At 64.0% G+C, this 57,671-nt stretch carries 45 protein-coding genes, 2 tRNA genes and 2 pseudogenes (1 of these 49 cut by a window edge); 23 read left to right on the top strand and 26 right to left on the bottom strand.

The genetic code is table 11. The features are described 5' to 3' along the window. Nucleotides 1-910, top strand: the 3' portion of a protein-coding gene (truB, locus tag PQQ53_RS21960) for a tRNA pseudouridine(55) synthase TruB (protein WP_408326102.1). It extends 26 nt beyond the left edge of the window; 910 of the gene's 936 nt are visible here — the last part of the coding sequence; its start codon lies off the left edge, out of view; it ends in the stop codon at nt 908-910. A gap of 146 nt (nt 911-1,056) precedes the next feature. Here the strand turns inward: truB and PQQ53_RS21955 are convergent, their stop codons facing one another. The 4 genes from PQQ53_RS21955 to PQQ53_RS21940 all read right to left on the bottom strand — a co-directional run bounded on the left by PQQ53_RS21955 (nt 1,057) and on the right by PQQ53_RS21940 (nt 6,034). After that, nucleotides 1,057-2,619: a DHA2 family efflux MFS transporter permease subunit gene (locus tag PQQ53_RS21955; RefSeq protein ID WP_408142926.1), complete on the bottom strand. Its 1,563-nt coding sequence runs from the start codon at nt 2,617-2,619 to the stop codon at nt 1,057-1,059. A gap of 34 nt (nt 2,620-2,653) precedes the next feature. Further along, on the bottom strand, nt 2,654-3,889 hold the full coding sequence (locus PQQ53_RS21950; RefSeq protein ID WP_408326099.1) for an EmrA/EmrK family multidrug efflux transporter periplasmic adaptor subunit: 1,236 nt from the start codon (nt 3,887-3,889) through the stop codon (nt 2,654-2,656). A gap of 71 nt (nt 3,890-3,960) precedes the next feature. Next, complete coding sequence (locus PQQ53_RS21945; RefSeq protein ID WP_408142930.1) at nt 3,961-5,469, bottom strand: efflux transporter outer membrane subunit; 1,509 nt, start codon at nt 5,467-5,469, stop codon at nt 3,961-3,963. 49 nt (nt 5,470-5,518) lie between these two features. After that, complete coding sequence (locus PQQ53_RS21940) at nt 5,519-6,034, bottom strand: MarR family winged helix-turn-helix transcriptional regulator (RefSeq protein WP_408154348.1); 516 nt, start codon at nt 6,032-6,034, stop codon at nt 5,519-5,521. 334 nt (nt 6,035-6,368) lie between these two features. Here PQQ53_RS21940 and typA point away from each other — a divergent pair, with 334 nt between their 5' ends. The 6 genes from typA (at nt 6,369) to PQQ53_RS21910 (ending at nt 16,272) form a co-directional block, all read left to right on the top strand. Further along, complete coding sequence (gene typA, locus PQQ53_RS21935; protein WP_408142934.1) at nt 6,369-8,195, top strand: translational GTPase TypA; 1,827 nt, start codon at nt 6,369-6,371, stop codon at nt 8,193-8,195. A 401-nt stretch (nt 8,196-8,596) separates the two neighbouring features. After that, a complete protein-coding gene (locus PQQ53_RS21930) occupies nt 8,597-11,458 on the top strand; it encodes a 2-oxoglutarate dehydrogenase E1 component (RefSeq protein WP_408326097.1) in 2,862 nt (953 codons plus the stop codon). 139 nt (nt 11,459-11,597) lie between these two features. Continuing rightward, entirely contained in the window at nt 11,598-12,872 is a 1,275-nt protein-coding gene (odhB, locus tag PQQ53_RS21925) for a 2-oxoglutarate dehydrogenase complex dihydrolipoyllysine-residue succinyltransferase (protein WP_408142938.1), read from the top strand. A gap of 150 nt (nt 12,873-13,022) precedes the next feature. Further along, nucleotides 13,023-14,453 carry a dihydrolipoyl dehydrogenase gene (gene lpdA, locus PQQ53_RS21920; protein WP_408142939.1) on the top strand — a complete coding sequence of 477 codons (1,431 nt, stop codon included), beginning with the start codon at nt 13,023-13,025 and terminating at the stop codon, nt 14,451-14,453. Between the two features lie 89 nt (nt 14,454-14,542). Next, a complete protein-coding gene (zapE, locus tag PQQ53_RS21915; protein WP_408154344.1) occupies nt 14,543-15,640 on the top strand; it encodes a cell division protein ZapE in 1,098 nt (365 codons plus the stop codon). 170 nt (nt 15,641-15,810) lie between these two features. Then, a complete protein-coding gene (locus PQQ53_RS21910) occupies nt 15,811-16,272 on the top strand; it encodes a transposase (RefSeq protein ID WP_408326094.1) in 462 nt (153 codons plus the stop codon). Nucleotides 16,273-16,420: 148 nt separating this feature from the next. Here the strand turns inward: PQQ53_RS21910 and PQQ53_RS21905 are convergent, their stop codons facing one another. Both PQQ53_RS21905 and PQQ53_RS21900 read right to left on the bottom strand, forming a co-directional pair. Beyond that, entirely contained in the window at nt 16,421-16,906 is a 486-nt protein-coding gene (locus PQQ53_RS21905; protein ID WP_121318598.1) for a DUF2147 domain-containing protein, read from the bottom strand. A 254-nt stretch (nt 16,907-17,160) separates the two neighbouring features. After that, a pseudogene (locus PQQ53_RS21900) lies at nt 17,161-17,685 on the bottom strand (hypothetical protein); the annotation flags it as partial. Between the two features lie 6 nt (nt 17,686-17,691). Here PQQ53_RS21900 and PQQ53_RS21895 point away from each other — a divergent pair. After that, nucleotides 17,692-18,175: pseudogene (locus tag PQQ53_RS21895) on the top strand (sigma 54-interacting transcriptional regulator); the annotation flags it as partial. Between the two features lie 48 nt (nt 18,176-18,223). Beyond that, nucleotides 18,224-18,946 carry a DUF2968 domain-containing protein gene (locus tag PQQ53_RS21890; protein WP_408142985.1) on the top strand — a complete coding sequence of 241 codons (723 nt, stop codon included), beginning with the start codon at nt 18,224-18,226 and terminating at the stop codon, nt 18,944-18,946. Nucleotides 18,947-19,283: 337 nt separating this feature from the next. Here PQQ53_RS21890 and PQQ53_RS21885 read toward each other — a convergent pair whose 3' ends face one another. Beyond that, nucleotides 19,284-19,487, bottom strand: a complete 204-nt coding sequence (locus tag PQQ53_RS21885; RefSeq protein ID WP_408326091.1) for a hypothetical protein — start codon at nt 19,485-19,487, stop codon at nt 19,284-19,286. Between the two features lie 279 nt (nt 19,488-19,766). Between PQQ53_RS21885 and PQQ53_RS21880 the strand changes: the two genes are divergently transcribed. Beyond that, nucleotides 19,767-19,964 (top strand): hypothetical protein, encoded by a 198-nt coding sequence (locus PQQ53_RS21880; RefSeq protein ID WP_408326088.1) that lies wholly within the window; start codon nt 19,767-19,769, stop codon nt 19,962-19,964. 32 nt (nt 19,965-19,996) lie between these two features. Here the strand turns inward: PQQ53_RS21880 and hfq are convergent, their stop codons facing one another. Next, nucleotides 19,997-20,506, bottom strand: coding sequence for an RNA chaperone Hfq (gene hfq / locus PQQ53_RS21875; RefSeq protein WP_408142990.1), 510 nt, complete (start codon nt 20,504-20,506; stop codon nt 19,997-19,999). A gap of 305 nt (nt 20,507-20,811) precedes the next feature. On the opposite strand from hfq, the gene PQQ53_RS21870 reads away from it, so the two are divergent. The 5 genes from PQQ53_RS21870 to PQQ53_RS21850 all read left to right on the top strand — a co-directional run bounded on the left by PQQ53_RS21870 (nt 20,812) and on the right by PQQ53_RS21850 (nt 24,530). Next, entirely contained in the window at nt 20,812-20,952 is a 141-nt protein-coding gene (locus tag PQQ53_RS21870) for a hypothetical protein (RefSeq protein ID WP_408154338.1), read from the top strand. 14 nt (nt 20,953-20,966) lie between these two features. Beyond that, nucleotides 20,967-21,512 (top strand): sigma-70 family RNA polymerase sigma factor, encoded by a 546-nt coding sequence (locus PQQ53_RS21865; RefSeq protein ID WP_408142994.1) that lies wholly within the window; start codon nt 20,967-20,969, stop codon nt 21,510-21,512. Next, nucleotides 21,509-22,369, top strand: coding sequence for an anti-sigma factor family protein (locus PQQ53_RS21860; protein WP_408154336.1), 861 nt, complete (start codon nt 21,509-21,511; stop codon nt 22,367-22,369). Before PQQ53_RS21865 ends, PQQ53_RS21860 begins: the two co-directional genes overlap by 4 nt. Nucleotides 22,370-22,468: 99 nt before the next feature. After that, nucleotides 22,469-24,046: an FAD-binding oxidoreductase gene (locus tag PQQ53_RS21855; RefSeq protein WP_408142998.1), complete on the top strand. Its 1,578-nt coding sequence runs from the start codon at nt 22,469-22,471 to the stop codon at nt 24,044-24,046. 55 nt (nt 24,047-24,101) lie between these two features. After that, complete coding sequence (locus tag PQQ53_RS21850; RefSeq protein WP_408326085.1) at nt 24,102-24,530, top strand: hypothetical protein; 429 nt, start codon at nt 24,102-24,104, stop codon at nt 24,528-24,530. On the opposite strand, the gene PQQ53_RS21845 is transcribed toward PQQ53_RS21850, so the two are convergent. From PQQ53_RS21845 to PQQ53_RS21810, 8 genes are all read right to left on the bottom strand, one after another. Continuing rightward, nucleotides 24,527-25,552 (bottom strand): DUF1571 domain-containing protein, encoded by a 1,026-nt coding sequence (locus PQQ53_RS21845; RefSeq protein WP_408143002.1) that lies wholly within the window; start codon nt 25,550-25,552, stop codon nt 24,527-24,529. The genes PQQ53_RS21850 and PQQ53_RS21845 overlap by 4 nt on opposite strands. A 90-nt stretch (nt 25,553-25,642) precedes the next feature. Then, on the bottom strand, nt 25,643-27,487 hold the full coding sequence (locus PQQ53_RS21840) for an AMP-binding protein (protein WP_408143003.1): 1,845 nt from the start codon (nt 27,485-27,487) through the stop codon (nt 25,643-25,645). Between the two features lie 136 nt (nt 27,488-27,623). Beyond that, nucleotides 27,624-28,925: an acetyl-CoA C-acetyltransferase gene (locus PQQ53_RS21835; protein ID WP_408326082.1), complete on the bottom strand. Its 1,302-nt coding sequence runs from the start codon at nt 28,923-28,925 to the stop codon at nt 27,624-27,626. 156 nt (nt 28,926-29,081) lie between these two features. After that, nucleotides 29,082-30,026 (bottom strand): MaoC/PaaZ C-terminal domain-containing protein, encoded by a 945-nt coding sequence (locus tag PQQ53_RS21830; RefSeq protein ID WP_408143007.1) that lies wholly within the window; start codon nt 30,024-30,026, stop codon nt 29,082-29,084. 2 nt (nt 30,027-30,028) lie between these two features. Next, nucleotides 30,029-31,465, bottom strand: coding sequence for a 3-oxoacyl-ACP reductase (locus PQQ53_RS21825; RefSeq protein ID WP_408326079.1), 1,437 nt, complete (start codon nt 31,463-31,465; stop codon nt 30,029-30,031). Between the two features lie 172 nt (nt 31,466-31,637). Beyond that, nucleotides 31,638-34,136, bottom strand: a complete 2,499-nt coding sequence (locus PQQ53_RS21820; protein ID WP_408326077.1) for an acyl-CoA dehydrogenase — start codon at nt 34,134-34,136, stop codon at nt 31,638-31,640. Between the two features lie 419 nt (nt 34,137-34,555). Then, nucleotides 34,556-35,458 (bottom strand): TetR/AcrR family transcriptional regulator, encoded by a 903-nt coding sequence (locus tag PQQ53_RS21815; protein WP_408154322.1) that lies wholly within the window; start codon nt 35,456-35,458, stop codon nt 34,556-34,558. A gap of 357 nt (nt 35,459-35,815) precedes the next feature. Continuing rightward, nucleotides 35,816-37,063, bottom strand: a complete 1,248-nt coding sequence (locus PQQ53_RS21810; protein WP_408143014.1) for an MFS transporter — start codon at nt 37,061-37,063, stop codon at nt 35,816-35,818. A 412-nt stretch (nt 37,064-37,475) separates the two neighbouring features. On the opposite strand from PQQ53_RS21810, the gene PQQ53_RS21805 reads away from it, so the two are divergent. Then, nucleotides 37,476-37,850, top strand: a complete 375-nt coding sequence (locus tag PQQ53_RS21805) for an MAPEG family protein (protein ID WP_408154320.1) — start codon at nt 37,476-37,478, stop codon at nt 37,848-37,850. 209 nt (nt 37,851-38,059) lie between these two features. Then, nucleotides 38,060-39,394 carry a chloride channel protein gene (locus PQQ53_RS21800; RefSeq protein ID WP_408326074.1) on the top strand — a complete coding sequence of 445 codons (1,335 nt, stop codon included), beginning with the start codon at nt 38,060-38,062 and terminating at the stop codon, nt 39,392-39,394. Between the two features lie 177 nt (nt 39,395-39,571). Here PQQ53_RS21800 and PQQ53_RS21795 read toward each other — a convergent pair. Together PQQ53_RS21795 and PQQ53_RS21790 are read right to left on the bottom strand one after the other, a co-directional pair. Further along, nucleotides 39,572-39,658 (bottom strand) — tRNA-Leu (locus PQQ53_RS21795). Nucleotides 39,659-39,888: 230 nt separating this feature from the next. Then, nucleotides 39,889-39,975, bottom strand: a tRNA-Leu gene (locus tag PQQ53_RS21790). Nucleotides 39,976-40,280: 305 nt separating this feature from the next. On the opposite strand from PQQ53_RS21790, the gene rnr reads away from it, so the two are divergent. The 6 genes from rnr (at nt 40,281) to PQQ53_RS21760 (ending at nt 47,202) form a co-directional block, all read left to right on the top strand. Then, nucleotides 40,281-42,785: a ribonuclease R gene (rnr, locus tag PQQ53_RS21785; RefSeq protein WP_408143020.1), complete on the top strand. Its 2,505-nt coding sequence runs from the start codon at nt 40,281-40,283 to the stop codon at nt 42,783-42,785. Nucleotides 42,786-42,980: 195 nt separating this feature from the next. After that, nucleotides 42,981-43,724 carry a 23S rRNA (guanosine(2251)-2'-O)-methyltransferase RlmB gene (rlmB, locus tag PQQ53_RS21780; RefSeq protein ID WP_121319478.1) on the top strand — a complete coding sequence of 248 codons (744 nt, stop codon included), beginning with the start codon at nt 42,981-42,983 and terminating at the stop codon, nt 43,722-43,724. 72 nt (nt 43,725-43,796) lie between these two features. Beyond that, nucleotides 43,797-44,492 carry a ribose-5-phosphate isomerase RpiA gene (gene rpiA / locus PQQ53_RS21775; protein ID WP_408143021.1) on the top strand — a complete coding sequence of 232 codons (696 nt, stop codon included), beginning with the start codon at nt 43,797-43,799 and terminating at the stop codon, nt 44,490-44,492. A gap of 533 nt (nt 44,493-45,025) precedes the next feature. Then, a complete protein-coding gene (locus tag PQQ53_RS21770; protein ID WP_408154316.1) occupies nt 45,026-46,243 on the top strand; it encodes a glycosyltransferase family 4 protein in 1,218 nt (405 codons plus the stop codon). A 382-nt stretch (nt 46,244-46,625) separates the two neighbouring features. Beyond that, nucleotides 46,626-46,736, top strand: coding sequence for a type II toxin-antitoxin system HigB family toxin (locus PQQ53_RS21765; protein WP_408326071.1), 111 nt, complete (start codon nt 46,626-46,628; stop codon nt 46,734-46,736). Between the two features lie 43 nt (nt 46,737-46,779). Continuing rightward, nucleotides 46,780-47,202 carry a helix-turn-helix domain-containing protein gene (locus PQQ53_RS21760; RefSeq protein WP_408143024.1) on the top strand — a complete coding sequence of 141 codons (423 nt, stop codon included), beginning with the start codon at nt 46,780-46,782 and terminating at the stop codon, nt 47,200-47,202. A gap of 356 nt (nt 47,203-47,558) precedes the next feature. Here PQQ53_RS21760 and PQQ53_RS21755 read toward each other — a convergent pair whose 3' ends face one another. From PQQ53_RS21755 to PQQ53_RS21720, 8 genes are all read right to left on the bottom strand, one after another. Beyond that, the gene (locus tag PQQ53_RS21755) at nt 47,559-48,512 is read right to left on the bottom strand and encodes a glycosyltransferase family 2 protein (RefSeq protein ID WP_408154312.1); all 954 of its coding nucleotides are present in this window, start codon (nt 48,510-48,512) and stop codon (nt 47,559-47,561) included. Between the two features lie 2 nt (nt 48,513-48,514). Further along, nucleotides 48,515-49,900 carry an undecaprenyl-phosphate glucose phosphotransferase gene (locus tag PQQ53_RS21750; RefSeq protein WP_408143027.1) on the bottom strand — a complete coding sequence of 462 codons (1,386 nt, stop codon included), beginning with the start codon at nt 49,898-49,900 and terminating at the stop codon, nt 48,515-48,517. 36 nt (nt 49,901-49,936) lie between these two features. After that, nucleotides 49,937-50,671: a Crp/Fnr family transcriptional regulator gene (locus PQQ53_RS21745; RefSeq protein WP_006048767.1), complete on the bottom strand. Its 735-nt coding sequence runs from the start codon at nt 50,669-50,671 to the stop codon at nt 49,937-49,939. Between the two features lie 629 nt (nt 50,672-51,300). Further along, complete coding sequence (locus PQQ53_RS21740; RefSeq protein WP_408143233.1) at nt 51,301-53,844, bottom strand: glycosyl hydrolase 2 galactose-binding domain-containing protein; 2,544 nt, start codon at nt 53,842-53,844, stop codon at nt 51,301-51,303. A 183-nt stretch (nt 53,845-54,027) separates the two neighbouring features. After that, complete coding sequence (locus PQQ53_RS21735) at nt 54,028-55,095, bottom strand: DUF1839 family protein (RefSeq protein WP_408326068.1); 1,068 nt, start codon at nt 55,093-55,095, stop codon at nt 54,028-54,030. Beyond that, on the bottom strand, nt 55,092-56,147 hold the full coding sequence (locus PQQ53_RS21730; protein WP_408157763.1) for an amino acid--[acyl-carrier-protein] ligase: 1,056 nt from the start codon (nt 56,145-56,147) through the stop codon (nt 55,092-55,094). The genes PQQ53_RS21735 and PQQ53_RS21730 overlap by 4 nt, the downstream gene beginning before the upstream one ends. Next, on the bottom strand, nt 56,148-57,419 hold the full coding sequence (locus PQQ53_RS21725) for an acyl-CoA dehydrogenase family protein (RefSeq protein ID WP_408157761.1): 1,272 nt from the start codon (nt 57,417-57,419) through the stop codon (nt 56,148-56,150). Then, the gene (locus tag PQQ53_RS21720) at nt 57,416-57,667 is read right to left on the bottom strand and encodes an acyl carrier protein (RefSeq protein WP_408143033.1); all 252 of its coding nucleotides are present in this window, start codon (nt 57,665-57,667) and stop codon (nt 57,416-57,418) included. The genes PQQ53_RS21725 and PQQ53_RS21720 overlap by 4 nt, the downstream gene beginning before the upstream one ends. Nucleotides 57,668-57,671 lie beyond the last annotated feature (4 nt).

Here is a 57,671-nt window from a genome sequence, read left to right as displayed (position 1 = left end):
GCCGCGTCGCGCGCTCGACGGGGTCCTGCTGCTCGACAAGCCGCTTGGCCTATCGAGCAACGACGCGCTGATCCGCGCGAAGCGTCTCTATCTGGCGAAAAAAGCCGGCCATACCGGCACGCTCGACCCTTTGGCGACAGGCCTGCTGCCGCTGTGTTTCGGCGAAGCCACCAAGTTTTCGCAAGACCTGCTCGAAGCCGACAAGACCTACGAGGCGACCATGCGCCTCGGCATTCGTACGACCACCGGCGACGCCGAGGGTGAAGCGATCGACACGCGAGAAGTGGCGTGCGACGAGGCGGCGGTGCAAGCTGTGCTGTCCAAGTTTCTCGGCGTCATTGTCCAGGTTCCGCCGATGTATTCGGCGCTCAAGCGCGATGGCAAGCCGCTGTACGAATATGCACGCGCTGGGCAGACCGTGGAGCGGGAAGGGCGTCAGGTAACGATCCTCAAGCTCGAATTGCTCGCTTGCGCGCTGCCGGATGTGACATTTCGCGTGACGTGCAGCAAGGGCACCTACGTTCGCACGTTGGCCGAGGATATCGGCGAGGCGCTGGGATGCGGCGCGCATCTGGTCGCGCTGCGGCGCACCGGTGTCGGCGCGTTGACGCTCGCGAATTCGGTGACGCTCGATGCGTTGTCCGATGCAACGGAAAGCGAGCGCGATTCGTGGCTGCAGCCGGTAGACGCGTTACTGTCGACATTCCCGCTCGTGCGGTTGAACGAAGACGACACGCGCCGCTTTCTGCACGGCCAACGCCTGAAGCTTTCCGAGTTGACCATTGCCGGCGATGCCGTGAACGCGCCGCGCGTGAGAGTGTATGCGGGACAAGGCCGCTTGCTGGGCGTCGCGAAGCAAGGCGAGGGCGTGCTCGCGCCCGAACGGCTGGTGGTAACGACGGCGAGCTAGATCGCTGACGTCACCTTGAGCATAGAGGGCCACGCGTCCGGCAAAGGCGTTCGGCCTGCTGCAAAGTGCAAAGAAAAAGGCGGGACCGCTACTGAGCGGTCCCGCCTTTTTTCATCTCGCGAGCTTTGTATGACTGAAGCGGAGCCTCAGTGCGCAGCGGCCGCCGCCGCGCCCGCATCGCCGCCCGCGCGTTCCGGCCGCGTGATCCAGATCAGCGCGATCAGCGCCACGAAAATGCCGGCGGAAACAAAGAACAGATCGTTCACGCCCAATTGCGCGGCTTGCTGTGTGGCCATCGAATTGAAGAGACCATACGCCTGCGGCTGACTGAAGCCTGCCGCACCCATCTGCCGGATCGACTGATCGAAGACCGGGTTGTACGCGTTCGCCTGTTCGGCCAGTTGCGCGTGATGCATGATCGTGCGGTGATCCCACGCGGTCTGGAAAATCGAAGTGCCAATGCCGCCGCACATGATCCGCACGAAATTCGACAGACCCGATGCCGCCGGAATCCGGTTGCCAGGCAAGCCCGACAGCGTGATCGACACGAGCGGAATGAAGAACCCCGCCATGCCGATGCCCTGAATCAACGTGGGCAGCAGCAGCGAATACGTATCGACGCCGGTCGTATAACGCGAGCGCATCCAGAAGCACAGCGCGAACACGAGGAAGGACAGCGTCGCGATATAGCGCGGATCGGTACGCGGCAAGATCTTGCCCGTGATCGGCGACAGCAGCACGGCGAACAGACCGACCGGTGCCATCACCAGCCCCGCTTCGGTCGCGGTGTAGCCGATATCGGTTTGTAGCCACAGCGGCAGCAACACGAGATTGCCGAAGTAGAGCCCGTAGCCGATCGACAGTGCGATCGTGCCGCCCGTGAAATTGCGCCGGCTGAACAGCGACAGATCCACTACCGGATGCTCGGCCGTCAACTCCCACACGATGAAGAACGCGAGCGCGATCACCGCGACCAGCGCCAGCACGACGATGGTCGTCGACGAGAACCAGTCGAGGTCCTTACCCTTGTCGAGCATCACCTGCAGCGAGCCGACCCAGACGATCAGAAGGCCGAGGCCGACGCCGTCGATCGGTGCTTTTCGGATCGCCGAATCGCGGTTGCGGAAAATCGTCCACGTCGCAGCAGCGGCAATGATGCCGACCGGAATGTTGACGTAGAAAATCCACGGCCACGAGATGTTGTCGGAAATCCAGCCGCCCAGAATCGGACCGGCCACCGGCGCAATCAGCGTCGTCATCGCCCACATCGACAACGCCATCGGCGCCTTCGCGCGGGGATAGCTGGCGAGCAGCAGCGTTTGCGACAACGGGATCATCGGGCCGGCCACCGCGCCTTGCAGCACGCGCGACGCCAGCAGGAACGGCAGCGTCGGCGCGAGACCGCACAGCCATGACGAAATCACGAACAGCACGATCGACGCCATGAACAGACGCACCTGGCCGATGCGATCGGTGAGCCAGCCGGTCAGCGGCACGGAGATCGCGTTCGCGACCGCGAACGAGGTGATCACCCACGTGCCCTGATCGGCAGACACGCCGAGATCGCCCGAGATCGACGGGATCGACACGTTCGCGATCGACGTGTCGAGCACGTTCATGAACACGGCGAGCGACACCGCGATGGTGCCGATCACCAGTTGCGCGCCCTCGAGCGGCGGGTGAGGGGCTTGCGCCTGAGCCTGAGCCATTAAAGGAGCCTTCTATGAATCGTCGTGTGGCTGCTTAGCTCTTCGCTGCGGGCTTCGCGGCTGCGCCGGTCTGAGTCGACTTTGGCGTGCCGCCGTTCGGGCCGGCGTTTTCCGCGATGATGCGGGCGATTTCCGCGTCGGCTTCGTCGCCGTATTTATCGAAGACGTTGGTCTGGTAGGCGGTATTCGACGCGTTGCCGAGCTGGCCGCCGCTGGCGTCCTTGATGTTCACGTCGGCTTGCATCGACAGACCGATGCGCAGCGGGTTCTTGTCGAGTTCCTGCGGATCGAGCGCGATACGCACCGGCAGACGCTGTACCACCTTGATCCAGTTGCCGGTCGCGTTTTGCGCGGGCAGCAGCGAGAACGCCGAACCCGTGCCCGCGGAGAAGCCGACCACCTTGCCGTGATACGGCACCGACGAACCGTACACGTCGGCGGTCAGTTCCACCGGCTGGCCGATGCGCATGTGCTTGAGCTGCACTTCCTTGAAGTTCGCATCGACCCATACGTCGTGCAGCGGCACGATGGCCATCAACGGGGTGCCCGGCGAGACGCGCTGGCCGACCTGCACCGAGCGCTTCGCGACATAGCCGGTCACGGGCGCGGGCAGGACGTTACGCGCGTGGTTCAGGTACGCGTCGCGGACCTTCGCGGCGGCGGCCTGCACGTTCGGATGGTTTGCAATCGTGGTGTTAGCGGTCAGCGCGCGGTTCGACGCCAGTTGCTGCCTGGCGGCGTCGACGGCGGCTTGCGCGCTCTTCACGGCGTCGCGGGCGTGCGAGATTTCTTCCTGCGACACCGCGCCGGTTTGCGCGACCGTCAGACGGCGCTTCAGGTCGTCCTGAGCGCGCGACAGATCGGACTGACGCAGTTCGACTTGCGCCTGGTATTGATTGTCGTCGGCGAACAGGCCGCGCACCTGGCGCACCGTTTGCGCGAGATTCGCCTCGGCCTGTTCGAGCGCGACGCGCGCGTCGGCCGGGTCGAGCACGACGAGCGGATCGCCCGCCTTGACGACTTGCGTGTCGTCCGCGTTCACGGCGATCACGGTGCCCGTGACCTGCGGCGTGATCTGCACGACGTTGCCGCTCACGTACGCGTCGTCGGTGTCTTCATGGAAACGCGCGACGAGGAAGTAGTACAGGCCGTAGGCGACCGCGGCGATCAGAATCACGATGACGAGCAGCGTCATCATGCGCTTGCGTTTGCCGTTGTTCGCCGGTTGTGCCGGCTGTGCGTTGGGCGCGGGCTGTTGGGGGGTGCTCATTGATGTGCTCCGGGTTCTCTTGAACGTCGTCGTTTATTCGGATGTTGGTGTGCGTGCTGCGCGGCGCGTGGTCAGTTCGCCGCGGCGGTCGCGGCGGTGGCCGATGCCGGGGCATCGGTCGGCACCACGAGGCCGGTCTGCGTTGCGTCGAAACCGCCGCCGAGCGCCTTGATGAGGCCGATCTGCATATCGCGGCGGCGCATCTTCAGGCCCGTCACCGTCTGTTCGGCGGCGAGCAGATTCTGGTCGGCGGTCAGCACCTGCAACTGCGGCGACAGGCCGGCCTTGTAGCGGATCACAGCCAGTTGATAGGCCTTGCTCGACGCCTCGAGCGCGCGTTGCGCGTCGCCTTCCTGCTGGTCGATCGAGCGGATCGACGACACCTGTGTCGCGACCTGCTGGAGCGCGTTGATCAGCGTCTGGTTGTAGTTCGCCACGTTGAGGTCGAAATCGGCAAAACGGCCCTTCAGTTGCGAGCGCAATGCGCCGGCGTCGAAGATTGGCAGGTGAATCGCCGGACCGAACTGGATCTGACGGCTCGACGCGGTCAGGAAGCGGCCCCAGCCGAACGCGTCGAAACCAAAGCCGGCCGCGAGGTTCACGTCGGGGAAGAATTCGGCTTTCGCTTCCTTCACGTCGTGCATGGCCGCTTCGACCTGCCAGCGCGCGGCGACGATATCCGCGCGGCGCGCCACGAGGTCGGCCGGGATGTTGTTCGGCAGCGCGACCGTGTCGCCGGCTGTCAGCGTCGGCCTGGCGATCTGCAGGCCGCGGTCCGGACCCTTGCCGAGCAGCGCGCCCAGCTGGTAGCGCACGACGGTGATCTGCCCGTCGAGGTCGGTCAGGTTCGACTGGCTGGTCGCGATGTTGCCCGTCGCGGTTTGCCGCTCGACGTTGGTGTCGAGACCGGCCACGACGCGGCCGTCGGTAATGCGGCCGATGTCCTTGCGGTTGGCGATTTCGCGCTCGGCGATTTCACGGAACGCGTACAGCTGCGCGAGCTGGTTGTAGGTGCTCGCCACGGACGCGGCGAGCGTCACGCGCGCCTGTTGCATGTCCGCCTGAGCGGCCCTTTCCTGCGAGACGGCCTGGCCGAGGCGCTCACGATTCTTGCCCCACAGGTCGAGATCCCACGATGCGCTCGCGAGCACATTGTTCTCGCTATACCAGGTGCCGCCGTACGGAGGCGGGTAGAGCGAGTTGGCGGAGAAGATCTCGCGGGTCCACGAATAGCTGGCGTTGACCTTCGGGAACAGCGCCGAGCGCGAGCTTTCGATGTACGAGGACGCCTTCGCCAGACGCGCTTGTGCCTGCGCAATCGACGGACTGCCGTCGAGCGCTTCCGCGATCAGGTTGGACAACTGCGGGTCGCCGAACTGCTGGGCCCAGTCGAGCGACGGCCATTGGCCGCCTTCGCCGGGCAGGCTCCGCGCTGACTCGTACTGCGTCGGCGACGAGATCTGCTTGTCGTTCTTCATGCCGAAGTAGTTCGCGCACCCCGTAAGGGCGAGCGCCGTCACCGCAGCGGCGACAGCGGCCCGGCTCGAAAGCGCGGGCGCGGACAGGGAAAGGGATTTCATCGCTCGACTCTTTGAGTGGAATGTAATGATGGACACTGCAAGCAATTTCTTACGATTTGCTGTCAAAATTGCTTGCTGCATCACGGGTTAGTCCCGTTTGTTCACCGGAATTGACGAGCACGCGACGCAGCATGCTCTTCAGAAAACCCACTTCTTCGGCGGTGAAACCGTTCAGCAGGCTGTCCAGCACGCCGTTGAAGATGCCCGGCATTCTGGCTGCGATCGCATGGCCTTCCGGGGTCAGCGCAAGGCGTACGACCCGGCGGTCTTCGTTACTACGCACGCGGGTCAGCAGTCCGCGCTTCTCCAGGCGGTCGATCAGGCGCGTGACGGCGCTTGCGTCGATGCCGTATTCACGGGCCAGCTCGGCGGCCAGCAGGCATTTTCCGCTGGCGACCATGAACAGGATGCTGCCTTGCTGACTGGTGATGCCCAACTCGGCCATGCTGCGCTGGGTGATCAGGTTCGACATGGTCGATTTCACCCGCGAGAGGAGATAGCCGACGCTTTCGCCTAGCTGATACTCGCTCAGGTCCGGCGTGGTATTGGGGGACGGCTCCGTCATGATTCTCGTGCGAATGCAATGGTTGACTAGGCAGGATTATAGGACGCGGTTGATTGACGCGGCAAGCGTTATTACAGCTTAGGCAAGGATCTGTCCGTTCCCAAGCCGGAATAGACACGACTTCGCGTAGGTCTGCGCTGACGGAGTCAGGCCTCCGTCCCATGCACCGCTGCATGGAAGAGGGCGGGTCTATCAGGGAATACCAGAAAGCTTCATTCTTGCGTGCTACAATGTTGGGTTCCCAAAAGTGCGCTTTGGGCTTGTCGTGGTTGGTATCAGTAAAGTAGTAACCGGCATAAGCAAGCGGCGCACTCCAACTGTCTCCAGGTTTCCTATGACCCGCGCCCTACGCAACATCGCCATCATTGCTCACGTCGACCACGGCAAGACCACGCTCGTCGACCAGCTCCTCCGTCAGACCGCCACGTTCCGCGACAACCAGCAAATCGCCGAGCGCGTGATGGACTCGAACGACATCGAAAAGGAACGTGGCATCACGATCCTGTCGAAGAACTGCGCGGTCGAATACGAAGGCACGCACATCAACATCGTCGACACCCCGGGCCACGCCGACTTCGGCGGTGAAGTGGAGCGCGTGCTGTCGATGGTCGACTCGGTGCTGCTGCTGGTCGACGCCGTCGAAGGCCCGATGCCGCAAACGCGCTTCGTGACCAAGAAGGCGCTGGCGCTCGGCCTGAAGCCGATCGTCGTGATCAACAAGGTGGATCGTCCGGGTGCGCGCATCGACTGGGTGATCAACCAGACGTTCGACCTGTTCGACAAGCTGGGCGCAACTGACGAACAGCTCGACTTCCCGATCGTCTACGCATCGGGTCTGAACGGCTATGCCGGTCTGACGTCGGACGTCCGTGAAGGCGACATGCGTCCGCTGTTCGAAGCCGTGCTCAAGCACGTGCCGGTGCGCCCGGCCGATCCGGATGCGCCGCTGCAGCTGCAGATCACGTCGCTGGATTACTCGTCGTACGTCGGTCGTATCGGCGTGGGCCGCATCACGCGTGGCCGTATCAAGCCGGGCATGGCGGTTGCCGTGCGTTCGGGTCCGGATGGCGCGATCCTGAACCGCAAGATCAACCAGGTGCTGTCGTTCAAGGGCCTCGAGCGCGTCCAGGTCGACTCGGCTGAAGCTGGCGACATCGTGCTGATCAACGGTATCGAAGAAATCGGCATCGGCGTGACCATCTGCGCACCGGAACAGCCGGACGCGCTGCCGATGATCACCGTCGACGAACCCACGCTGACGATGAACTTCCTCGTCAATTCGTCGCCGCTGGCCGGCCGCGAAGGCAAATTCGTCACGAGTCGTCAGATTCGTGACCGCCTGATGAAGGAACTGAACCACAACGTCGCGCTGCGCGTGAAGGAAACCGGCGACGAAACCACCTTCGAAGTGGCGGGCCGTGGTGAACTGCACCTGACCATTCTCGTTGAAAACATGCGCCGCGAAGGCTACGAGCTGGCCGTGTCGCGCCCGCGCGTGGTGATGCAGGAAATCGACGGCGTGAAGCACGAGCCGTATGAAAACCTGACCGTCGACATGGAAGACGGCCACCAGGGCGGTGTGATGGAAGAGCTGGGTCGCCGCAAGGGTGAAATGCTCGACATGGCGTCGGACGGCCGTGGCCGTACGCGTCTCGAGTACCGTATTTCGGCGCGTGGTCTGATCGGCTTCCAGTCGGAATTCCTGACGCTCACGCGCGGCACGGGCCTGATGAGCCACACGTTCGACTCGTACCAGCCGGTCAGGGAAGGCGCGGTCGGCGAGCGTCGCAACGGCGTGCTGATCTCGCAGGACGATGGCGCGGCAGTCGCGTACGCACTGTGGAAGCTGCAGGATCGCGGCCGTATGTTCGTGTCGCCGGGTGAGCCGCTGTACGAAGGCATGATCATCGGCATCCACAGCCGTGACAACGACCTGGTCGTGAACCCGATCAAGGGCAAGCAGCTGACCAACGTGCGTTCGTCGGGCACCGACGAAGCTGTGCGCCTCGTGCCGCCGATCCAGATGTCGCTGGAATATGCGGTCGAATTTATCGACGACGACGAGTTGGTCGAAGTCACGCCGCAATCGATCCGTCTGCGCAAGCGGTATCTGAAGGAGCACGAGCGCCGTAGCGCAAGCCGCAAGGGCGCGGTGGACTGAGCGGGCCTCGGCCTGAACCGGTTCGCGGCGATTCTTCGCTGCGCGGCGTTGTAGACGAAAGCCACCTTCGGGTGGCTTTCGTCATTTCCAGGCTTGAAAACAGGATGTGTTGCATGCGGTTGCCGCGGCTCATCGCCTATTCGTCCCCGTTTCCGCAGAACACTATTGCGCGCTGCGAAACCAGTGCCGAGATCGGTCGTGAAAGCCCGTCGCAACGGGCTCGGGCGACAATCCGTCTGCTATCTGCGTCATTCGTTCTGTGATATGCTCCCCGGGTGCAAAGTTTTAGGTCCTTCCAAGCAAGACTTGATTCGCGCAATCCGCTAAACGGTCAGGCCGTGTCGCGGAAGGTTCTGTAACCCGCTATTTCTCGAGAAACTCGAAGAAAGGTGAGCGTAAAAATGATGAAGCAATTCCAGTCGAACTCTTATCTGTTCGGCGGCAATGCTCCGTACGTAGAAGAAATGTACGAAGCGTATCTCGATAATCCGGCGTCAGTGCCCGAGAACTGGCGCAGCTATTTCGACGCGTTGCAGAACGTTCCTGCATCGGATGGCAGCAATGCCAACGACGTGGCCCATGGCCCGATCGTCGAATCGTTTGCTCAACGGGCCAAGGCTAATGCCTTCATCCCGCGCACGGCTGCCGGCGGCGAAGATCTCGCAACCGCCCGCAAGCAGGTTTATGTGCAGTCCCTCATCGGCGCATATCGCTTCCTCGGCTCGCAATGGGCCAATCTCGATCCTCTGAAGCGCCGCGAACGTCCCGCTATTCCCGAACTTGAACCCGCGTTCTACGACTTCACCGAAGCCGACATGGACCAGGAGTTCAGCGCAACGAATCTGTATTTCGGATTCGAGCGTGCGTCGCTGCGCGAGATCGTCAAGGCATTGCGCGATACGTACTGCGGCACGATCGGCGCCGAGTACATGTACATCAGCGATCCGGAACAGAAGCGCTGGTGGAAGGAGCGTCTCGAGTCGATCCGCTCGACGCCGAACTTCACCAAAGAAAAGAAGAAGCACATCCTGAATCGCCTGACGGCCGCTGAAGGCCTCGAGCGTTTCCTGCACACCAAGTACGTCGGCCAGAAGCGCTTCTCGCTCGAAGGCGGCGAAAGCTTCATCGCGTCGATGGACGAAGTCGTGCGTCACGGCGGCGCCAACGGCGTTCAGGAAATCGTCATCGGCATGGCTCACCGTGGCCGTCTGAACGTGCTGGTCAATACGCTCGGCAAGATGCCGGCCGACCTGTTCGCCGAATTCGAAGGCAAGCACGTCGACGACCTGCCGGCCGGCGACGTGAAGTATCACAAGGGTTTCTCGTCGGACGTCTCGACCGAGGGCGGCCCGGTTCACCTGTCGCTCGCGTTCAACCCCTCGCACCTCGAAATCGTCAACCCGGTGGTCGAAGGTTCGGCGAAGGCCCGTATGGACCGTCGCGGCGACGACAGCGGCCTGCAAGTGCTGCCGGTGCAGATTCACGGCGACGCGGCTTTCGCGGGCCAGGGCGTCGTGATGGAAACGCTGAACCTCGCGCAAACGCGCGGTTACGGCACGCACGGCACGCTGCACATTGTCATCAACAACCAGATCGGCTTCACGACGTCGGACCCGCGCGACTCGCGCTCCACGTTGTACTGCTCGGATGTCGTCAAGATGATCGAAGCGCCGGTGCTGCACGTGAACGGCGACGATCCTGAAGCGGTCGTTCTGGCGACGCAACTGGCGATCGATTTCCGAATGCAGTTCCACAAGGACGTCGTCGTCGACATCGTCTGCTTCCGCAAGCTGGGTCACAACGAGCAGGACACGCCGGCGGTCACGCAGCCGCTGATGTACAAGACGATTGCGAAGCACCCGGGCACGCGCGCGCTGTACGCCGAAAAGCTGGTGCAACAGGGCGTGATCACCGCGGAAGAAGGCGACGAATTCGTCAAGGCTTACCGCAAGGCGATGGACGAAGGCCATCACACGATCGACCCGGTGCTTTCGAATTACAAGAGCAAGTACGCGGTCGACTGGGTGCCGTTCCTGAACCGCAAGTGGACCGACGCAGCCGACACGGCTGTGCCGCTCGCCGAACTGAAGCGCCTCGCCGAGCGCGTCACCACGATCCCGGAAAACTTCAAGGTTCACCCGCTGGTCGAGCGCGTCATCAACGACCGTCGCGCGATGGGCCGTGGCGAAGCGAAGCTCGACTGGGGCATGGGCGAACACCTGGCATTCGCGTCGCTGGTCGCATCGGGCTATGCAGTGCGCCTGACCGGTCAGGACTCGGGCCGCGGCACGTTCACGCACCGTCACGCGGTGCTGCACGATCAGAACCGCGAACGCTGGAACGACGGCACCTATGTGCCGCTGCAGAACATCGCCGACGGTCAGGCGAAGTTCACGGTGATCGACTCGGTGCTGTCGGAAGAAGCGGTGCTGGGCTTCGAATACGGCTACTCGACCGCTGAGCCGAATACGTTCGTCGCATGGGAAGCGCAGTTCGGCGACTTCGTGAACGGCGCGCAAGTCGTGATCGACCAGTTCATCTCGTCGGGCGAAGTGAAGTGGGGCCGCGTGTCGGGTCTCACGATGCTGCTGCCGCACGGCTACGAAGGCCAGGGTCCGGAGCACTCGTCGGCGCGCATCGAGCGTTTCCTGCAACTGTGCGCAGACCACAACATGCAGGTCGTTCAGCCGACCACGCCGGCGCAGATTTTCCACCTGTTGCGCCGGCAGATGATCCGCCTGTTCCGCAAGCCGCTGATCGTTGCGACGCCGAAGTCGCTGCTGCGTCACAAGGAAGCCGTGTCGGATCTGTCGGAACTGGCGAAGGGTTCGTTCCAGCCGGTGATCGGCGAAACCGACGAGACCATCGACGCGAAGAAGGTCAAGCGCGTGGTCGTCTGCTCGGGCCGCGTGTACTACGACCTGCTCGCGCATCGCCGCGAATCGAAGTCGAGCGACGTCGCGATCGTCCGTATCGAACAGCTCTATCCGTTCGCGCACAAGCAGTTCGAAGCGGAAATCAAGAAGTACGACAACGCGACCGAAGTGGTCTGGGTGCAGGACGAGCCGCAGAATCAGGGCCCGTGGTTCTACATCGAGCACCACCTGAAGGAAGGCATGAAGGAAGGGCAGAAGCTGGCATACAGCGGCCGTCCGGCTTCGGCCTCGCCGGCAGTCGGCTACTACGCGAAGCACTACGAGCAGCAGAAGGCGCTGGTCGAAGGCGCTTTCGGCCGCCTCAAGAGCGCGTCGATCGCTAAATAAAGAACAGACGAACCGGGAAGGCGCGCTGCGCTTTCCCGCGCCGCGTCCGGTGATCCGGTAAAGGGTCATCCGCGGTCATGGTTCGCAGGCGGTCGTCGTTCCCCGCGCCGTCACCCGATACGTATTCAGGATATTCATAATGGCTATTGTTGAAGTCAAGGTTCCCCAGCTGTCCGAGTCGGTCTCGGAAGCCACGATGCTGCAGTGGAAGAAAAAGCCCGGCGAGGCTGTTGCTGTTGACGAAATTCTCATCGAAATCGAGACCGACAAGGTCGTGCTCGAAGTGCCGGCACCCTCGGCCGGCGTGCTCGCGCAAATCATCTCGAACGACGGCGACATCGTCGTCGCCGATCAGGTGATCGCGAAGATCGACACGGAAGGCACCGCAGGCGCCGCCGCTGTCGAGGCTGAAGTCAAGCCGGCTCCGGTCGCCGCTGCGGCCGCCGCACCGGCACCGGCTGCGCAAGCCGCTGTCGCCACGGGTTCGAACACCGCTGCTTCGCCGGCTGCCGGCAAGCTGATGGCGGAGAAGGGCCTGTCGTCGGGCGACGTCGCCGGCACCGGCCGCGATGGCCGCATCACCAAGGGCGACGTGCTGACCGCGGGCGCCCCGGCTGCCAAGGCAGCGCCGGCACCGGCTGCCGCACCGAAGGCTGCGAAGCCGTCGCTGCCGGACGTCAAGGCGCCGACATCGGCCGACCAGTGGCTGAAGGACCGCCCGGAACAACGCGTGCCGATGTCGCGTCTGCGTGCGCGTATCGCCGAGCGTCTGCTCGAGTCGCAGCAAACCAACGCCATCCTGACCACGTTCAACGAAGTGAACATGGCGCCGGTGATGGATCTGCGCAACAAGTACAAGGACAAGTTCGAGAAGGAACATGGCGTGAAGCTCGGCTTCATGTCGTTCTTCGTGAAGGCGGCGGTTCACGCGCTGAAGAAGTTCCCGCTGGTGAACGCGTCGATCGACGGTAACGACATCGTTTATCACGGCTACTTCGACATCGGTATCGCTGTCGGTTCGCCGCGTGGCCTGGTGGTGCCGATCCTGCGCAACGCGGATCAGCTGAGCCTCGCCGACATCGAGAAGAAGATCGCCGAGTTCGGCCAGAAGGCGAAGGACGGCAAGCTGTCGATCGAAGAAATGACCGGCGGTACGTTCTCGATCTCGAACGGTGGTGTGTTCGGTTCGATGCTGTCGACCCCGATCATCAACCCGCCGCAATCCGCCATTCTGGGCGTGCACGCGACGAAGGAACGCGCTGTGGTCGAAAACGGCCAGATCGTGATCCGTCCGATGAACTACCTGGCGCTGTCGTACGACCACCGTATCATCGACGGCCGCGAAGCGGTGCTGTCGCTGGTCGCGATGAAGGACGCGCTGGAAGATCCGGCTCGCCTGCTGCTCGACCTGTAATCGCCGTCCCGGCGCCGCCGGCTTGTTCGTCTGGTTGATATCAGGCAAGTCGGCGCCATCTGAGCAGTACGTCTTTAGCATTCCGCAGTACAGGAACGGCACGCGCCACGAAACGTGGCCGCGCGCCGTTCCGTCATCGAAAGGATTGTCATGTCCAAAGAATTTGACGTCGTCGTGATCGGCGCAGGCCCTGGCGGTTATATCGCCGCCATCCGCGCAGCGCAGCTCGGCAAGACCGTCGCATGTATCGAAAAATGGAAGAACCCGGCCGGCGCGTTGAAGCTCGGCGGCACGTGCCTGAATGTCGGTTGCATTCCGTCGAAGGCGCTGCTCGCGTCGTCGGAAGAGTTTGAAAACGCATCGCATCACCTCGCGGACCACGGCATTTCCGTGGACAACGTGAAGGTCGATATCGCGAAGATGATGGCCCGCAAGGACGGCATCGTCGAGAAGATGACCAAGGGCATCGAATTCCTGTTCCGCAAGAACAAGATCACCTGGCTCAAGGGCCACGGCAAGTTCACCGGCAAGACGGACGCCGGCGTGCAGATCGAAGTGAGCGGCGAAGGCGAAACCGAAGTGGTCACGGCAAAGAACGTGATCATCGCGACGGGTTCGAAGGCGCGCCATCTGCCGAACATTCCGGTCGACAACAAGATCGTCGCCGACAACGAAGGCGCTCTGGCTTTCGACACGGCTCCGAAGAAGCTGGCCGTGATCGGCGCTGGCGTGATCGGTCTGGAACTGGGTTCGGTGTGGCGCCGTCTGGGCGCGGAAGTGACCGTGCTCGAAGCGCTGCCGGAATTCCTCGGCGCGGCTGACCAGGCACTCTCGAAAGAAGCGGCCAAGCAGTTCAAGAAGCAGGGTCTCGACATCCAGGTCGGCGTGAAGGTCGGCGAAGTCAAGACGACGGACACGAGCGTCTCGATCGCCTACACGGACAAGGACGGCAACGCGAAGACGATCGACGCGGACCGCCTGATCGTGTCGATCGGCCGCGTGCCGAACACCGACAACCTCGGTCTCGAAGCGATCGGCCTGAAGGCCAACGAGCGCGGCTTCATCGACGTCGACGATCACTGTGCGACGGCGGTGCCGAACGTGTACGCGATCGGCGACGTGGTGCGTGGCCCGATGCTCGCGCACAAGGCTGAAGACGAAGGCGTGCTGGTCGCGGAAATCATCGACGGTCAGAAGCCGCATATCGACTACAACTGCATTCCGTGGGTGATCTACACCGAACCGGAAATCGCGTGGGTTGGCAAGACGGAACAGCAGCTGAAAGCGGAAGGCCGCGAGGTCAAGACGGGCCAGTTCCCGTTCATGGCGAACGGCCGCGCGCTCGGCATCAACAAGGCGGATGGTTTCGTCAAGATGATCGCCGACGCGAAGACCGACGAACTGCTCGGCGTGCACATCATCTCGGCAAACGCATCGGACCTGATCGCGGAAGCCGTGGTGGCGATGGAATTCAAAGCGGCGTCGGAAGACCTCGGCCGCATTTGCCATCCGCACCCGTCGCTGTCGGAAGTCATGCGCGAAGCGGCGCTGGCCGTCGACAAGCGCGCGCTGAACATGTAATCACGCGCACGCCTGACTGAACGTACTCTGGCATCACCACAAAGGCGGGCGGGTTCAATCCCTCCCGCCTTTCTTTTTGCAGCAACACCATGAACGTCACCGAATACTACGAGAAAGAACTGCAGACGCGCGGATATCAATCGGACCCGGCGCAACGCGCGGCGGTCGACCGGCTGCAGCGGTGCTATGAAGAGTGGGTCGAATACAAATCGCGCCGCTCGAATGCGTTCAAGAAACTGATCAATCGTCCGGACCTGCCGCGCGGCGTGTACATGTGGGGCGGCGTCGGGCGCGGCAAGAGCTTCCTGATGGACAGCTTCTACATGATCGTGCCGCTGCATCGCAAAACACGTCTGCATTTCCACGAGTTCATGCGCGAAGTGCATCGCGAACTGGAAGACCTGAAGGGCATGGCCGATCCGCTCGACGAGCTCGCGCGCCGGATTGCGAAGCGCTACCGCCTGATCTGCTTCGACGAATTCCACGTGTCGGACATCGCCGACGCGATGATCCTGTACCGTCTGCTCGACAAGTTATTCGAGAACGGCGTGCAGTTCGTGATGACGTCCAACTACGATCCGGACACGCTGTATCCGGACGGCCTGCATCGCGACCGCATGCTGCCGGCCATCGAGCTGATCAAGGAGAAACTCGACGTGATCAACGTCGACGCGGGTATCGACTACCGGCAACGCACGCTGGCGCAGGTGGAGGTGTATCACTCGCCGCTCGGCGCCACCGCCGACAAGGCGTTGCGCGACGCGTTCGCGCGCCTCGCCGCGGTCCCCGACGAAAGCCCGCTCCTGCACATCGAGAAGCGCGAGTTGAAGGCGCTGCGCCGCGCGGACGGCGTCGTGTGGTTCGACTTCGCGACGTTGTGCGGCGGCCCGCGCTCGCAGAACGACTACCTCGAACTGGCGAGCCGTTTTCACGCGGTGATCCTCTCCGGCGTGCCGCAGATGTCGGCGCGTATGGCCTCGGAAGCGCGCCGCTTCACGTGGCTGATCGACGTGTTTTACGACCACAAGGTGAAGCTGTTGATGTCCGCGGCCGTGCCGCCCGAGCAACTGTATGTCGACGGCCCGATGGCCAACGAATTTACGCGCACGGTGTCGCGGATTGTCGAGATGCAGTCGAAGGAGTATCTCGATACGCCGCGCCGTATTGTCGATACGTCGCTGACCTGAGTTGGTCCTGACCGGCTTCGCTCGCGCGAAGCGGAGGAGCGGCTACGTTAGATCGTGAGCCGTTCTAATCAGTCTGCTCACACGCTGTGTTTTCAAGATTCAGATTGATCTGATGTTGCCCGTGCGGGCAATTGGCTATCTTTTGTTGTTGGTCTGATAAAGGAGAAGCCATGAATCCGCACCACGATATCACTGATGAAGAATGGCAACGTGTCGCGCCGTTGCTGCCGGAACTGCGTCCGCGCTCCGAGTTGCGTGGACGGCCGCTTGCCAATACCCGTTCGGTACTCAACGGGGTACTGTGGGTCATGTACAGCGGTGCGACCTGGGCGGCTATGCCGCGCCGCTACCCTTCGTATCAAACGTGTCATCGTCGCTTCAAGATCTGGTACGAATCCGGCGTGCTCAAGCGCGTGACGGAGCAACTGCTTGGCACGGCGAGCGAAGACCTCTGTAATCTGATGGAATCGCGTATGCGCAGGCACGTGAGCGCGGCAGAGAAGCGCGCCGTAGGGGCAACCGACCCAGCCGCCGTATCTGTTGCCGCGCCGGCCGTGTACAACCCGGCGCGAGGCAACCCGCTGCCGTCGTCGCCGTTCGCGTACACATCGCCTTTCAAGCGTGCCGCATGACGGCTTTAATGCGCCGGTTTCACCCAACAGAAAGAAACGGCCGCGCGATGGCAATCGCCGGCCGTTTCTTTTGCATTCAGCCTGACGAGCGTACGAGCCAAAGTTCAGCTGGCTGAAAACTCGGGCCAACGCTCAGCCACATCGCCCCCTATTGCTGGCGAACCCATGTCTGCGAGCGCCCCAGCAGCGCCACGCCAATATAGCCGCGCACCACCAGTTTGTTTCCACCATCTTCCAGGTGCATCTTGCACTTGTAGAGCTTGCCGTTTTCCGGGTCGAGAATCTGCCCGTGGTCCCAGCCGTCGCCGTCCTTCTTCATGTCGCTAATGATGGTCATGCCGAGAATCGGCTGATCCTTGCGCGCGTCGGTACACGCCGTGCAGCGGCGGTCCGGTTGATCGTTCGCATTGAGACCCTTGATCACCTTGCCGCTCAACTGACCGCTGCCATCGTCGGTGATCTGCACGAGCGCTTTAGGCTGGCCGGTGTGATCGTCGATGGTCTTCCACGTGCCCACCGCCGTGTCGGTCTGCGCCATGGCAGTCGCGGCCCCGGCAAGCAGCACACCGGCGAGCGCGGCGTGTCGGGCCGTGCGAAGCGCGATGGCGCGGGCGCGTTGAGTGAATTGCGTCATTGTTTCCTCCTTGATAAAAGACGACGCGATCATGGTCGCGCGGCGTTATTGGCATCTCGGGCGGTTATCGGGTGATGTCTGCCGTAATGCCTCGTCATGCCTCTCAGGTCTGGCTTCGATTCGGGCGGCGATCGGCAACTCGCGGCCTGCCTGTTGACAGGTCGCCGGCCGCATCGTCAGCGCAGAATACGTGAAAGCGCGCGCGCCGTTTGATAGGGGGGCCTCTAATCAGCGCACGGCGCTGGCGAGGAGCGTCAATTCAACGGGTAGGAGAACGTCGCGTTGATGCGCGGGCTGCGCGAGGCGCTTTCGACCGGCGCGTCGCCGGTCGCCTTCGCCACCGATAGATCGAGGCTGTAGTACTTCGCGTTCGAAATACGGAAGCCGAACGCAATCGACGAGAGCCTCGACGGCGACGGCGTGCCTGCGTGCAGATTGACGCGTGCCATATCGAACGAGATAGACGGCGTGAAGGTGCGCAGATAGGTGAAGCCGGGCGCCAACCCGCGATTGACTTCGAACATGGCGCCCCAGCCCGAATCGCCCGACGGTCCACCCGGTTGATGACCTTGCACACCAGGCTGATTGAAGTTGACTCCGACGCTGATGTCGAACGGTTTGCGCTCCACGTTCAGTTTGAGCGTGGTGGCGCCGTCGGTGTTCTGCGGTGGCGGTACGTTGGCCGCGACCTTGATGCCCGGCAGCAGGCCGAGCACGTTGATGTAACGCTCGAAGGTCGCACGCCGCAGCGGCCGGTCGGCGACGGTGTGATCGGTGATCGGTGATCGGTGATCGAGCAGAAGATTCCGTCGCTGGAGGAGCGCAGCGCGGTCGACAAGATTGCGATCTTCAAGGCGTTCATTGCACAGATCGTCGGCGCCGAGCGGCTCCCGGGGCTGCCGGTCCTGCCGTACTGACTCGCCGACGCTTATTTTCCCCGGCAACGTGCGCGAGTTGCGCAACCTGGCCCAGCGGATCTGCGTGACGGTGCGCCAGATCGGCGCGTCGGACGCGGCGCGCCTGCAGCGGTTGCTGGCGCTCGCGCGCAGCGCTCAGCCGGTGCCGGCGGAGAGTGCGGCCGAGGTGCTGATGGACCGCAGCAAATGGGACATGGCGGAACGCAACCGCGTGCTGGCCGCGCTCGATGCGAACAGCTGGCGCTGTGAGGACACGGCACTCTGCCTGGGTATCAGCCGCGAGGTAGCGGGGGAGAAGATGCGTAAGTACCAAATTTTTGATGGAGAGCCCGAAACGCGCGAAAGTGAGTAATAATCAGACGTTTTGTACTAAAACAAAAACTGTTCAAGCAGGAATTACATGGACCGAAAGTCGAAGGTACGGCAGATTGCCCTGGCCGCATTCATCGCATGGGGAGCCGCGCAAGGGGTGCAGGCTCAAGCTCAGGCGGTCGAGACCAATAGCGCGAGCGCCGCTGTCGTTTCCCAGCCGGGCACGACCACTGCGTTACCGGCCCCTGTGCCGGGCGGGCAGGCGGAGACCACAGCACTGACCCCGGACGAAAGCCGGCAGTCCGCCGCAGGCAATGTGGCGGAATTGCAGCAGATGATCCATGGGTCGGAGCTCAGCGAATTGCGCACCACCTACAACGGCAGTTATGGCGCGAGCATGCTGTTTTACGGCAAGGAGATGACGTACTACATCGCGCTGTTCCAGCAGAAAAATTTCTGGCGTGTGATCAAGACGCAGGACGCCGCGCGTGCCGACATGATTTATAAGGATTTCGTGCGTCAGACGGTGCAACTGTCGGACGTCGAGATTCGCCGCACGCAACTCGAGGCGCAGAAGGCGTTCACGCAGCGGATGATCGCGTTGTCGCAGGACCGTGCGAGCCGCTTGCAGGCCGACCTCGAGATCGCACGTCAGCAGCAGAGCATCGTCGCGACGCAGCAGGAACAGAAGCGTGCCGAAACCACGGCGCTGGCTCAGCAGAAGCTGGCCGCGCAAGACCAGTTGCGCGCCGCGCAGCGCCAGGTACGCGATCTTCAGCGTCAGCTGGAAAGCGGGCTGTCTTCGCATTGAAGGCGATGGTTTGAAGATCGTCGGATGGGAAGGGCGGGGCGGCGGTGGAGCGCCGCCTGACTCATCGGCGGGGACGCTGTTTTCGGGGTATTGCGGCGGTGGAATATTCGTCGCCTGTCAGTGCCTTCGGCGTCCTTTCCTGGTCATGCTCGCGGTGTTCGTTGTCGCCGCGGTTTCCGGTCTTCTGAAGTAGGCGTTCCCCGCGTTTGTCCGCAGGCCCCTCGGTTCACGGGGCGCTCATGCGGAATGTGTCGTCGCGCGAACGAAACGCAGACGATCTTCGGCGAGCCTGCTGCGCGTCTCGCATCTTCAGCCACTCTCCGATCACCACCGGCTTCTAATGCCGCTTCTTCCCCGTTTCCGACGACACCGCCTCGGCCGGCGCGTGATGCGGATCTGTCAAATCGACGGCAATCGGGTCGCTTGCCGGAAAGCTTTCTTCCAGCGCTTCATCAAGACGGCGATCGGCCGACTGAGCCGATTGCGGCGTTTCCATCGGCTGAGAAATCGCTTGTGATGCGTGATGCTTCTTGCTGGTCATGACATGCTCCATTAGAAGAGAGTCGACTATTCAGCATAGCGCAAGCATGCACGCGATACAGAGCGGCATCGGCATATAAACATCATTTGAAACCGCCCGGCATCGATTCGTTTTCCGTGTGTCGCCAGACAGCGAAGCGGCAAAACAAAAGCATCAGCCGGCCGCATGGCCCGGCATGGCAGAGCGCAACGTGCGAACCGGCAGCGCCCGCTCGAGAGGAGAGCCGACAGGCTCAGCCAACCACAAGGCAACGAACGAACATGGACGGGAAAACACCCTGTGCGCGCACGGCGCCTGAGCGCCTCACACGTCGTGGAAGCGGAGCTGGACCATCTGGAGTGGGCAACGAAACAACCGGCGCTGCGCATGCTGGACGCCGTGTACTGGCGCCGTCGCGTGCTGGCGGTCAAATGCGGGTTCGAGCTGACTGAGCAGCAGGTGATGCAACTGGAGAAGATTTTGCAGCGGCTCGGCTAGCCGACATCGTAGCCGAGCGCCGCGGCGGCGGTTTATTCGTTGCCGCCGTTGTTGCCGCCAACATTGCCGGAGCTGCCGCCATGATTGCCGCCGCCGTGGTTGCCGCCGTCACCGCCCGTGCCGAACAGACGCCGGCGGCGTGTCACGACCACCGGAGCGTCGGCGTTGCCGCTGTTGCGATCGGACGAAGGGCGGTCCGACGATGCGCCATACGACTCGCGCGGTTCACGTGGTTCACGCGGCTCCCGATGATCGCGGGGCTCACGCGAGCCATGCGGGCCGCGCGTGGTGTGTTCGCCATGCGAGGGACGCCCCGCGCGCGGAGCCGGACGCGTGCCGGTGTCGAGCTGGATCGTCGAGATCGCGCGCTTGTAGATGCCTTGCAGGCCGACAGGCGTGCGCAGCATCACCAGGTACTGATCGAACGACTCGATGCACCCGGTCAAGCGAATGCCGTTGACAAGGTAGATCTCGACGCGCTTTCGTTCTTTGCGCGCAGCGTTCATGAAGTCGTTTTGCGGGTGCGATTCTGCGGAAGCCATGGACAATTCAGGTTAGAAAGACGGTGGTTCGCCGCAATTCTACCCTGTGTGGGGGCAGAACGCGCCGGGTGGGCGAACTGCGTCCACTATAACGGCTTGTGCGCGCGGAAGCATCCGATAACTATTGACTGTAACGTTGAGTTACGAATCTGCTGAGCAATGGCGGAAAAAGAGGGGTGGGCCGTGCTCACGCGGAATAAATCGTGGGCTGCCTGCGTTTAGTCATACATGGCAGCGTTGCATTCCGCGCGCAGCCGACTGGTTCCGGCAACCTATAGCGCCGGACGCTCCTCAGGAGACTCACCATGAAAGTATCCCGCATTGTGTCCGCGTTCTTCGTGTTGCTGGCGCTGGCATTCGGTTCGCTCGCGACGAGCGGCTGCACGTCCGCGACCGACAGCAGCGCGTCGGGCAGCAGCGGCAACAGTAGCGGCGGCGGCTACTGAGCTTAGTCTGCCGGGTGAATTTCGAAGCGGAAGTGATCGCGTGGCTCCCGCAGTTGCGCCGCTATGCGCGCGCGCTGACGGGCGACCGCGCTTGGGCCGACGATCTCGTGCAGGATACGGCGGAGCGTGCGCTCGCGCGCTGGTCGGCGTTCCGGCCCAACAGCAATTTGCGCGCATGGCTGCTGACTATCCTGCGGCATCTCTATATCGACCAGTTGCGCGGCCATCGCGAAATCGCCGTCGACGACGAAAGCGCGCCGTGGCGCAATCTCGAAGCGCCGCAAGGCGAGGTCGACGGTCTGGTGCTGCGCGATCTGCAGCGCGCGCTGTATTGCCTGCCGGTCGAGCAGCGCGAAGTGCTGCTGCTGGTTGGCGTCGAAGAGCTGTCTTACCAGGAAGCGTCGAGCGCGCTCGGCGTGCCGATCGGCACGGTGATGTCGCGGCTCTCGCGCGCGCGTGAGCACCTGCGCGTGCTGTTGACGGAAGATCCGGCTGAAGGGTCGGGCAAGGGTCCGGCGCGCAAGACCGTGCCGTTGAAAGTGGTGAGAAATCGGTCATGAACAACGACGACTACGATTCCAGCCTGCCCGAAGGGCTCGATCTGCGAGCGCTGTCGGCGTTTGTCGACGGCGAATTGCCGGGCGCGCGGCGCGCCGAGATCGAGGCGCAACTGGAGCGGCATCCGCAGGCGGCCGAACGGGTGGCCGCGTGGCGCGCGCAGAAAGCCGCGCTGCGCGCGCTGTGCGGAGCGCCGCAGCGCAGCGGCCGCAGCGAATCGGATGCGCGCCATGAGCGCACTGAGTTTCCCGAGGCCGACGAGCCCGCCTTCATCGTGGTGCGCCGCACGCCGCCGTGGTGGCAACGCGTGGGTCTCGCGGCATGCTGGCTTGCGGCCGGCGCGGGGCTCGCCCTTGCGCTGGGACCGCTTGCGCCGCGCCTGACGGGCGGCGCGTGGGGCGGCCTGGGCGGCCAGCCGCCGAGCTTCGCGCAGCGCGCCGACATCGCGTACGCGGTGTACACGCCGGAGCGGCGTCATCCGGTGGAAGTCGCCGCGAGCGAAGAAGAGCATCTGATCAGCTGGCTGTCCAAACGACTGAACCGGCCGCTGTCGGTGCCGTCGTTGCAGGAGTACGGTTACTCGCTGGTGGGCGGTCGATTGTTGCCCGGCGAGGCGGGGCCGGCCGCGCAGTTCATGTACGAGAACGGCAGCGGCGCGCGCCTCACGCTGTACGTGACCGGCACCGCGCGCGACGAAACCGCGTTCCGCCTGTTGCGCGACGGCAGCCGCCGCACCTTTTACTGGATCAATGACGGCATGGGCTATGCGTTGTCCGGGCAGATCGCGGAAGGCAAGCTGCGCTCGATCGCGATCGACGTGTGCAGCGCGCTCGGCGGCAAGCCGGAGGCCTGGCAATAGCGGCCGGCACGACCGACTGCGAGAAGCGGGTGAGCACACAACCGGCGCGCCCGCGAAGAAGACCAACCGCCGCGTCCTTCATCCGCCGGAGAAAACGCTTTGCCGCCGACCCTGCCACCGAACGTTTCCGCCACCCAGTTCGATCGCGCGCTCGCGGGCTGGCGTGCGATCGTCGGCGATGCGCGGGTGGTGACGTCCGCAGCGGGGCTCGCCGCGTATCTCGATCCGTTCGCGCCCGGCGAGCGCGCGGCGTTTTCGGCGAGCGCCGCGCTGCTGCCCGCCTCGGTCGACGAGATTCGCGCGGTGCTGCGCATCGCCAACCAATATCGCATTCCGTTGTGGACCGTCTCCACCGGCCGCAACTTTGCCTATGGCGGCGCCGCGCCGCGTCTCGCGGGCTCGGTCGTGCTCGACCTGCAGCGCATGAACCGCATCATCGAAGTGAACGAGACGCTTGCGTACGCGCTGGTCGAACCGGGCGTCAGCTACTTCGATCTGTATGCGCATCTGCGCGACAAGGGCTACAGGCTGTGGGTCGATCCGCCCGCGGCCGGTTGGGGCAGCGTGATCGGCAACACGCTCGAGCGCGGCTTCGGCTATACCGACTACGGCGACCACGCCGCGACCCAGTGCGGCATGGAAGTGGTGCTCGCCAACGGCGACGTGCTGCGCACCGGGATGGGCGGGATCGACATCGGCACCGCCTGGCAGTTGTACCAGCCGGGTTACGGACCCTCGTTCGATGCGATGTTCATGCAGTCGAACTACGGCGTCGTCACCAAGCTCGGGGTCTGGCTGATGCCCGCGCCGCCCGCGTATCTGCTCGGCGAAATCCAGTTTCGTCACGAGGCCGATCTCGAAGCGATCGTGGAGATTCTGCGGCCCTTGCGGCTCGATGAAACGATCCGCAACCACGTGGTGATCGAAGGCGGCTTGCGCCGCGCGGCGGGTTTGTCGGCGCGCGCGCAGTGGTACGAAGGCCGGGGCGCGATGCCCGAGAGCGCGGTGGCCGCGATGCTCGACAAGCTGAACGTCGGTCGCTGGAATCTGCACTTCGCGCTGTACGGCACGCCCGAGCTGATCGACGCGCGCCATGCCATCGTGCAGCGCGCCTTCGCGCGCGTGCCGCAGGCGAAGCAATTCGCCGCGCGCTATGCGGGCGACGCGCAGCCCACCGGCGGCGGCGACCGCAACCTCGCCGGCATTCCCGCGATGACCGCCTTCCGCATGCTCGATTGGCGCGGCGGCGCGGGCGCGCACGTGGACTTCGCGCCGGTGTGTCCGGCGACCGGGCGCGACGCGTTGCGTCAATACACGATGGTCAAGGCGCGCGCCGCGGAATACGGCTTCGACTACTACGGCGGCTTCACGGCGGGTGTGCGGCATCTGCATCACATCTTCGCGGCGATCTTCGACCGCGACGACGCGAACCAGGTCGAGCAGGCCGGCGCGCTGCTGCGCTCGCTGATGAGCGATGCGCGCGCCGCAGGCTATGGCCAGTACCGGACGCATCTCGCGTATATGGATTTTGCAGCGGCCCAATACAGCTTCAACGATGGTGCGCTGCTGCGGCTGTCGGAAACGATCAAGGACGCGCTCGACCCGAACGGCATTCTCGCACCGGGCAAGCAGGGCATCTGGCCGCAAGCATGGCGCGCGCGGCGCGGCTACACCTGACGGTGGGCGAGCGCATTGGCGCGGCCCGCCATACACACAGCGGCTGGATCCCAATATGGACCGACGCACTTTCATGATGACCGGCGCATGGCTGTCGAGCGTGACAGGCGGTGCATGGCCGTGGCTCGCGAGCGCGGCTGCGCAGAGCGGCACGCTGGCGATCGTCGATTCGACGCTGGCCTGCGGCCCGTCGTTCGCGCGATACGCGGCGCACATGAAGCTGCCGGTTTTCGACACCGGCGACGATATCGGCGCGCTCTGGTACACGACGCTCGCGCCGCTTCTCGCTCAGAACCCGATGGGCGCGCGGCGCGCGTTGATCGGCGTGACACGCGCCTGCGACTACTTCGTGCTCAAGGAACTCGCTATCCGTTCAGCGCATCTGGCCGAACCCAGCGAGGCGCAGCATGGCGGATTGGCCGCGCGGCACGCGCACGTCGCGTTCGCATTCGCGCCGCGCAGCGCGCGCCGAAGTGGCAACTAGAACTTATACGCCTTGTTCTTCGGATCGAAAGTCGCGTCGTCGAAGCTCTTCGGCGTGATCGTTTCGAAGACGATCCGCTCGAACAGCTTGCCGTCGTTGTCATAAGACTCGACGGTGCGGAAGTACGGATGCCGCAGGTCCAGCCCGAGCGTTTCCTTCTTTGCATAGAACTGCGGCTGTCCGGTGGGCGTTTCGAACGTGAAGGCCACCACGCGCACGCCGTCGAGCGTTTTGACTTCCACCTGGGTCGAGCGCGGCAAGCCGGCCTCGGTGTATTTCTTGCCTTCGGCCAGGTATTGGCCGGCGATGTACTCGGTGCCGAGATCGCGCAACTGATGGTTCGATTGCGAGCGCGCGAGCGTGCCGTCCAGCGAGGTCCACAACGGCATCACGTTCATGATGCCGCCGAGGTGCCCGTACATTTCGTCGCTGCGTTTGGACTCGTCATAGAGGATTTCCTGGCCCGCATGCGCGCCGTCGGGCAGCCACTTCGCGTAGATCCGCAGCGGGTCGCGCGTGAGCCGCACGAGCATGTGATCGGGCTTGTCGGGCCACGGGCCGCGAATGCGTTCCGAGCGCGACATCGTGAACTCGTACGACGGGTAGCCGTTCGGCCCTTCATTGATATAGCGCGGCAGCGCGAGCGGATCGAGCGACTGGAACAGCGCGACCAGTTGCGCGTCGTCGAGCTTCTCCAGCGTGCGGCTCTGCTGCGCGGCGCGCAGCCATTTGACCTGCTGATCCAGTGTGAGCTTGCCGACCTGCGAGGACGGCGTGGTGGGCGCCTTGACGGCGCTGGCGGTATCGAGCGGGGGCGGGGTGTCGTCGTTCTGCGCGAACGCTGCCGGCCCCGGGGCGAGCACGGCGGCGAGCGTCACGGCGGCAATCACCGCGTGTGCCACAAACTTGCGCGACTGCACCGCACGCGATGACGCGGCGCTCCGCCGCGCAAGCGTCGCCACCCTGGCGAAGCGCGTGAAGGCCGAAGGGTGGCATGAGCGTGCGGGCAGGCGGTGCGTCATGAATCTCTCCGTAATGTCGCGCGATGGTCACGCGAGACTCAGGCGAGACTCACGCGAGTGCGCGCCGGTCGCGCAAAAGCGCATTGCCTGTCAGGCAGGCTTTTGCTTCGCGAGTTCCTCATCGCGCAGCGCGCGGCGCAGAATCTTGCCGACGTTGGTTTGCGGCAGCTCGTCGCGGAACTCGACCAGCTTCGGCACCTTGTAGCCGGTCAGATTCTTGCGGCAATGCGCGATCACCTGTTCGGCGGTCAGCGACGAATTGCGCCTGACGACGAACACCTTCACCCGCTCGCCCTGCGCCGCGTCGGGCACGCCGATTGCGGCCACTTCGCGCACATCCGGAAGCGCGGCGATCACGTCTTCGACCTCGTTTGGATAGACGTTGAAGCCCGACACCAGGATCATGTCCTTCTTGCGATCGATCAGACGGATGAAGCCGCGCGAGTCCATCACGCCGATGTCGCCGGTGGCGAGCCAGCCGTCGTCGTCGATCACCTTGGCGGTTTCTTCCGGGCGGTTCCAGTAGCCTTTCATCACCTGCGGTCCCTTTACGCACAGCTCGCCCGCTTCGCCGATGCTGGCCCAGCTGCCGTCGTCCTTTCTGAAGCGCACGTGCGTGGACGGCGCGGGCAAACCGATCGAGCCTTCGAACTCGCGCATGTTGTTCAGATCGACCGGATTCATCGACACGATCGGCGAGCATTCGGTGAGCCCATAGCCTTCGATGATCGGTTTGCCGGTCACGGCCTTGAAGCGGTCGGCCACCGCTTTTTGCGTGGCCATGCCGCCCGCCATCGCGAGCTTGAGGTTCGAGAAGTCGCGCTTGCGGAATTCCTCGTTGTCGAGGAACGCGTTGTAAAGCGTGTTGACGGCGGTCATGCCAGTGAATGTCTCGTGGCGGATGATCATCATCACGCGCTTGATGTCGCGCGGATTGGCGATCAGGATGTTGCGCCCGCCGAGTCCCATGAAGATCAGCGCGTTCACGGTCAGCGAGTAGATGTGATAGAGCGGCAGCGGCGTGAGCACCGTTTCGATGTCACCGTTCAACTGGTGCTCCGACCACGCTTTCGCCTGCAGCAGATTGGCGATCATGTTCCTGTGCGTGAGCATCGCGCCTTTCGCGACCCCGGTGGTGCCGCCGGTGTACTGCAGGAACGCGATGTCGTCGTGGGTGGCGCGCACCGGCGTCAACGGACGCGAGTAGCCGGTCGAGAGCGCATCGAGCAGCGGCACCGCTTGCGGCAGGTGGTACGCGGGCACCATCTTCTTCACGTGCCGCAACATGAAGTTGAGCAGACGCCCCTTCAGATTCAGGCCGTCGCCGAGCAGATCGCCGAGACCTGTCACGATCACGTTCTTCACCTTGGTGCCGGGCAGCGCGTCTTCGACGGTCTTCGCGAAATTCTCGAACACGATGATGGTTTGCGCGCCGCTGTCTTTCAGCTGATGCGCGAGTTCGCGCACCGTATAGAGCGGATTCACGTTGACCACCACAGCGCCGGCCTTCAGTACGCCGAACAGCGACACCGGGTACTGGAACGTATTCGGCAGCATGATCGCGACGCGCTCGCCGGGCTTCACGCCGATACTTTGCAGATACGCGGCGAACGCGGTGGCCTTGCGGCCCAGCTCGCCGTACGTCAGATTCGCGCCGACGCTCACGTAGGCGACCCGCTCGCGGAACTGCGCGATGCATTCGTCGAAGAACTGCACGAGCGACGCGTATTGCGTGACGTCGACGTCGTGCGGCACTTCCGCCGGATACGACGCGTACCAGATGCCGTCGGTGTTGGGCGCGGCGTACGCGGCGGGGTTCGGCATCACGTCCGGCGTGCGCGCATCCGGCGCCGATGCGGGGGCTCCGCCCGCGGCGGTCGCCGCTGCCGCGGGTCCGGCGGCGGACGGGAGAGGGGTTTGAGTAGGCTGGGTCATTGGTCGTCTCCTGAAGCCGTAGCTTCATCTGTTTGTGTGTTGGATTCGTCGCCAGTCATCGAAGCAAGCTAAACACGCGGTCGGCAGCGAGTGAAGCGGAATGCGCCGCAAAACAATACAGAAACGTCCGCACGGTTCAGCGTTCGAGAATCGCGACCACCCCCTGGCCGCCTGCCGCGCAGATCGAGATCAGTCCGCGCGCGGCGCCGGCCGGTTTGTCGAGTTGCGCAAGCAGCTTCGCGAGGCCGGCGACGATGCGCCCGCCGGTCGCCGCGAACGGATGACCGGTGGCGAGCGAACTGCCGTTCACGTTCAGTTTCATCCGATCGATCGCGCCGAGCGGGCCGGCGAGGCCCAACTGCGTGCGGCAATACTCGTCATCCTGCCACGCCGCGAGCGTGCATAACACCTGCGCGGCGAAAGCTTCGTGGATTTCGTAGAAATCGAAGTCCTGCAGCGTGAGACCCGCGCGCGCCAGCATACGCGGCACCGCATAGGCGGGCGCCATCAGCAAGCCTTCTTTTTTGTCGAAAAAGTCGACGGCGGCCGTCTCCGACCAGCTCAGATACGCGAGCACTGGCAGCCCGCGGCGAGCCGCCCAGTCCTCGCTCGCGAGCAGCACGGCGGAGGCGCCGTCGGTGAGCGGTGTCGAGTTGCCGGCGGTCAGCGTGCCGGCGTCGCGATCGAATACGGGCTTGAGGCTCGCGAGTTTTTCGAGCGTCAGATCGGCGCGCAGGTTGTTGTCGCGCGCGAGGCCGCGGTACGGCGTCATCAGATCGTTGACGAAGCCGCGCGCGTACGCTTCGCCGAGCTTGCGATGGCTCTCGTAGGCAAGCACGTCTTGCGCCTCGCGCGAAATGTTCCAGCGCTTGGCCATCAGTTCGCAGTGCTCGCCCATCGACAATCCGGTGCGCGGCTCGCCGTTGCGCGGCAGCAGCGGCTTGAAGAACATGCCGGGGCGCAGCTTGCTCAGCGCGCCCACGCGCTGGCCGGCGCTCTTGCCGCGGTTCGCTTCGAGCAGGATCTTGCGCATTTTTTCGTTGACGCCGATCGGCGCATCGGACGTCGTGTCGACGCCGCCCGCAATGCCCGCCTCGATTTGCCCGAGCGCGATCTTGCTGGCGACGAGAATCGCCGCTTCGAGGCCGGTGCCGCATGCCTGCTGCACGTCGTAAGCGGGCGTTTCCTTCGCGAGCGTCGTGGACAGCACCGCTTCGCGCGTCAGATTGAAGTCGCGCGAATGCTTGATCACCGCGCCCGCCGCGACTTCGCCCAGACGTTCGCCGTGCAGCTCGTAGCGGTCGATCAGCCCTTGCAGCGTGAAGGTCAGCATGTCCTGATTCGACGCGGTCGCGTACGCGGTATTCGAGCGGGCAAACGGTATCCGGTTGCCCCCGACGATGGCGACGCGGCGCACGGCGGGTAGCGGGTTGGGCATGCTCGGCTCCTTTGGGTCGTGTTCCGGTTATCGGGTGATGCGAACGGTGCTGCCGATGCCGCCGTCAGCTGATCGGCGAATGCGACATCCTGATACAACAACGAATGCCGGCGGCTTTAATTCCACCGCGCGCCCGCGCAGGAACAGGCCCATGCGTCATTGCAGCCGCCACTGCATCCGGCCGCGCAAATGCGGCTTTTCTCCGGCGATGTCGCGCACTTCGATATCGCGCTCGATCAGCGACGGCGACGCGCTCCACAACGACGCTTCGCCCGGCAGCAGCAGCGGCAGCTTGAATTCGGCGCTGAGCGTGGCTTCGGCGAGCGGCTTCGGCGGTTGCAGCGCGGAGGCGGCGCGCGCGAGCGTCCACATGCCGTGCGCGATCGCGCGCGGAAAGCCGAACGCCTTCGCCGACAGCGCGGTGAGGTGGATCGGGTTGTAGTCGCCGGATACGCTCGCATAGTCGCGGCCCAGTTGCGGCGCGAGTTGCCAGCGCGAGATGCGTTGCAGCGCCTGCGGGCCGAATTCGAGCGGATCGAGCGGGTTGCCGCTCGCCGGCACCGCGCGTTTCAGATAGACGCTGTCGCCGTCCCACACGGCCTCGCCGCGCCGGTACATGCGGGTGTGCAGCACGAACGCCTGACCCTTGTCGTGACGCAGCAGCGCGCCGAATTCCACCTCGACGCGCAGCAGGTCCTTGTACGTGAGCGGGCGGCGCAGCCGCACGTGGTTGGCCAGATGCACGAGCCCGAGCGCGGGCCACGGAAACGCCGGATCGGTCAGCATCAGCAGATGCAGCGGAAACGCGAGCAGATGCGGATAGGTGAGCGGCACGCCATGCTCGGGAATGAAGCCGCACACGCGCGCATAACGCCAGACCGGCCCCGGATCGAGCGCGACGGCGGGGCGCACGAGGCGCAGCGGCGGCAATTGCGGTGCCTGCGTCGAACGCCCACGCTTGACGATGCCCGACAACGCGCGCGCATAGAGCTTCGCCGGCGCGGGCAAGGTGTCGACGACGACGGTCTTGGGCCGCACCGCATCAGGCCGCGTGGCGCTCGAGATAAAACCGTCTCCGAACGGGTCCCCCGGTTCACGCATGGTCACGCTCCAATCAGGCTTTGTCCGCACACGCGCACGATCTGGCCGGTGACGCCGGTCGACCCCGGATGCGCGAGCCACGCGATGGTTTGCGCGACGTCGACCGGCTGGCCGCCCTGGCTCATCGAGTTCATGCGGCGGCCCGCTTCGCGGATCGTCAACGGAATCTTTGCGGTCATCTGCGTTTCGATGAAGCCGGGCGCGACCGCGTTGATCGTGATGCCGCGCGCGCGTAGTTGCGGCGCCATGCTTTGCACCCGGCCGATCACGCCGGCCTTCGAGGTCGCGTAATTGGTCTGGCCGAGGTTGCCCGCAATCCCGCTGATCGACGACACGCCGATAATCCGTCCGCCGTCGCGCAGGATGCCGGCGGCGAGCAGCGCGTCGTCGATGCGCTCCTGGGCGCCCAGATTGATGTCGATGACGCTTTGCCATGCGGCATCGGTCATCTTCGCGATGGTTTTGTCCTTCGTGATGCCGGCGTTGTGCACGACGATGTCGATGCCCTGTTCGTCGAGCGCGGCGGCGATCTGCGCGGGCGCTTCCGGCGCGGCGATGTCGAACGCGAGGGCGGTGCCGTTCAGCTGGCGCAGCGTCGCGTCGAGCGCGTCGCGCGCCGACGGGATGTCGATGCCGATCACGTGCGCGCCTTCGGCCGCAAGGACGCTCGCAATCGACGCGCCGATGCCGCGCGCGGCGCCGGTGACGACCGCGCGCCGGCCCGCGAGCGGCTGCGACCAGTCGAAAGCGGGCACGCTGGCGGCGGCTGCGGCGTCGGCTGGGCGACCCGGGGCGCCTGGGTCGATGCGTACCACCTGGCCCGACACGTACGCCGAACGCGGCGAGAGAAAGAAGCGCAGCGTCGCTTCCGCACCACCTTCCGCGCCTTGCGCGACATACACGAGATTCGCCGTGATGCCGCGCCGCGCTTCCTTGCCGAGCGAACGCGTGAGGCCTTCCAGCGCGCGCTGCGCGGTCCACTGACGCGGGCTCGCGCAGGTCTGCGGCGGCCGCCCGAGCACGACGATCCGTCCGCACTTGCCGAGCGAGCGCAGCGTGTCGTGGAAGAACGCATGCAGCGGCGCCAGCTGACTGCTGTCTTCGATACCGCTCGCGTCGAACAGCAGCGCGGCGAGCTTGCCTTGAGAGCCGGCTTCGGCGGGTTCGAAGCGCCCGGTCAGCAGGCCGTGCCGATGCGCGAGCGGCACCCACAGGCCGGCGCTTTCATGCGCAACGCTCGTCACGCCGATGCTCGCGACCAGGTTCGCGAGCGCGTCGAGCAGCCGCGGCTCACGGCCCGCGCCGATGGCGACCAGACCCTCGAACTCGGGCCGGTCCGCGCGATAGCGGCGCAGCACCTCGGGCTTCGGCAAGCCGAGCGAGCGCGCGAGGCGCGCACCGAACGGCGAGTTGACGAACTTCAGATACGAGTCGTTCATGTTTTTGGTTGCTCCGCTGGAGGCGCCCCCGAGGAAGTCTCCCGAGGGTATGCCCCGACGACCGAAGGAAGCCCCTGTGGCATCGGACCTGTGTCAGTGTGCACTGAGTTGGGCATATCCGGTGGGCCTTCCCGCGATGTTTTTTCACACGCCAGGGCTTGCATTCAGGCACTCAGGCCGCGAGTTCCAGCGCCTTGTCGAGCGTCTCCTTGCGTTTTTGCAGATTGGCGAGCATGTCGAAGTCGGCCGGGAAGTCGTCGACCTTCACGAGCTGCGCGCCATAGTGGGCGTAGTCGTCGAGCACGCGCCGCTCGTCGGCGTCGATCAGGCCTTGCTGCTCGGCCGCCTCGGTCCAGGCGCCGAGGTGCGCGAGGCTTTGCGGCATCGGTGCGAGCAGGCCTTGCTTGACCGCCTCGCGCAGCTTCTGGTCGATCTGCGTGAAGCGCGGGTTCAGCTCGAACACCCGTTCGCCGCAGCCGAGCGCGTCGACATCCGGATGCGGCACGTACGAGTCGGACACGAGCCGCTCGCGCGCTGCGCCCGGCGTTTGCATCAGCTCGGCGATTTCGCCACCGAGCCGGTCCGACGGCTCGCGATACGGCAGGCCGAACGGGAACGCGAGCACCCGCACGAGGCCCGCGGCGAAGCGGTTCGGGTAGTTCGCCAGCACGCCGTCGAGCGCCTGCTGCGCCTTGTACAGCGAATCCTCGACGCCCCAGCGCACCAGCGGCAGATCGTCCTGCTGACGGCCTTCGTCTTCGAAACGCTTGAGCGTGGCGGAGATCAGGTACAGCTGCGAGAGCACGTCGCCGAGTCGCCCGGAGAGGCGCTCACGGCGTTTCAGATCGCCGCCGAGCACGAACATCGAGACGTCGGCGAGCAGCGCGAAGGCGGTCGAGACGCGCGTGGCCGCGCGGTAATATCCGTGCAAAGGCGCGTGAGCGGCACGCGGCTTGATGATAAAAGCGCCGCCGGTGATGCCATACACGAAGCTGCGCACCACGTTCGACAGCGTGAAGCCGACGTGGCCGAAAAACGCCGTGTCGAAATCGCGCAGCGCCTTCGCGTGGTCCGTTTCGCGCGTCGCGGCCATTTCCTTCAGCACGTACGGATGACAGCGGATCGCACCCTGGCCGAAGATGATCAGGCAACGCGTGAGAATGTTCGCGCCTTCCACGGTGATCGCGATCGGCACCTGCTGATAGGCGCGCGCGAGAAAGTTCGACGGCCCCATACAAATGCCCTTGCCGGCGGCGACGTCCATGCCGTCGTTGATGACCATGCGGGCGCGCTCGGTGATGTGGTACTTCGCAATCGCCGAGATCACCGACGGCTTTTCGCCGAGGTCCACCGCCTGCGCGGACAGGCGGCGCGCGGCGTCCATCACGTAAAGGTTGCCGCCCATGCGGCCGAGCGCTTCCTGCACGCCCTCGAACTTGCCGACGGCGGTGCGGAACTGGCGGCGAACCGCGGCATACGCGCCGGTGCCGCGCACGGCGATCTTCGCCATCCCGACATTCGACGACGGCAGCGAAATCGCGCGGCCCGCCGCGAGACACTCCATCAGCATGCGCCAGCCGTTACCGACCTGCGCGCGTGAGCCGATCACCCAGTCGAGCGGAATGAACACGTCCTTGCCGGAGTTCGGGCCGTTCTGGAACACCGCGTTCAGCGGCCAGTGACGGCGGCCGATATTCACGCCGGGGTGATCGGTCGGAATCAGTGCGCAGGTAATGCCGGGTTCTTCGTCGCCGCCGAGCAGGCGGTCGGGATCGAGCGCACGGAACGCGAGACCGAGCACGGTTGCGATCGGCCCTAGCGTGATGTAGCGCTTGTCCCACGTGACGCGAAAGCCCAGCGTTTCGCGGCCTTCGAACACGCCCTTGCAGACGATGCCGACATCCGGAATCGCGGCGGCATCCGAACCGGCGTATGGGCTAGTCAACGCGAAGCAGGGAATGTCTTCGCCACGCGCGAGGCGCGGCAGGTAGTGGTTTTTCTGCTCTTCGGTGCCGTAGTGCATCAGCAATTCGGCGGGGCCGAGCGAGTTCGGCACCATCACCGAGACGGCTGCGGCCGAGCAGCGCGTGGCGAGCTTCATGATGACCTGCGAATGCGCATACGCGGAGAACTGCTTGCCGCCGTATTGCTTCGGAATGATCATGCCGAGAAAGCCGCGTTCCTTGATGAACTGCCAGGTTGCCGGCGACAGGTCCTGCCAGACCATGGTGGTTTCCCAGTCGTTCGCGAGATCGCACAACTGCTCGCATTCGACGTCGAGGAAGGCCTGCTCTTCGGCGCTCAGCGTGGCCGGGCCGTAGCCGAGCAGCGTGTCCCAATGCGGGCGTCCCGAGAACAGTTCGGCGTCCCACCAGACGGTGCCGGCTTCGATCGCGTCGCGCTCGGTCTGCGACATCTCCGGCAGGATCTTGCGGAAGATCTCGAGCACCGGTTTCGTCAGCCATGCGCGGCGCAGCGGCTTGAGCGCGAGCACGAGGGCAGGGAGGACGAACACGATCGCGAGCAGCGTCGTGCGAGCGGGACCCGCCGCCCCGCTAACGTGCACGGCGGCCACCCAGACGATCATGACGGCCAGCCACCACGACGCACGCGCCTGAACGTAGACGAGCGCGAGAGCGGCAATGACGAGTACCAGGCTGAACCACGGCATGACGTTTCCTCCTGTTTCGATGGTGTGTGCGCACGCGTTCACGAGGCGCGGACGGTTCGCGTTCTTGTTGATCTTCTGCTCTTCTACCTGCGGCGGTGCGGTGGCTTTGCCGTGCGTCAGGGGTGTTTCGAGTCGTGCTTGCGTCGCTAGCGAATGGCGTTCCTGACGCTGTCCCAGCCGCTGTCTGGCTGTTTGTGTCCTCTTGCCTGTTCTGGAGCGGACGTCGTTCAGGTGCCGGGCCTCGAGGTGCTGTTCGGATCTGCTGGATTCATGATGTCCGATAGCCCGATGGGCCGATATCGATTACCGCTTTGAAACTTCGGCATCCTTGTCATATTGCGCGATATGGCAGCATGTTTTACGCGCCGATGCGGACGGCCCGCGACAGGGGCGCCCGCATCGGCCCGCGGTTCGCCTCTCTATGCCGAGCCGTGCAAAGCGGACGGAAACGAAGCCGCTTCGATGGTGCCGCCACGGCGTTCACCCTCGGACGAACCGTCCGCCGATTCGCCCGTGCCGCTTTGCGTTTCTGGCGCAACCGGGCTTGGGCCAGCATCCGACGACCGACATTCGCCGATGCGCTCAGCACCGCCGTCAGCGCAAGCTTGCGCACCGCCTTCGCTTGCATCGCCGAGCACGGCCGCGAACGTGGCCAGTTGCGAACTGTCCGGCAGCGGCGCCTTGAGCGCGGCCACCATCAGCGACGCAAGACGTGCGATCAGCTGCAGATCGTTCATCGACTTGCCCTGCGAGAACTCGGAAATCAGGCTGTCGGTATCGGTGCCGGCCAGCACGCCCGACAATGCCCCGATAGCGAAGTGCAGGCGCCAGCCCAGTTCCTCGCGCGGCAGATGCGGCAGCGCGCGCTGGAACGCATCGAAAAAGCGCACGGCCACCGATGCGTAATGCCCGTTCAGAAAGTCGCGAATGAATGACGACGGATCGGTATAGGCGCGCCCCAGCAAACGCAGAAAGGCCTTGCCGCCGACGCGCGGATCGCGTGACAGCCGCAGCGCCGGAATGAACATCGCGCCGAGCACGTGCTCGCAGGTCAGACGCGCGCCGAGCATCGTGTCGAAGCGGTCGAGCAGCTTGAGCCGTTCCTCGTTGAGGTGGTCGAGGCGGCGCGAGAGCATCGAGTGAATCAGCGATTCCTTGCTGCCGAAGTGATAGTTGACCGCTGCGAGATTGACCTCGGCGCGCGAAGTGATCTGGCGCAGCGACATGGCCTCGTAGCCGCATTCGATGAACAGCGTTTCGGCGGCGTCGAGAATGCGGGACTTTGTATCGCCGGCATGCCGGCCTGTTGTGCGAACTGCCATGTTGCGTCTCCCAGTTGCCGGGCACCCGGCCCGCAAACAAGCGATTCAAATTGAAATTTGAAACAGTCGTTTTTCAGGATAGGGAAGGATGGTCCGTGCGATCAAGGGGTCAAAGTCGACTAACTCCTCTAGAAGACCTGACGAGGGTGGCCTTTCCTCCATGCGCGACGCGTCATATCGCGCGGAAACAAAAAAGGCCGTTCCGATGTGAATCGGAACGGCCTCGTATTGCTTGCTGCGTGAGTTTGGCCTTGCGTGTACGGCGTGACGCGTGTTTCGCGCCGTGGCGGTTCGAACCGCCTTTGCGGCTATTGCGCCTGAGAATGCGCCGGCAAAATAGCCGTTTGGTTCGAACGCTTAAAGCTGTCCGGCAACGGCACTCCCTGGCGAGTGCGCGGCGATCTCCTTGGCCGACTGCGTCATGTCGATACCGCGGCGCTCGCGGCTAAACGGAATCAGCGCGGCAATCACCACGGCGACGATGCCGATCACCACTGCCATCACCAGCGCGTAGTTGTTGCCGTGCGCTTCGGCAGCGCCCGCCTGAAGCGGACCGTTGACCGACGCGATCAGATTGCCGAGCTGATACACGAGGCCGGGGAAGGTCGCGCGAATTTCGTCGGGCGAGATTTCGTTCAGGTGCACCGGGATCACGCCCCACGCGCCCTGCACGGAGATCTGCATCAGGAATGCGCCGAGCGCGAGCAGCACCGGCGTGCTCGAGAACGCCCACAACGGCAGCACCGGCAACGCGATCAACGCTGCGATGAAGATCGCGCGCTTGCGGCCGATCTTTTCCGATGCCCAGCCGAAGAACAGACCGCCGCAAATCGCGCCGATGTTCAGCACGATCGTGATCCACGACACCGTATGCGCGTCGAACTGATGCTGCACGCGCAGGAAGGTCGGATACAGATCCTGTGAGCCGTGCGAGAAGAAGTTGAACGCGGTCATCAGCACGATCGCGTAAATGGACAACCCGACGTTCTGCTTCAACGTGGCGATCAGGCCCGGCCGCGCTTTCTTTTCGAGCGTCTTGAAGGCCGGCGATTCCGGCACGTGCGCGCGCACGTACAGCACGAGCAGCGCGGGCAGCACGCCGACGAAGAACATGCCGCGCCAGCCGATGTATTGATAGAAGACGCCGAACACGATCGACGCGAGCAGGTAGCCGCTCGGATAACCCGCCTGCAGCAGACCCGAGACGATGCCGCGCGACTTCGGCGGCACGGTTTCCATGGTCAGTGCGCCGCCGACGCCCCATTCGCCGCCCATCGCGATGCCGAACAGCGCGCGCAGCACGAGCAGCGTCATCAGATTCGGCGAGAGGCCGGACAGCAGTTCCAACAGCGAGAAGCACGCGATGTTGAGCATCAGCGTGGGGCGGCGGCCGTACTTGTCGGCAAGCCAGCCGAAAATCAACGCGCCGACCGGGCGCATCATCAAGGTCAACATAATCGCGACGGCAACCGACGGAATAGTCGTATTGAATTCCGCCGCGATATCTTTCAATACGAACACCATTAGAAAGAAATCGAATGCGTCGAGCGTCCAGCCGAGATAGGCGGCGATCGTGACGTTTCTCTGTTCCCGAGTCCAGCTCATTGCTTGTTCCCCTCAGTCTCCAATAACCCGTGTTTTACGACGGGCGGCTCCGTAGCCCCGTACGCCCTATAGGACAAGGGCTTGCGGGGAGTGTACGCCGACCGTTAAACGCTTGCATGGTTGAGGCTGCTTTTATCCGTATTAATACCTGGAGCGAATTCACGGCTGAATCCCTAGTGCATGCTGAATGTCGGATAAATGTAATTATTGTATTGGACGTGTGAGTCTCAATGTTTGTTATTTGTAATGTATATTTGACTTGAAAAACGCTGAGTCAAGGTAATTCGACCGATTCGTTTTCCCGTTCGGTAGAGGCGGCACTCGTCGGATTCAGACTGGCGACGGCCGGCGCGCGCAGGTATAACGGCGGCCCGCGCGGGGTTCGCCGCGCGCATACAAGGGAGACTGATAAATGACAATTCCGCATCTTTGCCTGTTCATCGTGGCGCTGCTGCCTTTTCCGTGGACCATGCTGGCGAAAGTCAGCAAGCGTTACGACAACCGCGCGCCTCGCGCGTATCTCGCCGGTGTCGACGGCTGGCGCGCGCGGGCGCATGCGGCGCATCAGAACGCGTGGGAAGCGCTGGCGATGTTTACCGCGGCGATCGTCGTGGCCGGGCAGGCGGGCGGTCCGAACCCGTGGATCAACTGGCTGGCGATGACCTTCGTCGTCACGCGGGTGCTGCATGGCGTGCTCTATGTGGCGAATCTGGCGTCGCTTCGCTCGCTGGTCTGGTTCGTCGGCTTCGCGTGTGTGGTGTCGATGTTCTTCGTGTCAGCGGGATGAGCGTGCTTGGGGGCGAGGGGGGCGCGTCATCGTATCGCGCGAAGTGGCGCTGGTGGGGCCCGTCGCCACTGCCAGGGCGAGCAGGCGCCTGACTCGATGCTTACCTATGCGTCTGCCGCATCAATAAAGCAGAAAAATCAATTTGATTCATGGTGCGTCGCGGCATAAGATCGTTGCCATCCTTCTTTTTCGCTCTTCGCCGACGCTTCATGTCAGTCAAATCCATCACTTCGAAGTCCGTGCGGCGTGAGCATGGTCCGATAGCGGTCGTTGCCACGGTGACCTTGCTGACGGGGCTCGGCGCGGGTCTCGGCGGCATGTTGCTCGCATTGTTGCTGCACGGCATCCAGCACCTCGCCTACGGCTACAGCGTCACGCACGTGATCAGCGCCGAGAGTTTCCTGCAAGGCGTGACGGACGCGTCGCCCGAACGCCGCGTGCTGGTCCTGACGATTTGCGGACTGATCGCGGGGCTCGGCTGGTGGGCGCTGTATCGTTTCGGGCGGCCGCTGGTGAGCATTCGCGCGGCCATCAAATCCGACGAGCCGCAGATGCCGCTGGCGAGCACGACGATCCATGCACTGCTGCAGATCGTCACGGTCGCGCTGGGTTCGCCGCTTGGCCGCGAAGTCGCGCCGCGCGAGATCGGTTCGGCGCTGGCCGGATGGTTGTCGCGTCGTGCGGGTTTGTCGGTTGCGCAGAGCCGGATCATGGTGGCATGCGGCGCGGGGGCGGGGCTGGCCGCGGTCTACAACGTGCCGCTCGGCGGCGCGGTGTTCGTGCTCGAAGTCTTGCTCGGCAGTTTCGGATGGCCGGCGCTGGTGCCGGCCATCGTGAGTTCGTCGATCGCGGCGCTGGTGGCGCAACTGGGGCTGGGCAACGAGCATCAATACCTCGTTCCGTCGATGACCTTTGGTGTGTCGCTGGTGGCATGGTCCATCGTGTGCGGTCCGGTTTTCGGTGCGGCGGCGTGGTGCTTTACGGAACTGATGAAGCGCTCACGCGCCGCTGCGCCGAAGGACTGGCGCTTGCCCGTGTTGTCGGTGTTGAACTTCGCGATTGTCGGCGTGCTGGCGATGCATTTTCCGCAGCTGCTCGGCAATGGCAAAGGCCCCGCAGGACTCGCATTCGACGGCGGCCTGACGATCAGTCTCGCCGCGATGTTGCTGGTGCTGAAGGTCGTGATCACCGCGAGCAGTTTGCGCGCGGGCGCCGAGGGCGGCTTGCTGACGCCGGGCCTCGCCAATGGCGCGTTGCTCGCGATCGTGCTTGGCGGACTGTGGAGTCTGTTCTGGCCGGGCGCGCCGTTAGGCGCATTCGCAGTGGTGGGCGCAACGGCGTTTCTTGCTGCGTCGATGCAGATGCCGATTACGGCGGTGGTGCTCGTCTTCGAATTTACGCGCGTGAATCAGGAATTTTTGATTCCCGTGCTGTTTGCGGTCGGCGGTGCGCTGCTGGCTTTTCAGGCTTGCACGAAGTGGGCGCCGGCGTTGCAGTCTGGTTTGAGTTTCAACTGGGGTGGAGCGGGTAGAGGCGCGCGATAAAGCGGATTGCCTTCTGCGGCGACATTGGCGTGGTGCGATGTCGTCGCAAGAAGCGCGAAGGATGCAACCGCCTCTGCAAAACGACTCACGGCACGCACGCAAAAGGCATCGCCAAAAACAAAAAACCCCGCGAAGCACGAAGGCTCAACGGGGTGTCTCGTTTCACTTGAAGAGGGGTGGTGCCCAGGAGAGGACTCGAACCTCCACGGTGTTGCCACCGCTAGGACCTGAACCTAGTGCGTCTACCAATTCCGCCACCTGGGCACGTCTTCAAGCTAGACCGCTATTTTAGCAAGCTGATTCAGCGTGTCAATCCCTACTTCAAACAAACATCGCTTTATCAACCGCGCGGTTAAGTCGTGCAACGAAGCGATGCTCCACTACCCAACTACCGTCCTGCCAACTACGCAAACTGACCGCTCAAACGAGCGAATCGGACCACGTAGCTTCCTGCAAAAATTAGAGCCACCCGCAGGTGGCTCTAATTTTGAATCTGGTGCCCAAGAGAGGACTCGAACCTCCACAGTGTTGCCACCGCTAGGACCTGAACCTAGTGCGTCTACCAATTTCGCCACCTGGGCAGGTGATGAACAGCAAAGACCGCCATTATAGCGACAGATTAGGACCTGTCAAGCGTTTCTCCAAACTTGCTTAAACATCTCGCCCACGGGCCCGCACGCGCCTCCCGGCGAGCGTTGACGGACCGCGTGGCGCGCAAGACGGGTGTTAGAATGCCTCGCAGTAGTTCGTTGGCACGGTGCACACACGCCCGTCGACTCAGCCTTGAACGAGCCGGACCCGAGCAGTCTTTTCTGTGCATTTGCAGGTGCAATTCAAGCGCAACGCAAACGCTTCTTCAGCCGAGCTACATCGCCGACCGACGTCCATGCAACGAGAAAAAATCATCGACAAGCCCTTGAGCAAATTTCCGTATCCGATTCCAAGCCGCGAAGAAATTCTGGGCGTCCTGCGCACGAGTGAAACGCCGCTTGCTGCGAACGACATCGCCGAAGCCCTGTCGATCAAGCGACAGGAGCGCGAAGGATTTTTCAAGCGCTTAGGCGCGATGGAGCGCGACGGCCAGATCCGGCTCGACCAGCGCAATCTCTATCAGTTGACGCATCCGTCGAACTTCGTCGCGGGCCGTGTACAGGGTCATCGCGACGGCTTCGGTTTTCTGATTCGCGACGACGGCCAGGACGATCTGTTCCTGCCCACCGCCGAGATGCAGAAGGTCATGCACAACGACCGTGTGCTCGCGCGCATCGTCGGTTATGACCGGCGCGGCCGCCCGGAAGGGCATATCGTCGAAGTCACGGATCGCGCCAACAAGCGCGTGATCGGTCGCCTGCTCAACGAGAACGGCGCGCTGATCGTCGCGCCCGAAGACAAGCGCATCGGCCACGACATTCTGATCACGCAGAATACCAAGAAGGCCAAAGTCGGCCAGGTGGTGGTGGTCGAGCTGACCGATTTCCCGAGCCGTCATTCGCAGCCGCTCGGCCGCGTGGTGGAAGTGCTCGGCGATATCGACGACCCCGGCATGGAAATCGAAATCGCGGTGCGCAAGTACGGCGTGCCGCACGAGTTCAGCCCGGACGCGCTCGACGAAGCCTCGAAGCTGCCCGACGAAGTCCGTCCGGTCGACGCGCGTCACCGCATCGATCTGCGCGACGTGCCGCTCGTCACGATCGACGGCGAAGACGCCCGCGACTTCGACGACGCGGTGTACTGCGAACCGGTGCAGGTCGGCCGTGGCGAGGGCTTCCGCCTGATCGTCGCGATCGCGGACGTGTCGCACTACGTGCTGCCGAAGAGCGGGCTCGATGCCGACGCGATCGAACGCAGCACGTCGGTGTATTTCCCGCGCCGCGTGATTCCGATGTTGCCGGAGAAACTGTCGAACGGCTTGTGCTCGCTGAACCCGCACGTCGATCGTTGCGTGCTCGTGTGCGACATGATCGTCACCGCGCGTGGCGAAGTGAAGGCGTATCAGTTCTATCCCGGCGTGATGCATTCGGCCGCGCGTCTGACCTATACGGAAGTCGCCGCGGTGCTGAAAAACACCAAGGGTCCGGAGGCCGCGCGCCGCGCCGCATTGCTGCCGCAATTGCAGAATCTGTACGGCGTCTACAAGTCGCTGTTCGCGGCGCGCCAGAAACGCGGTGCGATCGACTTCGATACGACCGAGACGTACATCGTCTGCAACGCGCAGGGCAAGATCGAACAGATCGTGCCGCGCACCCGCAACGACGCGCACAAGCTGATCGAGGAATGCATGCTGGCCGCGAACGTCTGCGCGGCCGACTTCCTCAAACGCAACAAGCATGCGGGTCTGTTCCGCGTGCACGCCGGGCCGACCGCGGAAAAGCTCGAGAATCTGCGTACCTTCCTGCGCGGCATGGGCTTGACGCTCGCCGGCGGCGACACACCGCACGCGAGCGATTACGCCGCGCTGATGGCGCAGATCCGCGAACGGCCCGATGCGCAGATGCTGCAAACCATGCTGCTGCGCTCGATGCAGCAGGCGGTCTACAGCCCGGAGAACATCGGCCACTTCGGTCTTGCGTATGAGGCGTATGCGCACTTCACGAGCCCGATTCGCCGCTATCCCGATCTGCTCACGCACCGCGCGATCTACGCGATCCTGCAGGGCCGCAAGTATCAGCCGGAGCCGCCGCAAGGCGTCGAACTGAATACGGCGCTGTCGCCGCGCGCCCGCGCGATGCAGCAGGCCGACGACGAAAAGCGCGGCCGCCAGCGCGGCAACAACGTCGCGATCTGGGAAGAGCTCGGACTGCATTGCTCGGCCAACGAACGCCGCGCCGACGAAGCGTCGCGTGACGTCGAAGCATGGCTGAAGTGCTATTTCATGCGCGACAAGCTCGGCGAAGAGTATGGCGGCATGGTGAACGGCGTGACGTCGTTCGGCATTTTCGTGCAGCTCGATTCGCTCTTTATCGAAGGCCTCGTGCACGTGACCGAACTCGGCTCCGACTACTTCCAGTACGACGAGATCAAGAACGAGTTGCGCGGCGAGCGCACCGGCATTCGTTATCGTCTGTCGGATCGGGTGCGGGTGCAGGTGAGCCGCGTCGATCTCGACGCGCGCAAGATCGACTTCCGGCTCGTGCGCGACACGCCGATCAAGCCGCCCGCTGCGCGCGCGGCGCTGGCCGACAAGGGCGCCGGTGAGAGCGGCGGCGCGCGCGTGCGTTCGCTGCCGCCAGCCGAAGCCGGTGCGACGGCGCCGGGCGGCGCGCGGCGCAAGAAGGCCGCGCCCGCGCAAACCGTCGCGGTCAAGGAAGCGCGCGCGGCGCGTGGTGCGGCGAAGAAGCATGGCGCCGCGGCCAAAGCGGCGTCGAAACCGCAGGCACGCAAGAAGCGCTGAAGCGGTTTCACCGCCTGAACCGCGCGCATCGGGTACGTTCATACGTGCCGGTTGCGCGCGGTCTGCGTTTTATCGTGGCACGCAGGTAAGCGCACGAGCGCGCCAGGCAGGCAAAGTATTCACGCGAAGTACTCAGACTCGTATTCATCACAGCAGCGCGCGTTGCAATCGCGCTCAATCAAAGGTTGTTCAGTCATGGCACGTCTCAAGGTTTTATACGGTTTCCACGCAGTGACCGCGCGTATCCGGCACGATGCGTCGACGGTCGAAGATGTCTATTACGACGCGACGCGCAAAGACCGTCGCATGACCGAATTCCTGCACTCGGCGAAGGAAGCGGGCGTGCGTCTGATCGCCGCCGACGAAACGCGTCTGTGGGGCCTCGCGCACACCGAGCGTCACCAGGGCGTGGTGGCCCGCGCGGGCGACATGCCGCTCGCGCAGAACCTGGCCGAACTGCTCGACGGCATCAACGGTTCGCCGCTGATCCTGGTGCTGGACGGCGTGACCGATCCGCACAATCTCGGCGCCTGCCTGCGCGTGGCCGATGCGGCCGGTGCGCATGCGGTGATCGCGCCGCGTGATCGCGCGGTCGGTTTGAATGCGACCGCCGCGAAGGTCGCGAGCGGCGCGGCCGACACCGTGCCTTACATCACGGTGACGAATCTGGCGCGCGCGCTGCGCGAACTGAAGGACGCGGGCGTATGGGTCGTCGGCACGGCGGGCGAGGCCACCAAGAGCCTCTACGACACCGAACTCGACGGTCCGGTGGCGCTCGTGATGGGGGCCGAAGGCGAGGGCATGCGCCGCCTCACGCGCGACACCTGCGACGTGGTCATGCAGATTCCGATGGCGGGCACGGTCGAAAGCCTGAACGTCTCCGTGGCGTCGGGCGTGTGCCTGTTCGAAGCGGTGCGGCAGCGGGCGGTGAAGAAGTAATCGCCCGGCGCTCGCGCATCACTCCGGTAAACTAGCGGTTTTTATCGCTTTAACTGCTCGCCAGCCTCTCCCATGACCCAAGACGAACTCAAACAACTGGTCGGCCAGGCCGCCGCCGACTACGTGAACGCCAACGTGCCCGAAGGCGCGGTGATCGGCGTCGGCACCGGCTCGACCGCGAACTGCTTCATCGACGCGCTGGCCGCGAACAAGGCGCGCTATCGCGGCGCGGTGTCGAGTTCGCTCGCCACGACCGCGCGTTTGCAATCGCACGGCTTCAAGGTGCTCGACCTGAACGAAATCGATTCGCTGCCGGTATACGTGGACGGCGCCGACGAAATCGACGGCAGCGGCGCCATGATCAAGGGCGGGGGCGGCGCGCTGACGCGCGAAAAGATCGTGGCGTCGGTGTCGGACGTGTTCGTCTGCATCGCGGATGCGAGCAAGCTGGTCGACACGCTGGGCACCTTCCCGCTGCCGATCGAAGTGGTGCCGATGGCGCGCACCGCGATCGGCCGCCGCGTCACCGCGCTCGGCGGCGTGCCGGTGGTGCGTGTGACGAAAGAGGGCGTGCCGTTCATCACCGACAACGGCAATGAGATCATCGACGTCAAGGGGCTGCGCATCAGCGACCCGCGCACGCTGGAAACGCACATCAATGCGTGGCCGGGTGTGGTCACCGTGGGCCTGTTCGCGGGCCGTGGCGCGAACCTGTGCCTGCTCGGCACGGATACCGGCGTCGAGACGATCGAGTACCGCAAGGGCTGATCGACGGTCGTTCTGACATCGCGCGTGAACCTGCATTTTGCGGGTTTGCGCGCGATTCGCTTTTGTAAGCACCGTTGGCTCTGGCGCGCGGCCTGGCTGGTTGCCGTGCCGTCCGCTGCCGACATTGCGTTGCCGCAGACGTAAGCCGCGCATCGTTTCGCGCGTCGCTCCGTGAGACGCTATGTGAGTGTCCGATCGGTGCGCAATGTCCTGATCATTGCGGCGAGCACCGCGCCTCTGTCACACCCATCTCTTCAGCGACCAACGCCTCGAACCGGCTCTGCCCAGTCGGCGTACGCAGGCGCACCGCCATCATCCTTCCCGTCCGCGCGAACCCATGGCCCGAGGCCAGCCGCGTCCTTCGCCGCCGTATGCAACATCCCCGGCTTCGCATTGGCATACGAACATCCAGCCGATTATTCGCGCACTGTCGCGCGTCGAATGTGGGCGCGCGCACGCACAGTAATTAATGCGGCACATACACTCGTTGCTAGGCCCAAGAGGTGCTTTTTTCCCGACAGCTAGGAGAGGTCATGAAAGTGGCGATCGTGCACGACTGGCTCGTCGCAACCGGCAGTGCGGAGAAAGTGCTCGAGCAGATCATCGAGTGCTTTCCCGACGCGGACCTTTTCAGTCTGGTCGATTTTCTCGATGACCGCCGGCCGCTGCGCGGCAAGTCCGTCACGACGTCGTTCATTCAGCACCTGCCATTCGCACGGCGCCGCTATCGCGCGTATTTGCCGTTGATGCTGCGCGCCATCGGGCAGTTCGATCTCTCAGATTACGACCTGATTATTACGAGTTCGCGCATGCTCGCCAAGGGTGTGCCGGTGGGCCCGGGTCAGACGCATGTGAGTTACGTGCATTCGCCGATGAGCTATGCGTGGGATCTGCAGCACCAGTATCTGCGTGAAGCGAAGCTGACGCACGGGCCGAAGTCGTGGGCAGCCCGCACGTGGCTGCATTATCTGCGCAGTTGGGATACGCGTTCGACGAGCGGTGTCGACAGCCTGATTGCGAACTCGCATTGTGCGGCACGGCGCATGATGAAAACGTACCGGCGCGAGGCCGCGGTGATTCCGCCGCCCGTCGACGTGAACGAATTCGAAGTGCGTGCGCAAAAGGAAGATTTCTATCTGAGCGTGTCGCGCATGGCGTCGGACAAGCGACTCGATCTGATCGTCGAGACCTTCAATGCGACGCCGCAGCGCAAGCTGGTCGTCATCGGCGACGGGCCGCAGATAGCGGCGCTGCGCGCGAAAGCCGGGCCGAACGTGACGATCCTCGGGCATCAGCCGTTCGAGGTTCTGAGGGATTATCTGCAACGCGCGCGGGCCTTCGTATTCGCAGCCGAGGAAGATTTCGGCATCGTTCCGCTCGAAGCGCAGGCTTGCGGCACGCCGGTGATTGCCTTCGGCAAGGGCGACGCGCTGGACATGCTGACGCCGCTCGGCGACGCGCATCCCACCGGCATATATTTCGGATCCCAAACGGTCGTGTCGATGCGCGAGGCGATCGATCGCTTCGAACGGCTGCGTGAAGGCATCACACCGGCCGCTTGCCGCGCGAATGCCGAACGGTTTTCGGCAGCGGTGTTCCGGCGCGCGTTCATGGCCGAGGTCACCCGCACGATTGCCGCCGCCGGCATGCGTCAGCGCGTGGGAACGGTGGAGGTGGGCGAGCACGATCTGGAGACCGAAGACCTTGGATGGTCCGAGAAGCCTACATCCAGAAGTAACTGGGGGCCGTGATGCGCCTGGGCGGATTGTGCCGGGTGGTTCGGCACGATCCACAGCTGGCTAGGGGTATCTATTTATTCGCATATTGAGAAATTCGCAATATGCGAATAAATAGACTTTCGTCGTACCGCAGTAGGCCGCACATGGCCGTCCGGACTATGCCGTCCGACCGGCTATCGCTGTCAATCCGCTCCGTTTGGCCTTGCAGGTGAACGCGCATCTTCGACGCGCGGGTACGTGCGGGGGAAGACGATGTGGGTCATTTCAAAGAAGGCGTTGCTGGACTTTATAAAGCGACATCCGGGGTGCGCGCAGTGCGCTATTGACGTGGTAGTCGCTGGCGCAGGCTTACCTTGCGTGTGGCTATAACGACCTGAAGCAGACGTTCGCCAGTGTGGACCATGTGCCGCCGCAATACATCTTTTTCGATGTAGGCGCCAACCGGTTCAGGATCGTCGCGGCGATTCACTACAACAGGCTGTCGTTATTCGTTCGTCATGTATGACGCGTGCGGAGTACGACCTTTGGACGAGGAAGAATCTAAACTCATGAACGCCGATCGCCTTCCGGGACCTTTTCCCGACGTTGCCCAAACTTGGGTCGCGCTGCAAAACCAGTTGCCGATCACGCCTATTCGTACCGAAGAGGATTATCAGCAGATGGTGCGGCTCGCCAACTCGCTCGCCGATCAGCTGAACGGCAACGAGGAAGATCCGCTGGCCGATCTGTTCGCGATCGTCAAGGAGCTGGTCGCAAGCTGGGAAACGCACAATGTGACGATTCCCAAGGCAGAGCCACGCGAAGTATTGCGGCATCTGCTGGAGACCCACGGACTCAAGCAGAAGGATCTGATAGGAATCGCGTCGCCCACCGTCGTGAGCGATATTCTCGCGGGGCGGCGCGCCATCAGCAAGAAGGTGGCGAAGGCACTTGCCTTGCGTTTTCATATCGACGTCAGCGCGTTTCTGTGAAGATCGCGCAATGCCGGCTTCGTGCCGGGCGCGCTGTGGAGGATTAGCCGGCCGGCTCGCTCTTCGACCCGTTCCATCCGCGCGGTCGTCGGCGGGCTTGCAATCGTGCCTTTGGCATCGGCGCAACGGCAATGACGCGGCGACCGTTTGAGAGCGTGGATGAGTGCGCCGTGGCTCACGCCGGCGCAGCCGCTTGTGTCACCGCTTGTGTCACCGCTTGTGTCACCGCTTGTGTCGCCTATGCCGGCCCACGTCGCGGAACAGGTTCGTGGCGGCACGGCGGACATGCCGCTGGTACCGGCTCGGATTGAAAATGATAGGTGGGGGCACTCGCGCGAAGCGGATGCTTCGCTCAATCAGCGTATCGCTTCCTGCCACGCGCCGCGCATTGCGCGCAGGCCCACTCGCCATTTACGAAGCGCAAGCGCCACGCCGCCGTGTTCGAACGCCAGCGACAATGCACGCAGAAAGCCCGGGTCAGCGCGCTCGCCAATCAGCGTCGAGTAAGCGACGAACGCCCATCGCCCGTGCGGGCTCAGGTATTCGCACATGATGAGCCGGAGATTGAATGACGCGTTGTAGAAGGCCGCGTCGTTGAAAGCGGAGCGCGGGCCTTCGTCGCTGCGCTGCACGGGGAAGTGCTCGACCAGCAGCGACGGGTCATAGATCAGAGTCCAGCCGCGCCGTTGCACGTCCAGACTGAACGCCATCTCGCAGTGAGCTTGCGCGCCGTGGCCGCGTAAGCGCGAGTCGAACCGCAGCGCGCCGATCGCCTCACGGCGAAACGCCATGTTGACGCCTTTGAGTACCTGGACCCGGCGCGCTTCGCCATGGCCGATATGGTGGTTGCCGATGATCCGGCCATACCAGCGCACGAGGCCCACACGCGGCGTGTGACCCTGCAGGATGCCGTGGCGTTCATGCACGATGTCACGGCCGCCCAGGCCGCCGAGCGTGGGATCGTCGTTGAACGCGCGAGCGATGCGCGCGATCCAGTCGCTGTGCGGCGCGGCGTCGTCTTCGGTGAAGCAGAGCACATCGCCGCTCGCGCTTTCGATGCCGAGGTTGTACGCGGCAACCATTCCCGGCTTGCGCATCAGCACGACGAAGCGGCGCGGATCGGGCCGGTTGGCTTCGCGTGTGCGCAGCCAGTCGAGTGTGGCGTAGTCGTCGTGGCGCGCCACCACGATCACTTCGTCCGCGCGGCGCTCCTGCGCGTCGAGTGCGGCGAGGCAGCGGGCCAGGTCGGCCGTGCGCCGATGCGTCGGCACGATCACCGACACTTTCACGAACGGTTGCCGCACTGGCATGGTCAGAATGCGTTGCGGCCGACGAAGCCCTTGAAGATGGTGATGAACACGATCTTCATGTCGAACCAGAACGACCAGTTCTGAATGTAGAAGAGGTCGAACTTGACACGCGCTTCCATCTTTTCCACTTTGGTGGTGGCGCCGCGATAGCCGTTCACCTGAGCCCAGCCGGTGATGCCCGGCTTGATCCGGTAGCGGTGCATGTAGCCGTACACCTGATCCTTATAGAGATCGTCGTGTTCGACCGCATGCGGGCGCGGGCCGACCACCGACATCTGGCCGAGCAGCACGTTGAGGAACTGCGGCAGCTCGTCGAGACTGGTGCGGCGCATGAAGCCGCCGAGTTTCGTCACGCGCGCATCGTTGCGCGAAGCCTGGGTGACCTGGCCGTGCGTTTCGTGGTGAACGGTCATCGAGCGGAACTTGTAGATCCCGAACGGCTCGCCGTCGACACCCTTGCGCGTCTGGCGAAAGAACACGGGCCCCGGCGAGCCGAGCTTGATGCCGATCGCGAGCACGATGAACACCGGCGCGAGCACGAGCAGCGCGAGCGCCGCGAACAGACGGTCGAACATCAGCTTGGGCCACATCTGCGGCGGCGAGAAGGGCGTCGCGCTCAGATTGAGCGTGGGTAGTCCGACGACGTCGACGAGCGCGTGGTTGAACAGCGAGAGGCTGCGTACATCGGGAATGAAGCGCAGATTCACGAAGTCGTGTCTGAAGATATGCGTGAAGCGATAGATCGTATGTTCTTCGGAAAGCGGCAGCGCGAGCCACACTTCGCTGACGCGTTCGTTGCGCACCTTGCTGACGAACGCATCGAGATCGGTCAGCACCGGCAAGCGCTTCAGGCGCGTGCCATAGTTGGCGGCGCCTTCGATGCTGGTATCGAAGACGCACACCGGTTTGAAGCCGGCTTGCGGCGCATGTTCGAGATGCGCGAGCAGCGTACGCGAGAAGCCGGGCGCGCCGACGATCGCGACGGTGCGGAAATTCATCCCGCGTCGCCGCACGCTGCGCAACACCAGGTGCGTGATGCAGCGGGTGGCGATGATCATCGCGCCGGAGATCAGCGTCGAGTAACCGAACCACAGCCGCGACACCGCATCCATGCGATGCAGCGTGAACACCAGCACGAGGCCGGTGGCGACCACCACCAGCCACGCCGCCGAGATTCTCGCCAGCACTGGCGCCAAAGCCTTGCCGCGCCACGTTTCATACACGCCGAAGCCCGGAAACAACAGCAACACGAGCAGACAGTTGAAGGCGATCAGAAGACGCTCGGTGTCCGACAACTCGATCGGCGTCGAGAAGCGCAGCCAATGCCCGAGCACGCTTCCGGCAATCACGAAAATCGCATCGAGAACCCGTGTAGTATTCCTGAACATATTTTTCTTTATTCTGGTGATCGGGCGGCACCTTGCTTATTCGACGGTTTCGGCCTGGCGCAGGCGCGGCAGCAGACGGTCGAATTCGCGCTTGACGAGGCCGTAGCATTCGCATGCACGCGCTTCGAGGCCCTTGCGATCGAGCACCTTGATGTGGCCGCGGCTGTGATGAATCAGGCCTTCATCGTGCAGCTTGCCGGCGGCTTCGGTAATGCCTTCGCGGCGCACGCCGAGCATGTCGGCGATCAGTTGCTGGGTGACCGTCAGATCATTCGACGCGACGCGATCCACTTCGATCAGCAGCCAGCGGCACAGTTGCTTGTTCAGCGCGTGGTGGCGATTGCAGGCGGCAGTTTGCGCGACTTGCGTGAGCAGAGCGTGCATATACAGCAGCATCAGGCGGCGCAGGAAGTCCGAGCGGGCGAATTGCTGTTTGAGCGCCTGTGCGCTCATCCGGTAGGCGAAGCCGGCGCATTGCACCTGCACACGGTTCGGCATGGTTTCGCCGCCGGTGAGCACCGGTACGCCGGTCATGCCTTCGCGGCCGACCGCGGCGATTTCGACCGAGCTGCCGTCTTCCATCGTCGAGAGCATCGAGATGATCGCGGTGGTCGGGAAGTAGACGTGATGAATGCGTTGACCCGAGTCGCACAGCAACTGCTCTGTGCGCAGATGAACCAGTTCGAGATGGGGAGCTAGCGCTTGCCATTCGTGCGACGGCAATGCTCCAAGCAAGTGGTTACCGTGCAGATCGGATTGAAGTGTCAACATGATCGGTCCTCGCGTGAAAGTCGCGTTGAGGGCGGCTTTCTGTTTTTGATCCGATGTCCGCATCCGTGATGAAATCACACACTGCCTGGCGAGCAGTGAAGGATGGACAGACTCGGCCCCGTATTGGCCTGGTGCGTCGCCGCCGTTTTTGTGGACCCTGCTGCGGTGACGCTGCGTTGCGCTTAGCTATTAGCGAGGAGTGTGCCAACGCTACGCAAAGCGAGCGCTGGTGCGGCGCAGCGAACCAAACCTTAGCGGCGCGCGAAGCCAAATGTGACTTTTTGTTTCAAATCTGTACAACGCATCGCCTGGAGGTCCGCGTTTCGCGGGCTCCTTTCAAACGACCGAAGCCGTTGATGGTATTGGCCTGGAGCGTGTTGACGGGGTTCCCGGAGCAGGTGTCTCAGAGTTGAAGTCGCCCCACCACGCGCGTTGTGATGCGATGTCCGCGATGTGCCGGAATTGATTCAGATGTGTTCAACACGCTGCGTGCGCTGCCGCACGGAGTGCTTATCCGCAGGTCCGGAAGTCGCAAAAAAACCAACAGTGATTCGCCCAGACAAACACATGGGTTCGCGAAGTGTGAGGTTTTATGCGCCTCGCACGCCATACCTAGATCAGCGCGACATCTAGCGGTAGAACGTGGCGGATATCGCATTGATCGCGCGCACTTCACCCGCGGGTGTCGCGCATGTTGCATCAGCGTTAACCACGGAGCTGGATGCGTGCGCAACGATTCGTTCTTGCGACGCGAGTGATGTCAGAGGAATCAGCGGCACGATGACGGGGCGATGCGGCGCGAGGTGGAACCAGTCGCGCGCGGCACGATAGTGTGGGTCGATGATATGAACAAAGCGTGCAAAGCGTTTCGTTTCGATGACGAGCTGCCAGCCGTCGCCACTGCGCTGCGTGAACGCTGTCAGACCGAGGTCGTGACGCTCGCTTATGCGCCGCTCGGGCAGATGGAACGCCTCGCAAACGATTTCCTCGCTCGCCGCGTCGCGCAGTGTCGCCAGCGTGACATCATGTGCACGCGGGCCGAATCGGTAGGCGTGCGTAAAATCGAAGAACTGGCCGAGGCACGCGGCCGCGCCAAGACGTTGCGCGCTGCGCGGCGGCAACTCGACGGGGCAACTCGCTGACACGACCTTCACGCTGCCGTCGCGCAGGCAGACCAGATCCAGTCGTCCGCTAAACGTTTGCGCGCGCTCGTTGATCAGGTGAATATCGAGGCCGTTGAGCCCTTCGTCGGTCAGCGTGATCTGGATGGGTTGCAGGGTGTGCGCGAGGCCGTGTAGCGCGCTTTTGGGCCGCCCTGTGGCGTCGATCACACCCCAGCCGGCGCCCGCGCGCAGATCCTGCAATTGCCAGACCAATCCACCCGCGCAGGTCGAGTCCGCGCGTCGCCATTCGGCGAACACCTCGCTCATCACCTCCGCCACCACCGCGCGCGACAGATCCAGATAACGCTCGGGGTCTTCATAGCGCAGCTGCGCCGGCTCGACGCCGTACAGCGTGCGCAGATAGTGGTCGCGCACGTCGTCGAAATCCCAACCCGCGCCAGGATCGCGCGGCACGGCGGCCTTCCAGCGCGGATCGTGCGAATGGATCGTGCCGAGCGCGTCGTGCAAGGTCGCGTCGTCGGGTACGTTGGCGAAGGCGAGGCATTCGGCGGCGAAGCGCACCTGCGCGCGACGTGCGTCGTGAAGCGGGCGCTGGTACGCGCCTACCCCGTAGTAGTGCGTCACGCCTTCGTCGGTCGAAAACGGCCATGTTCCGCCCGCAGGCGAGTTGGGGACATACGGCACGTCCGGCCGTTCGCATGCGACGATCGTGGGTAACAGTTCCGTGAACACGGCTTGCGCGCGCATCGAAAGCGGCAGGCCGAACATGGCCGCCTGCTGGTCGGCTTCGCTGCCGCCGCACAATACGGCGAGCGCCGCGAAGCGTCGTGTGCGGGTCAGAAACTGCGTGGCTTCCCGTTCGATCGATGCGCGGAAGGCGGCATCGTTCGGGTAGTCGAAATTGGCCAGCGCGAAGTCTTGCCAGACGAGCAGGCCGTATTCGTCGGCGAGTGCGTAGAACGCGTCGGACTCGTACACCATCGTGCCGCCCACGCGCAGCATATTCATGCCGGCGGCGCGGGCCAGTTCGAACGTGTGACGCAGTTGCGCTTCAGTGCCGGCGAGCGTCACGAGGTCCGCGCTGGTCCAGCACGCGCCGCGGCAGAACACGGGCACGCCATTCACGCGGAGTGCGAAGCCCGTGCCGTCGGCGCCGCGTTCCACGTCGAGGCTGCGAAAGCCGATCGAGCCTAGAGAGTAAGAATTTGGCCGACCGTCATCGAGTTGCAACGTCAGAGGATATAAAGTCGGCTCGCCGTGCGTGTGCGGCCACCAGCGCTCGGCGTGCGGCACGCGCACGACGCCGGTCAACGTATAAGCGTCGCGCCATTGCAAAGACGAAATGGCAGTGCCGCATTTGAGCGTCGCGTCGCAAGTCGCGGCTTCGTGTGGATACGCGAAACGTAGCGTGAGCGAAACGAGCCCGTCTTCGCCATCGACGCGGCTCGTCAGGTCGATCGAGTCGAATGCGTGCGGCGCATCGCCCAGCAGGTCGACCGGACGCCAGGGACCGACCGCGTGAATCGACGGGCACCAGCCCGGCATATGGCCGAGCAGTGTGGTGCGCACGTTACGCAGCGTCGGCGGCGAGACGAGTCGCGGCCGCCAGCGCGCGCGCGGGCGTTTTGCGGCCAGCGCGGGTGTCAGGGCGCGAAAGCACAGCGCCAGTGTCGTGCTGCCATTCAGTTCGATGTCCAGATCATGTGCGACGAACATCGAGTCGGAATCGAGACGCTTCACGCCGTCGAGCCAGATTTCCGCGAGCGTGGCGAGGCCGTGCAGCCGCAAGCGGCGTTTGCCCATGCCGTTGAGCGTGATGCGATACCAGTGGTCGTCGAACGCGAGCGGCGGCGGGTGCGCGAGGTCGAGCAGACCCGCGGCCCGGCGTGCGCTTGCGACGGTGCCAGGCACCGGCGCTGCGAGCCAGCCATGCGCCGGCAACTGCGCAGGCGACCCGCACGCGCCCGCCGGCGTGCTGACGCACTGCCAGCCGGTGTCGAGCCGTTGCGGCCAGAGTGATGGCGTCGCCATCGGGTCCGGTGCGGCCATGCATGTGCCCGCATGCTCGGTTCGGTTAACCTGCGCGGCTTCATCGGCGGAGGCGGCGACGGTGGTGGTTGCGACTACATGCGCAATCGAACCATCGCCGCGTGCGTCATCGGCCGCCGGATCGTGCGTCAGTACATCCAAAGCGAACCCCCAAAAAACGCTATTCGGCGCGAGACGCGCGTGTCATCGCACCAGCGCGGCAAGCGGCGGCAACGTCGCTTCATAGGCGCTTTCGAGCATGTCGAAGCAGTCTTCGCACGCATCGCGCCGTCCGCGCGCGATGGCTCGCACGAGCCGGAACTGCATCACCATCGACTCCGACGCGATGCGCTGCGCCGCGGCCGGGATCGACGCGGGCATCTCGAAGCCTTGCCCGGACAGCCAGAGCAGATACTTCGACAGAAACTCGAAGTTCGCACCCAGTTGCCGCATCAGGTTGAACGAGTACGGATGGAAGAACGCCTCGCCGCGTTCGAGCAGCATGTCGAGATGCGCGGGAAACGCGGCACGCCACGACGAAATCGGATTGGCGAGCGGCCTTCGCTGCAGATGCGCGCACAGCAATTCCGCCGACGTCTCCGCGAGCGCGGCGCCTTCGAGCGCGGGCCGCGCCTGCTTGGCGAATTCCACATACGGAAACAGCAGATCGGGTTGCTGCGCGAATTGCGGGAGCTTGCGGAACACGCCGTCGTAGTCCTCGCCGTCGAGCAGGTGATAGCCGGTGTTGTGGAAATAGCCGAGGCGGCGCGCCGCGGGATCGATGAAGTCGATGCCCACCGTGGTCTTCGGATGCTCGCGGCGATACGACGTGGCGCGCGTGTTCGGCAGGTAATAGCCGTCCACTTCGACCAGCACCGTATGGCCTCGCGTGGTCTGCGCGAGCACGCGGGCTTCGAGCGAATCGTAGATGGCCAGTTCCTGCACCTGGGTGCCGTACAGCCGCTCGATATCGTCGAGCGGGAATTTGAAGAACGTGAACTGGTCGCCTTCGAAGTCCTGTGTGACGGTAAACGCGAACGCCGCGCGCGGGTCGAGCCCGAAGCCATGCAGCAACTCGATCCACAGATCGACGTAGCAGTTGGTCTCCTGCCACACGCGCTCGCCCTGATGCAGCGCGTGGGGTACGTGTTCGCGCAGGCGCATGCCGGATCCCGGCGCGGCGGCGCTGTCACGCGCGGACAGGTCGACGCGCCGGGGCATCGGCAAAGCGCTGGACGTGCTCATTGGCGTGGATGTCAGAGATGGGTTCATGCGCCGCCTCCGGTGTGTGCCGCGCTCGCCTGCAAGGTCCGCATGCCTTGCGCAACGCGCCCTTCGGTGTCGCCCCACAGCAGCGCGCGCACCTCGTCAGGCCAGCCGTTCACGTCGAGGCCATGATGACGGAACAGTGCGAGTGTGATGCGTTCCATGCCGAAGCCGACGCAGCCCGTATGCGCCACCGCGCCGTCTGCGCAGGCGATCTTCCAGATCGCGCCGAAATGCTCCATGTGATAGTTGAACGACAGGCAGGCAGTCTTGCCGCGCGGATCGGCGATGGGAATCAGCAGTTCGAACTTCAGTGCCTGGGCGCGCTGACTGTCGGCGACGATCTTGCCGCCGCGGCCGAAGAACGGGTCGTTGGCGAGATCCACTTCGACCGGCAGTTGCAGCATCGTCACCAGCAGCGAACCGCGATCGATCCACATCTGCCGGAACGCCATCACCTGGTCGGCGCTGCCGAGGCGCACGTATTCGCGCTGCCGGAACATCTGCATGCGGCCCGGATCGAGCGACGGTTCATGGCGGAAGCAGTACGACAGCACGTCGACCGTGCGGCCTTCGGCAGGCAGTGCTCCGCGCCGCGCCATCACCGGATAGATCGGATAGCAGGCGGCGGGCGTCAGCACCACGCGCGTGGGCTTTTGCTGCGCCATCCAGGCGTCGCTGCGCTCGCTGTCGCTGTCGCTATCGGTCAGCGCGTCGTCGAGCGCGCGCAGCAGGCGGCGGTGACCGAGGTCGTCGCCGCAGAACGAATGGATCGTGCCCGCGAGATTCGGGAAGCTCTTCAGATATTCGCTGTCTTCGAAGTCGGTGCGGCGCATTGCCGGTGGAAAGCGCAGCACTTCCGGCTGCTGGTCCGCGCCCAGGTGCGTGATCGCCACGTTCAGGCGATCCAGCACGTCTTCGAAAATCTGGCTGCGGCCGTACAGGCCGTTTTCGCCGGTATCGATCAGCAGGCCCGCGGCCAGCAGTTCGTCGCGAAAGTCCGGTGCGGTGCTCGCGTCCGCAGCCGCGGCCGCGGCGGTATCGGTCATCGTGTTCATTCAGGCTTTCCCCGGTGCGGCAGGACGCTGCGCGAGCAACAGACTCGCGGTGTTTTGCGCAATGCGGTCGTTGTTGATCATCAGCGGCGCGGAGTGCAGGTCGCGCAAGTGGCGTCCCACGCTGTACGGCGTGCCGTTCTTGTAGCCCGCCATGCCGCAGATCATCAGCACTTGCTGGACGACTTGCAGCGCGGTGGTCGAGATGCTGGTCTTCAGCGTGTTCATGTCGGACGCGAAGCCGAGCAGCGCCGCGAGTGGCGCATCGGCCTGCGGGCCGTCGTGCCGCGCCTGATGCGCGGCGCGTGCCGCTTCCAGCGCGACCGACAGGCGCGCCTGCATCATCTGCAGCAGGCCGACCGCTTCAGCCAGGCGCACGCCCGCCGGCGGAACCGAGCCCGGGGTCGCGCGTGCCTGGGCGCGGAAAAATGCCTTCGCGCGATTCACCGCGTCGATCGAGATGCCGGTCCAGACGGAGGCCCACAGCGTGTGCGAGACCGGCAGCATGGTCTGGTCGGCGATCTCGGCGAAGGGCGTCGCGAGGATCTGTTCGGCAACGCCCGTCGCGACCAGCCGGAAGCCCTCGCTGCAGGTGCCGCGCATGCCCAGCGCGTCCCAGCCGCCACGCTTTTCGAGTTGCGTGTCATCGCGCAACGCGACGATCAGCACCTGGTCGGCCGCGGCCGATTCCGCGGTGCGGCGCGCGGTAACGAGAATGCCGTCGGCGTGCGCGCCGTAGGAGATCGTCGGTGCGAGCTTTTCGATCCGGAACCGCGGGCCGTCGAGCTCGACCGAGCAGGCGCTCGTGCGCATGTTGCCGCCGATGGTTTCCTCGGACGTCGCCGACGCCAGCAGCCATTGATGCTCGACCAGTTGCGCGAGCAGGCGCCGATGCCACGCCGACTCGCCGCCATGCGCCTCGATGCACGCGACCTGGATCTGATGCATTGCATAGACCATCGCGGTCGACGCGCAGCCTTGCGCGAGCGTCTCGCAGATCGCGCCGATGTCCGCGAGCGACAATCCCGCGCCGCCGCACGCGGTCGGCACCATCGCGGACAGCAGGCGTTCGCGTTTGAGCGCGTCGAATGCTTCGCTGGGAAAGCGGGCGTCGCGGTCGACGGCGTCGGCGAATTGCGCAGCCACTGCGGCGCAGCGGTGCGCGGCCGCGCGCCAGCCGGGCTCGGCTTCGACCGTCGTCAACGTGACGGCCGCTTCAGCGCTGTCGTGCGCTGGCGTTGCGGCACTGGCCGCATCCGGCTGTGGGGCGCTCATGCTGCGGCCTTGCCCTGCTGCAACTCGGTGATCGCGGCGGCCATCGAATCGATGCTGGAGAAGAGCCGGCGTGTCAGCAGGCGGTCCGGGATTTCGATGTCGAATTCATCTTCGATGGCCAGCATCAGATGCACGGTCGCCAGCGACGACAAGCCTGCGGCATAGAGATCGGCGTCGTCCGCGAGACTGTCGACCGGCACGTCGAGACGGGCGGATTCGGAAATGATGCGTCGCAATGTAGTCTTCATGATG

The sequence above is a fragment of the Paraburkholderia strydomiana genome (genome assembly GCF_046030495.1).
Taxonomy (GTDB): domain Bacteria; phylum Pseudomonadota; class Gammaproteobacteria; order Burkholderiales; family Burkholderiaceae; genus Paraburkholderia; species Paraburkholderia strydomiana_A.
This window is presented reverse-complemented; position numbering and strand designations above follow the sequence as displayed.

Coding starts and splice junctions, on each gene's coding strand:
- PQQ53_RS21770 (WP_408154316.1), top strand. CDS start 45,026: ATGAAAGTGGCGATCGTGCACGACTGGCTCGTCGCAACCGGCAGTGCG.
- zapE (WP_408154344.1), top strand. CDS start 14,543: ATGAACGTCACCGAATACTACGAGAAAGAACTGCAGACGCGCGGATAT.
- odhB (WP_408142938.1), top strand. CDS start 11,598: ATGGCTATTGTTGAAGTCAAGGTTCCCCAGCTGTCCGAGTCGGTCTCG.
- PQQ53_RS21955 (WP_408142926.1), bottom strand. CDS start 2,619: ATGGCTCAGGCTCAGGCGCAAGCCCCTCACCCGCCGCTCGAGGGCGCG.
- PQQ53_RS21825 (WP_408326079.1), bottom strand. CDS start 31,465: ATGAACGACTCGTATCTGAAGTTCGTCAACTCGCCGTTCGGTGCGCGC.
- PQQ53_RS21930 (WP_408326097.1), top strand. CDS start 8,597: ATGATGAAGCAATTCCAGTCGAACTCTTATCTGTTCGGCGGCAATGCT.
- PQQ53_RS21940 (WP_408154348.1), bottom strand. CDS start 6,034: ATGACGGAGCCGTCCCCCAATACCACGCCGGACCTGAGCGAGTATCAG.
- PQQ53_RS21735 (WP_408326068.1), bottom strand. CDS start 55,095: ATGAACCCATCTCTGACATCCACGCCAATGAGCACGTCCAGCGCTTTG.
- PQQ53_RS21820 (WP_408326077.1), bottom strand. CDS start 34,136: ATGCCGTGGTTCAGCCTGGTACTCGTCATTGCCGCTCTCGCGCTCGTC.
- PQQ53_RS21720 (WP_408143033.1), bottom strand. CDS start 57,667: ATGAAGACTACATTGCGACGCATCATTTCCGAATCCGCCCGTCTCGAC.
- PQQ53_RS21905 (WP_121318598.1), bottom strand. CDS start 16,906: ATGACGCAATTCACTCAACGCGCCCGCGCCATCGCGCTTCGCACGGCC.
- PQQ53_RS21750 (WP_408143027.1), bottom strand. CDS start 49,900: ATGTTCAGGAATACTACACGGGTTCTCGATGCGATTTTCGTGATTGCC.
- PQQ53_RS21725 (WP_408157761.1), bottom strand. CDS start 57,419: ATGAGCGCCCCACAGCCGGATGCGGCCAGTGCCGCAACGCCAGCGCAC.
- PQQ53_RS21745 (WP_006048767.1), bottom strand. CDS start 50,671: ATGTTGACACTTCAATCCGATCTGCACGGTAACCACTTGCTTGGAGCA.
- PQQ53_RS21845 (WP_408143002.1), bottom strand. CDS start 25,552: ATGACGCACCGCCTGCCCGCACGCTCATGCCACCCTTCGGCCTTCACG.
- PQQ53_RS21890 (WP_408142985.1), top strand. CDS start 18,224: ATGGACCGAAAGTCGAAGGTACGGCAGATTGCCCTGGCCGCATTCATC.
- rpiA (WP_408143021.1), top strand. CDS start 43,797: ATGACCCAAGACGAACTCAAACAACTGGTCGGCCAGGCCGCCGCCGAC.
- PQQ53_RS21800 (WP_408326074.1), top strand. CDS start 38,060: ATGTCAGTCAAATCCATCACTTCGAAGTCCGTGCGGCGTGAGCATGGT.
- PQQ53_RS21815 (WP_408154322.1), bottom strand. CDS start 35,458: ATGGCAGTTCGCACAACAGGCCGGCATGCCGGCGATACAAAGTCCCGC.
- PQQ53_RS21910 (WP_408326094.1), top strand. CDS start 15,811: ATGAATCCGCACCACGATATCACTGATGAAGAATGGCAACGTGTCGCG.
- PQQ53_RS21730 (WP_408157763.1), bottom strand. CDS start 56,147: ATGAACACGATGACCGATACCGCCGCGGCCGCGGCTGCGGACGCGAGC.
- PQQ53_RS21885 (WP_408326091.1), bottom strand. CDS start 19,487: ATGACCAGCAAGAAGCATCACGCATCACAAGCGATTTCTCAGCCGATG.
- lpdA (WP_408142939.1), top strand. CDS start 13,023: ATGTCCAAAGAATTTGACGTCGTCGTGATCGGCGCAGGCCCTGGCGGT.
- hfq (WP_408142990.1), bottom strand. CDS start 20,506: ATGGCTTCCGCAGAATCGCACCCGCAAAACGACTTCATGAACGCTGCG.
- PQQ53_RS21945 (WP_408142930.1), bottom strand. CDS start 5,469: ATGAAATCCCTTTCCCTGTCCGCGCCCGCGCTTTCGAGCCGGGCCGCT.
- typA (WP_408142934.1), top strand. CDS start 6,369: ATGACCCGCGCCCTACGCAACATCGCCATCATTGCTCACGTCGACCAC.
- PQQ53_RS21755 (WP_408154312.1), bottom strand. CDS start 48,512: ATGCCAGTGCGGCAACCGTTCGTGAAAGTGTCGGTGATCGTGCCGACG.
- PQQ53_RS21850 (WP_408326085.1), top strand. CDS start 24,102: ATGGACCGACGCACTTTCATGATGACCGGCGCATGGCTGTCGAGCGTG.
- PQQ53_RS21870 (WP_408154338.1), top strand. CDS start 20,812: ATGAAAGTATCCCGCATTGTGTCCGCGTTCTTCGTGTTGCTGGCGCTG.
- PQQ53_RS21835 (WP_408326082.1), bottom strand. CDS start 28,925: ATGCCCAACCCGCTACCCGCCGTGCGCCGCGTCGCCATCGTCGGGGGC.
- PQQ53_RS21740 (WP_408143233.1), bottom strand. CDS start 53,844: ATGGCCGCACCGGACCCGATGGCGACGCCATCACTCTGGCCGCAACGG.
- PQQ53_RS21840 (WP_408143003.1), bottom strand. CDS start 27,487: ATGACCCAGCCTACTCAAACCCCTCTCCCGTCCGCCGCCGGACCCGCG.
- PQQ53_RS21950 (WP_408326099.1), bottom strand. CDS start 3,889: ATGAGCACCCCCCAACAGCCCGCGCCCAACGCACAGCCGGCACAACCG.
- rnr (WP_408143020.1), top strand. CDS start 40,281: ATGCAACGAGAAAAAATCATCGACAAGCCCTTGAGCAAATTTCCGTAT.
- PQQ53_RS21810 (WP_408143014.1), bottom strand. CDS start 37,063: ATGAGCTGGACTCGGGAACAGAGAAACGTCACGATCGCCGCCTATCTC.
- PQQ53_RS21760 (WP_408143024.1), top strand. CDS start 46,780: ATGAACGCCGATCGCCTTCCGGGACCTTTTCCCGACGTTGCCCAAACT.
- PQQ53_RS21805 (WP_408154320.1), top strand. CDS start 37,476: ATGACAATTCCGCATCTTTGCCTGTTCATCGTGGCGCTGCTGCCTTTT.
- PQQ53_RS21860 (WP_408154336.1), top strand. CDS start 21,509: ATGAACAACGACGACTACGATTCCAGCCTGCCCGAAGGGCTCGATCTG.
- rlmB (WP_121319478.1), top strand. CDS start 42,981: ATGGCACGTCTCAAGGTTTTATACGGTTTCCACGCAGTGACCGCGCGT.
- PQQ53_RS21830 (WP_408143007.1), bottom strand. CDS start 30,026: ATGCGTGAACCGGGGGACCCGTTCGGAGACGGTTTTATCTCGAGCGCC.